Raw genomic sequence first — 56,461 nt, 5'->3', positions numbered from 1 at the left:
GGCCTTCAGCACCTCGGCATCCTGCGCCAGCAGCGGGAAAGTCTTGTAATGGCACGGGATCACCGTCTTGAAGTCGAAATATTTCCGCGCCGCCCAAGCCGCCCGGTCCATGTCCATGGTGAAATGCCCGCCCGCGCAGAGGATGCCGATGTCCGGCTGGTGATATTCCCCCATCCATGCCATGTCGGCCATGATGTCGGTATCGCCCGAGACATAGATCACATGGCCCTCGCCCGCGATCATGAAGCCCGATTCATGGCCGGCATAGACGGGCCCTTCGGCGCCCTCGAAGGACGAGGAATGGCTGGCGTTCACCATCGTCACCCTGGCGCCGCCCAGATCGACCGTCCCGCCCTTGTTGAAGCCGATGCCCTCGATGTCTTCGTGCTTCATCCAGGTCGCGACCATGTCGTAAATGCCGACGGCGGGAATGCCCAGCTCCTTGGCGATCGACACGGTGTCGCCGGTATGGTCGCTGTGGCCATGCGTCACAAGGATATGGGTGGCGCCGGCAATGGCCTCGGCCCGCTTCTCGGCCGGGAATACCGGGTTGCCGGACAGCCAGGGGTCGATCAGGATCACCGCCTGTTCGATCTCCAGCCGGAAGCCCGAATGGCCAAGCCAGGTCAGTTTCATGGGAAGGCTCCTTTTCTTGCGCTGCCGCATCCTGCCAAGCCGGGCCGCGGGCGTAAAGCGCCGCCTGCGCGGGTGCTTGCCCCGCCCCGGCCGCCCCGGTAAAACCCGGCGCAAGCGAAAGGAGCCTCCCATGGCGATCACCGAGGACGAAGCCCGCAAGGTCGCGCATCTGGCGCGGATTGCGGTCAAGGACGCCGACCTGCCCGCGCTGGCGCAGGAGCTGAACGGCATCCTGCATTTCATGGAACAGCTGAACGAGGTCGATGTCGAGGGCGTCGAGCCGATGACCGGCGTCGAGCCGATGCGCCTCAAGCGGCGCCAGGACATCGTCACCGATGGCGAGATGCAGGCGCTGATCCTGAAGAACGCGCCCGATGCGCGCGAGGGCTTCTTTGCCGTGCCGAAGGTGGTGGAATGAGCGATCTGAACAAACTGACCATCGCCGCGGCCCGCGACGGGTTGCGCAAGGGCGATTTCACCAGCCTTGAGCTGACCGAGGCCTGCCTTTCGGCCATCGAGGGTGCCGGCGTGCTGAACGCCTTTGTCCACAACACCCCCGAGCGCGCGCGGCAGATGGCTGCCGCCGCCGACAGCCGCATCGCCGGGGGCGATGCGCCCGCCATGTGCGGCATCCCGCTGGGCATCAAGGATCTGTTCTGCACCAAGGACGTGCCGTCGCAGGCGGCCAGTCGGATCTTGGAAGGGTTCCTGCCGCAATATGAATCGACCGTGACCCAGAATCTGTGGGATGCGGGCGCGGTCATGCTGGGCAAGCTCAGCATGGACGAATTCGCCATGGGCTCGTCGAACGAAAGCGCCTGCTATGGCCCGGTGGTCAACCCGTGGAAGGTGGACGACCGGCAGCTGACGCCGGGCGGCTCCTCGGGCGGGTCGGCGGCGGCGGTGGCGGCGGATCTGTGCCTGGCCGCGACCGGCACCGATACCGGCGGCTCGATCCGCCAGCCGGCCGCCTTCACCGGCACGGTGGGGCTGAAGCCGACCTACGGCCGGGTCAGCCGCTGGGGGGTGATCGCCTTCGCCAGCTCGCTGGACCAGGCCGGGCCGATGACGAAATCGGTGCGCGACGCGGCGATCATGCTGGGCGCCATGGCCTCGGTCGATCCCAGGGATTCGACCAGCGCCGAACGCCCGGTGCCGGATTACGAGGCGGCGCTGACCGGCGACATCCGCGGCAAGCGCATCGGCATTCCGCGCGAATACCGCATGGAAGGCATGTCGGACGAGATCGACGCGCTCTGGCACCAGGCGGCCGAGATGCTGCGCGATGCCGGCGCCGAGGTGGTGGACATCACCCTGCCGCATACGAAATACGCGTTGCCGGCCTATTACGTGATCGCCCCGGCCGAGGCCTCCTCGAACCTGGCGCGCTATGACGGGGTGCGCTACGGCCGCCGCGCCAAGCTGGGCGCCGGCGACGGCGTGGTCGAGATGTATGAGAAGACCCGCGCCGAGGGCTTCGGCCCCGAGGTGCAGCGCCGGGTGATGATCGGCACCTATGTGCTGTCCGCGGGCTTCTATGACGCCTATTACAACCGTGCCCGCAAGGTCCGCGCGCTGATCAAGCGCGATTTCGATCAGGTCTTCGCCGACGGCATCGACGCGATCCTGACACCCGCCACCCCCAGCGCCGCCTTCGGCCTGGGCGAGATGTCGGGCAAGGACCCGGTCGAGATGTATCTGAACGACGTCTTCACCGTGACGGTGAACCTGGCCGGGCTGCCGGGGATCTCGGTGCCGGTGGGGCTGGACCGCCAGGGCCTGCCGCTGGGCATGCAGCTGATCGGCCGCCCCTGGGACGAGGGCGGGCTCTTGAACCTTGCGCAAAGCCTCGAATCTGCGGCAGGCTTCACGGCGAAACCCTCGCGCTGGTGGTGACCGGCTTCAAACGGGAGAGACCGATGCGGAACCTGGCGATCCTGGCAGTGCTTGGCCCCGTCCTTGCGCTGGCCGGTTGTGGCGAAAATACGGGCTGGAACCCGAATTACAGCGCCATGCACAACGGCTCGCGCTATGCGGAATACCTGCAAGCGCGCGAGATCGCGCTGCATGGCAAGGGTCCGGTGCCGACGGCCATTCCCGTGCAATTGCCGGTGCAGGCGCCGACCGCCGCCGATATCGCCGGGACGCCGGCGAAACGGCCGGTGACGGCGACCGGAACGGGCCCGGTGGCTGCTGCGCCACGGCCGGCTCCGGTGCAGACGACCACGGCGCCCGCAACGCCGGGCGTGATGCCAGCCGCCACGCCCTCGCTGCTGCGTTATGCCCAGCAGGAAAGCCAGGCGCCGGGGACGCGGAAATATCAGCGCAGCGGCGGCTCCGAATCGGTGGCGGCGCGGGCCTGCCGCAGCTATGCCAGCGCTGATGTGGCGCAAAGCGCCTTCATCGCCGCCGGCGGGCCGGTGATCGACCCACGCGGGCTCGATCCGGACGGCGACGGCTTCGTCTGCGGCTGGGATCCGCGCCCGCTGCGCCAATCCGGGCTTTGAGCCCTTCGCCCAATCACGGCGACCGGCGCGGGCAGCGGCCGGAGCTGGTCGTGATCCATTATACCGGCATGGCGGACGGCGCTTCGGCCCGCGCCCGGCTCTGCGATCCCGAGGCCGAGGTCAGTGCCCATTGGCTGGTCCATGAGGACGGGACGACCGAGGCGCTGGTGCCCGAGGACCGCCGCGCCTGGCACGCGGGCACCGGCTCCTGGCAGGGGCGCGAGGACGTGAATTCGCGCAGCATCGGCATCGAACTGGTCAATCCCGGCGACCGGCCGTTCCCCGAGCCGCAGATGGCGGCGCTGGAGGTGCTGCTACGCGGCATCAAGGCGCGCTGGTCCATCGGGCCCGAGGGCGTGATCGGCCATTCCGACATGGCGCCGGGGCGCAAGATCGACCCCGGACCGCGCTTCGACTGGCGGCGGCTGGCCATGCAGGGGTTGGCGGTCTGGCCGGACGGGCCGGGCGCCGACCTGCCGCTGGCCGACAGCCTGACCCGCATCGGCTATCCCGAGGGTCCGGCGCGGCTCGCCGCATTCCGCCTGCGCTTCCGCCCCTGGGCCGCAGGGGCCGAGGACGAAACCGACCGCCGGCTGGCCGCGGCGCTGGCCGATCGCCCGCTTCTTCGTTGCCCAAATACCCCGCAGGGGGAGGCCGCCGCGTCAGCGGCGGACGGGGGACGCGAAGTCCCCCTGCGACAATCCTAGACAAGCGATCCTAGAAAAGCGCCGCGATTCGCCGGGCTTCCTCGGCCAGCCCGTAAGGCGGGTTCAGCACGACCATGCCCGAGCCGACCATGCCATGGCCCGGCCGCACCGGCGGGAAGCGGAGCTCCGAGACCAGCGCCTCGGGGTGGTCGCGGCGCAGCGCCTCGACCATCGGCGCATGGCGGAGATCGGTCAGGATCGGATACCACAGCGCGATCACGCCGACGTTCCATTTGCGCGCCAGCTTGGCGATATGGCGCGGGATGACGTCGTAATCGGCCTTGACCTCATAGCTGGGGTCGATCAGCAGCAGACCGCGCCGCGGCATGGGCGGGCAGAGCGCCTGCGCCATCTGGAACCCGTCCTGTCGGTGCAGATGGGCGAAGCCGGCGACCTCTGCCAGCGCCGCGTGTTCGGCCGGGTGCAGTTCGGCCAGATGCGCGACGTCGCCCGGCCGCAGGAAATGCCGCGCGATCAGCGGCGAGCCGGGATAGGCGGTCGCGCCATGCCGTGCGCGCACGGCATCCAGCGCCAAGCGCAAGGGGTGGTCCCCGGGCAGCCAGTTCTCGGCAAGCGCACGGGTGATGCCCGCCGCCGCCTCGCCGGTCTTTTCGGCCTCGGGTGCCGCCAGGTCGTAGAGGCCGCGCCCGGCATGGGTTTCCAGATAGCTCAGCGGTTTCGGCTTGGCGGTCAGATAGGCCAGCATCCAAGCCAGCAGCGCGTGCTTGTGCAGATCGGCCAGGTTCCCGGCGTGATAGGCGTGCTGATAGGACAACATGTCCCGCGATTAACCCGATGGCCTGGAAATGAAAAGCGGCGGCGCCCAGGGAGGAGGAGGGGGCACCGCCGCGCAACGCTGGCCCAGGGAGGAGGAGGGGCCGCGTATGGGGTGCGGCAATGGCAGGGAGGAGGGAGCCATTACCGCGTGCCGACGATCCCAGGGAGGAGGAGAGGACCGTCGCATCTGGTTCCGCCTTGCGACGGTATTTCTTGGCGGCACCCTCAGGGAGGAGGGAGGGTGCCGCCTGAACCGGGAAGCCCAGGGAGGAGGAGGGGCTTCGCCGTATCGGTGTGGCGGCGCCTCCGGGAGGAGGAGAGAGGCGGCCGCCGGAACCGCGAGACCCAGGGAGGAGGAGGGGTCTCGCCGTATGGGGTGCGGCAATGGCAGGGAGGAGGGAGCCATTACCGCGTGCCGACGATCCCAGGGAGGAGGAGAGGACCGTCGCATCTGGTTCCGCCTTGTGGCGGTATTTCTTGGCGGCACCCTCAGGGAGGAGGAGGGAGGGTGCCGCCTGAACCGGGAAGCCCAGGGAGGAGGAGGGGCTTCACCGTATCTGAGCGGCGGCATCCTCAGGGAGGAGGAGGGAGGATGCCGCCTGAACCCGGACCCAAGGGAGGAGGAGTGGGTCGGGGATTGCGTGTTTACTTCGCTCCCCAGGCGGCTTCGTAAGCCACGCTGCGGATATTGCCGCGGTTCAGACCCAGATCGGCCAGGTCGCGGTTGGACAGTTCGCTCAGTTCGCGCAGGGTCTGGCGATAGACGGCCCGGCGGGCCATATTCTCACGGACATTGGCCACGAACTTCGCGATCGCGCCGTTGCCGGCGATGTCGTTGCGGTGCATACCGCCATGGATCAGATCGAGAACAGCCATTTCATACACTCTTTCGTCTTGCGGATGGCGCTGTCGGTTTTCCCTGTCGCGCTGTTGAGACGAACATGGGCCTTTTTCTGCATCTGCACAATGGCCGGAGGCGAGATGCTGCTATGCAGAATCGGCATGGCTGTTTCTGGGACGCTGTTACAAAGCGTTAATAATCCGTGAGTTTTTCAGATCTTTTACAAGCTCGTTCAAGTTTCTCTAGCAGAGTGGTCGTATTTTACGCGGGGTCACAGCAGGTTAGCGGTATCAGCTCGCGCGGCCGGGTTGCCCATCCCGGCTCAAATTGCCATGCTGCGGGCGCTTTGAGGCGGGGGTGGCCATGACGATATCACGCGAACGTGTGCTTGAGGAACTTGCGCAGATCTCGGTTCCGGGGGGCGGAAACCTGGTTTCGGCCGATCTGGTGCGGGCGCTCAGCGTCGAATCGGGCGTGGTGCGATTCGTCATCGAGGCCGGCGACGCGGCTGCCGCCCGGGCGCTTGCCCCGGTCGAGGCCGAGGCGCAGCGCCGGCTCTCGGCCCTGCCGGGGGTCGAGAAGGTGCAGATCGTCACCACCGCCCCCGCCGCGCCGCGCGGTGCGGCGCCGCAGGTCGTGGCGCGTTCGGGCGGCGCGGACGCTGCCCCGCCCAGCCTGAAGATCGGCCGCCATCCCACGCCCCAGGCCGGGCCGGCCCCGGTCAGCGGCGTGGCGCGGATCGTGGCCATCGGCTCGGGCAAGGGCGGGGTGGGCAAATCGACGCTGACCTCGAACCTCGCCGTGGCGCTGGCGCGCAAGGGCCGCCGGGTCGGGCTGCTGGATGCCGATATATACGGTCCCTCGCAGCCGCGGATGCTGGGCCTGACCGGGCAGCGCCCGACCAGCGACGGCCAGATGATCGAGCCGCTGCACGCCCATGGCGTCACCGTCATGTCGCTGGGCCTGATGATGAAGGAGGGCGAGGCGGTGGTCTGGCGCGGCCCGATGCTGATGGGCGCGTTGCAGCAGATGCTCAACCAGGTGAAATGGGGCGAGCTCGACGTGCTGCTGGTCGACCTGCCGCCGGGCACCGGCGATGTGCAGCTGTCGCTGTGCCAGAAGGCGCAGGTGACGGGCGCGATCATCGTCTCGACTCCGCAGGACGTGGCGCTGATCGACGCGCGCCGCGCCATCGACATGTTCGACAAGCTCAAGACCCCGGTGCTGGGGCTGGTCGAGAACATGTCCACCTATATCTGCCCGAATTGCGGCCATGAGGCGCATTTGTTCGGCCATGGCGGCGTCTCAGCCGAGGCGCAAAAGCTGGGACTGCCCTTCCTGGGCGAGATCCCGTTGAACCTGGACCTGCGGCTGTCGGGCGACGCGGGCACGCCGATCGCCGCGGGCGACGGCCCGGTGGCGCAATCCTTCGCCCGCCTGGCCGAGCGGCTGATCGCCGGCGGCATGGCCTGACCCGGCCTTTCGGATCGGTTCGGGAAAGCATGGGAACGGGTCTGGGAAAACATGGGAATGACCATGGGATCGCGAATCACCGCGCCGTGATTGCCCGTGATTGCAACCGAATCGCCGGTTCTTTCCCCTCTCGCCGCGGTTGAAACGCCGCCCGAGGGCGTGGCGCGGGACGATTCTGGGAAATTGTGGGATTTATGTGCCACATCGCGCCTAGCCACTACATATAGTGGCCACCTTCCCTCTGGCTCCGAAACCTTCCCCTGCAATCGCGCCGGCGTGAATTTGTTCGCGTCGCGTTCGCTGGCAAGAGCCCGCCTGAACCCAGGTTTGCCCCAAACAAATCCATTGCGTCCCGTAAATTCCCATGGCATCCCTTGGCTCACGGAACGGGCACAAGGGGCAGCAAGACCCCAAAGGCGACAAGCAGCTTTCATACAGGCAACCCGCTTCCGAACGACCTCTGCGGCGCGCGAGCAGCACCTCCCCCAGGTGGCGCGGAACGCAGGGCGCGATCCCCGAAACTACGGGGCCCAGAGATGGGAACGAGGGCGGCGGATCGGGCAGTGGCAGCAGCCCGGTCCGCCTTTCCTTTTCGGGCAGACCGAAAAGGCCGGGACAGTGGAAGGAGCGCGGGCCGTTGGCACGCAGGTTCAGAGGGTCGGAAGAAGTCAAGGTGGACGCGAAGGGCCGCGTCTCGATCCCGGCCAAGTTCCGCCGCGTGTTCGAGGCCTGCGACCCCGACTGGCAGGCCGGCAAGCGCCCGCAACTGGTCATCGTCTTCGGCACCCGCGACTGGAAATACCTTCAGCTTTTCACCATGGAGGCCATGGACGAGATCGACCAGGGCATCTCGGCCATGAAGCGCGGCAGCGCCGAGCGCAACCTGCTGGAAAACATCTATCACGGCCATGCCGAGGAGGCCGAGATCGACGGCGACGGCCGGCTGGTCCTGCCGCAGAAGCTGCGCGAAAAGATCGGCCTGACCGACAGCGCCTTCTTCATCTCGGCCGGCGACAGTCTCAAGGTCTGGTCGCCCGAGAATTACGAGGAGGAGGAGCGCCGGCTGGAGGAGCTGGTTCCCGATTTCGAGCCGGGCGCCGATCCGCTGTCGCTGCTGGCCTCGGGTCCGCAGGAGGAGGGCTAGGATGGCCGAGGCGCCGCATATCCCCGTCCTGCTTGGCCCGCTGTTGCGGGCCGTTGCGCCTGTGCAGGGCATCTGGGTCGACGGCACCTTCGGCGCCGGCGGCTATGCGCGCGGGCTTCTGGCGCAGGGCGCCGACCGGGTGATCGGCATCGACCGCGACCCGGCCGTCTTTCGCATGGCCCGGTCCTGGGCAGGCGAATATGGCGACCGGCTGCACCTCGTCGAGGGCACCTTTTCCGATCTGGACAAGCTGGCTGGCGGGCCGGTCGATGGCGTGGTGCTGGACCTGGGCGTCAGCTCGATGCAGCTCGACCAGCCCGAGCGGGGCTTTTCCTTTCTGCGCGACGGCCCCCTGGACATGCGCATGGGCGGCGAGGGCCCGACGGCGGCCGAGCTGCTGAACACGGCGCCCGAGCAGGTCATCGCCGACGTGTTGTATCTTTACGGCGAGGAACGCGCCTCGCGCCGGATCGCCAAGGCCATCGTGGCGGCGCGGCCGCTGTCGCGGACGGGCGAGCTCTCGGACATCGTCGCCGGCTGCCTGCCGCGCGCGAAGCCGGGGCAAAGCCATCCCTCGACCCGCACTTTCCAGGCGATCCGCATCTGGGTGAACGACGAATTCGGTCAGCTGGTCGCCGGGCTTGCGGCGGCCGAGCGCGCCTTGCGTCCGGGCGGCAAGCTGGCGGTGGTCAGCTTCCACTCGCTTGAGGACCGCATCGTCAAGCGGTTCATGCAGGCGCGCTCGAACAGCGCCGGCGGCGGCAGCCGCTACGCGCCCGAGGCCGCGCGCGGCGAGCCGGCCTTCACCCTGCCCTTCCGCCGCGCTATCGGCCCGGACGAGGCCGAGCTGGCGGTGAACCCGCGCGCGCGCTCGGCGCTCCTGCGCGTCGGCATCCGCACCACGGCACCGGCGGGAGGGGTCGATCCGGCCTCCCTGGGCCTGCCGCTGCTGTCGGAAAGGGGGGCGTGATGCGGTCCGTGCTTTACCTTCTGACCGCGCTGGCGGTGATGGGGCTGGCCTTCTGGGCCTATCGCGAGAATTACCGCACCCAGGCCGCCATCAGCGAGATGAGCGATATCCAGCGCCAGATCGGCCGGCTGCGCGAGGATCTGGGCGTCCTGCGCGCCGAATGGGCCTATCTGAACCGGCCCGAGCGCCTGCGCCAGCTGGTGGATTTGAATTTCGAGCGGCTGAAGCTGGTGCCCTTCGGCTCGGACCAGTTCGTCGACGTGGGGCAGGTGGCCTTCCCCGCGCCCAAGGCGCCCGAGCCCGCCACCGATCCCGAGACCGGCGCCGATGTGCCGGTCGAACGCCCCGCCGGCTATCCGCCCCGCAGACCACAGGAGAGCACGCCATGATCCGCACCCCGCTGCGCCCGCTGGCCCGCATCCTTCGCGCCCGCGAAACCGGTGAGAATCCCGATGCCATCGAGGCCGCGAACCGTGCCCAGAGGCACGCCGTCATCCAGGAAAGGGCGCGCGGCAGCGCCCGGACCCGGCTGTTCTTCATGTCCTGCGCCTTTGCGCTGGCCTTTGGCACCGTGGGGGCCAAGATGGGCGTGCTGGCCTCGAGCCAGCCCAGCGAGCCGCGCGTCCAGACCACCGGGGCCCAGATCATCTCGCAGCGCGCCGACATCACCGACCGGCACGGCCGGGTGCTGGCCACCAACCTGCTGACCCATTCGCTTTACGCCCATCCCCAGCAGATGGTCGAGCCCGAGCGCGCGGCGCGCGAACTGGTCCGCATCTTTCCCGACCTGGAGATCGAGCGGCTGAACAAGGATTTCTCCGGCAAGCGCAGCTTCGTCTGGATCAAGAAGAAGATCAGCCCCGAGCAGATGCAGGCCGTGCATGACATCGGCGAGCCTGGGCTGCTGTTCGGCCCGCGCGAGATGCGGCTTTACCCCAACGGCCATATCGCCGCCCATATCCTCGGCGGCGCCACCTTCGGCAAGGAGGACGTGGCCAGCGCCGAGGTCGTCGGCGTCGCCGGGGTCGAGAAGGCCTTCGACCATTGGCTGCGCGATCCGGCCAATGACGGCGCGCCGCTGATGCTGTCGCTGGACCTGACCGTCCAGGCCGCGATGGAGGAGGTGCTGGGCAATGGCATGAAGGTCATGAACGCCAAGGGCGCCACCGGCATCCTGATGGAGATCAAGACCGGCGAGATCGTCGCCATGGCCAGCCTGCCCGATTTCGACCCGAACGACCGGCCGCGGCCGCTGCTCAAGGGCGATCCCTCGGACAGCCCGCTGTTCAACCGCGCGGTGCAGGGCCAGTATGAGCTTGGCTCGACCTTCAAGATCTTCCCGGTGGCGCAGGCCATCGACCTCAAGCTGGTCAGCCCGACCACCATGATCAACGCCAAGGCGCCGATGAAGATCGGCAAATACCTGATCAACGAGTTCCGCGGCCACAATTACGGCACGCTTTCGGTGACGGATATCATCGTGAAGTCGTCGAACGTCGGCACCGTCCGCGTGGCCCAGCTTCTGGGTGCGGACCGGCAGAGGGATTTCCTGGAGAAGCTTGGCTTCTTCGAGCCGACGCTGATCGAGATGAGCGAGGCGCCGACCGGCAAGCCGCTGGTGCCGAAACGCTGGCCCGCCGTGACCTCGGCCACCGTGGCCTTCGGCCATGGCCTGGCGGCCAGCCCGCTGCATCTCGCGGCCGCCTATGCGACCGTCGCGAATGGCGGCAAGCGGGTGATGCCGACGCTGATCCATGACCGCAGCCAGCGCGGGGGCGAACAGGTGCTTTCGCCCGAGGCCGCGCGCATCGCCGTGCAGATGCTGCGCCAGGTGGTGGTCCGTGGCAGCGGCCGCAGCGCCAATGTCGAGGGTTACGAGGTCGCCGGCAAGACCGGCACCGCCGACAAGCCGCGCCCGACGGGCGGCTATTACGGCAACAAGGTCGTCTCGACCTTCGCCTCGGTCTTTCCGGCCAGCGATCCGCAATATGTGCTGGTGCTGTCGCTGGACGAGCCCTCGGCCATCGGCGCGGGCGGCGAAAGCCGGACGGCGGGCGCGACCTCGGCCCCGGTGGCCGCCGAGGTGATCCGTCGCGTCGCCCCGCTGCTGGGCCTGCGCCCCAGCACGGAAACCCAGCTTCCGATGGTTGAACGGCCTTTGCCGGATCGGCTAAAGCTCGTCTCGAACTGATGAGCGGAGGTTCCGTGACCGAGCGGGTGATGCGGCTGTCCCTTCTGGGGCTTAGGGGGGACAAGGGGCGCGACCCCGAGGTGACGGGCCTTGCCGTCGATTCGCGGCAGGTCAGGCCCGGCCATCTGTTCGCGGCCCTGCCGGGCTCGGCCACGCATGGCGGCGAGTTCATCCAATACGCGCTGCGCCAGGGCGCCGGCGCCATCCTGACCGACCGCAAGGGCGCCGAGATCGCCGCCGACGCGCTGGCCGGCGCCGATGCCGCGCTGGTCGTGGCCGAGGATCCCCGCGCCGCGCTGGCCGGTGCCGCCGCGCTGTGGTTCGCGGCCCAGCCCGAGACCATGGTCGCCGTCACTGGCACCTCGGGCAAGACCTCGGTCGCCACCTTCACCCGGCAGATCTGGCAGGCGCTGGGTCACAAGGCGATCAGCCTGGGCACCATGGGCGTGCAGGGCGACTATCAGGCCAAGCTCGCCCATACCACGCCCGAGCCGATCACCCTGCATCGCGTGCTGGCCGAGGCCGCGGCCGAGGGCGTCACCCATGCGGCGATGGAGGCCAGCTCGCACGGCCTTGACCAGCGGCGCCTGGACGGGGTGCGGCTGAAGGCCGGCGCCTTTACCAATTTCAGCCAGGACCACCTGGATTATCACAAGGATTTCGACGAGTATTTCGCCGCCAAGGCGCTGCTTTTCGACCATCTGCTGGACGAGGGCGCCGGGGCGGTCATCAACATCGACGATGCGCGCGGCCGGCAGATGGCGCAGATCGCACGCGAGCGTGGCCTCGACCTGACGACCATCGGCAAGGACGAGCGGGCCGATCTGCGCATCCTCGGCCAGCGTTACGACGCGACCGGGCAGGACCTGCGCTTCAGCCTGCACGGCCAGGCGCATCTGGTTCGGCTGGCGCTGATCGGCGGTTTCCAGGCCGAGAACGTGCTGGCCGCCGCCGGGCTCGCCATCGCTGCCGGCGACGAGCCCGCCCGGGTGATCGAAACCCTGCCCGGCCTGACCACGGTGCGCGGCCGCATGGAACTGGCCGCGGTGCGGGAAAACGGCGCGGCGGTCTTCGTCGATTACAGCCACAAGCCCGGCGCGCTGGCCTCGGCCCTGCAATCGCTGCGTCCGCATGTCATGGGCCGCATCATCGTGGTCTTCGGCGCCGGCGGCGACCGCGACCGGCTGAAGCGCCCGCTGATGGGCGAGGCGGCGCGGCAATTCGCCGATGTGGTCTATGTGACCGATGACAACCCCCGCTCGGAAGACCCGGCCGCGATCCGCGCCGAGGTCATGGCCGGCGCCGGCCCGGAGGCCATCGAGGTCGGCGACCGCGCCGAGGCGATCCTGCGCGCCGTCGATGCCTTGCAGCCGGGCGATGCGCTGCTGATCGCCGGCAAGGGCCACGAGACCGGCCAGATCATCGGCAGCGACGTTTATCCCTTCGACGATGCCGAGCAGGCCTCGGTGGCCGTCGCGGCGCTGGACGGCAAGATATGACGCTCTGGACCTCGCAGGAGGCCGTCGCCGCGACCGGCGGCCGCGCCACCCGTGACTTCGCGGTCGGGGGCGTATCCATCGACACCCGCACCATCCGGCCGGGCGATCTGTTCGTCGCCCTGCAAGCGGCCCGCGACGGCCACGCCTTCGTCGCCCAGGCCTTGCAGAAAGGCGCCGGCGCCGCGCTGGTCAGCCGCATCCCCGAGGGCGTGGCGGATGACGCGCCGCTGCTGGTCGTCCCCGACGTGCTGCCGGCGCTGGAGGCGCTTGGTCGCGCCGGCCGCGCCCGGATGCGGGGCAAGGTCGTCGCCATCACCGGCTCGGTCGGCAAGACCTCGACCAAGGAGATGGCCCGCATCGCGCTTTCCGAGCAGGGCCGGATCCATGCCGCCGAGGCCAGCTACAACAACCATTGGGGCGTGCCCCTGACGCTGGCGCGCATGCCTCAGGACACCGATTTCGCCATCATCGAGATCGGCATGAACCACCCGGGCGAGATCGAGCCGCTGGCCCGCCTCGCCCGCCCGCATGTCGCCATGATCACCACCGTCGCCGCCGCCCATCTCGAGGCTTTCGGCGCCATCGAGGGCATCGCCCGCGAAAAGGGCGCGATCTTCCGGGGCCTGGTCCAGCCCGGCACCGCCATCCTTCCCGAGGACCTGCCGGTGACCCAGCTTCTGCGCGACTGCGCCGACGAATCCGGCGCCATCGTCATCGGCTTCGGCCAGCAGGGCATGGCCAGGCCGGTGAAGGCCGAGACTGTGGACGGCACAACCCGGGTCCGCGCCCGCGTGCTGGGCGAGACGGTGGATTTCACGCTTGCCAGCGCCGGCACGCATTTCGTGATGAACGCGGTCGGTGTGCTGGCGGCGCTTTCGGCCGCGGGGGCGGATGTGGCCGAGGCGGCGAAGCACCTGTCCGACTGGCGCCCGCCGCTGGGCCGCGGCGCGGTCGAGGACCTGGGCGGCATCCGGCTGATCGACGATGCCTATAACTCGAACCCGACCTCGCTTTCGGCCGGGCTCGCGACGCTGGCGCGGCTGACCGGCGGACGGCGCGTCGCCATCCTCGGCGACATGCTGGAGCTTGGCCCGGACGAGATCGCCATGCATGCCGGCATGGCCGAGGATCCCGCGATGGAGACCGTCGATCTGGTCCATACCGCCGGCCCGCGCATGCGCGCCCTGCACGATGCGCTGCCCGAGGGCCGGCGCGGAATACATGCCGAGACCGCCGCCGAACTGGCCGGGAAGGTGGGCGAACTGGTCGCGTCCGGCGATATCGTTCTCGTGAAGGGTTCGAAGTCCTCGAAGGTCTCGACGGTGGTTGACGCGCTGCGGCGGACGCGCCAAAGCACGCCCCCTGGCGAAAGGACAGCGTAATGCTCTATTGGCTCACGACCCTCTCCGACGGTGGGGATTTCTTCAACCTTTTCCGCTATATCACCTTCCGGGCCGGAGGCGCCTTCTTTACCGCGCTGCTCTTCGGCTTCTTCTTCGGCCGGCCGCTGATCGACCTTCTGCGCCGCAAGCAGAAAAAGGGTCAGCCGATCCGCGACGACGGGCCGCAGAACCATTTCTCCAAGGCCGGCACGCCGACCATGGGCGGGCTGCTGATCCTCGCCGCGCTGGTGGTGGGCACGCTGCTCTGGGCGCGGCTCGACAACGGCTATGTCTGGATCGTGCTGCTGGTCACGCTGGGCTTCGCCGCCATCGGCTTCGCCGACGACTATGCCAAGGTCACCAAGCAGCACCATGCCGGCCTTTCGGGCAAGGTGCGCCTGCTGATCGGGCTCTGCATCGCCGCCGGCGCGGGGGTGGCTGCGGCCTGGCTGCACCCGGCTGCGCTCAGCGGCGAACTGGCGCTGCCCTTCTTCAAGGATGCGCTGATCAACCTGGGCCTGCTTTACGTCCCCTTCGCGGTGCTGGTGATCCTGGGTGCGGCCAATGCGGTGAACCTGACCGACGGTCTGGACGGGCTCGCCATCATGCCGGTGATGATCGCGGCGGCCAGCTTCGCGGTGATCGCCTATATGGTCGGCAACGCGAATTTCGCCAATTACCTCGGCGTGCATTTCGTGCCCGGGACCGGCGAACTGGCGGTCTTCGTCGCCGCGCTGATCGGCGGCGGCCTGGGCTTTCTGTGGTATAACGCCCCCCCCGCCGCCGTCTTCATGGGCGACACCGGCAGCCTTGCCTTGGGCGGCGCGCTCGGCGCCATCGCCGTGGTGACCAAGCACGAGATCGTCCTGGCCATCGTCGGCGGGCTCTTCGTGGTCGAGGCGCTCAGCGTCATCATCCAGGTGCTCTATTTCAAGCGCACCGGCAAGCGGGTCTTCCTGATGGCCCCGATCCACCACCATTTCGAGAAGAAGGGCTGGGGCGAGGCGCAGATCGTGATCCGTTTCTGGATCATCGCGCTGATCCTGGCGCTGATCGGGCTTGCCACGCTGAAACTGCGTTAAGTCTTCACCGTTTCACAAATACTCTCGGGGGGTCCGGGGGGCGAAGCGCCCCCGGCCCGCGACAGCGAAGGAAACAGCATGATCCCGGTCCAGGGCGTCCAGAACCAGACCATCGCCGTGCTCGGCCTCGGCCGCTCGGGCCGCGCCACCGCCGCCGCGCTTGCCGCCGGCGGCGCCCAGGTCGTCGCCTGGGATGACGGCGTCGACACGCGCGAACAGGCCGAGCAAGAGGACCTGCGTCTCCTCGACCTGACCCACGACCAGAACTGGGAGGGCATCTCGGCGCTGATCGCCAGCCCCGGCATCCCGCATCTCTACCCGAAGCCGCATCCGGTGATCGCCAAGGCCTACGCGCTCGGCGTGCCGGTGGACAACGATATCGGGCTGTTCTTCCGCAGCTTCGCCACCGCCGAATGGGAGCGCTTCGACACCATCCCGCGCGTGATCGCCGTCACCGGCTCGAACGGCAAGTCCACCACCACGGCGCTGATCCACCATATCCTCAGGGAAGCCGGCCGCCCGACGCAGATCGGCGGCAATATCGGCACCGGCGTGCTGTCGCTCGACCCCGCCCATGACGGCGAGGTGGTGGTGCTGGAGCTTTCCAGCTACCAGACCGACCTGGCCCGCGCCCTGACGCCGGACGTGGCGGTCTTCACCAATCTTTCGCCCGACCATCTCGACCGCCATGGCGGCCTCGGCGGCTATTTCGCCGCCAAGCGCCGGCTTTTCGCCGAGGGCGGGCCGGACCGGGCCGTGATCGGCGTGGACGAGGTCGAGGGCCGCTACCTTGCCGGCCAGCTCGGCATGGGTGCCGCCGACGACCGGGTGATCCGCATCTCCTCGGGGCAGAAGCTCGACCATTTCGGCTGGTCGGTCTTTGCCCGCAAGGGCTTCCTTTCGGAATACCGCAAGGGCCGCCAGGTCGCCTCGATCGACCTGCGCGCGGTGCGCGGCCTGCCGGGCGAGCACAACCACCAGAATGCCTGCGCCGCCTATGCCGCGACCCGCGCCGTCGGCCTCGCCCCGCGCGAGATCGAGCGCGCCTTCCACAGCTTCGAAGGGTTGCCGCATCGCAGTCAGACGGTCGCGGAGATCGGCGGCGTCGCCTGGGTCAATGACAGCAAGGCCACCAATGTCGATGCCGCCGCCAAGGCGCTGGCCGCCTTCCAGCGCATCCGCTGGATCGCCGGCGGCATGGGCAAGGATGGCGGCATCGAGGCGCTGGCGCCCTTCCTCGGTTCGGTGGTGAAAGCCTATCTGATCGGCCATTCCGCCCGCGACTTCGCGCTGCAGATCGGCCAGACCCCCTATGAGATCGCCGAAACCATGGAGCAGGCCGTGGCCCGCGCCGCGGCCGAGGCCCAGCCGGGCGAGACCGTGCTGCTCGCCCCCGCCGCCGCCAGCTTCGACCAATACCCGAATTTCGAAAAGCGCGGCGAGCATTTCACTGCCCTGGTCAAGGCGTTGCAAGCCTGATCTTCTTCGTTGTGCAAATACCCATGCGACGGTGCTCACCGGCGCAGTATCATGGGTATTTAAACAACGAAGAAGCTGCGAAAGGCACGCAGAAAAAAGCCCCGGCGCGAGCCGGGGCCTTCATCCTTCCGCCAATCCTCAGAAGGAATAGCCGATGCGGACCCCGATGCCCCAGGCGTCGCTGTCATCCATCCTGGCGACCTCCCGCTTGTTGCCGCTGGGCCCGACGCCCAGGGTGGCGTCGCCAAGCTTGGTGTAGTTGATGCCGGTGGTGATCTTGATGTTGTCCATGGTATAGACTGCGGCCAGCGTCACGCCCTTGCGGCCGTTCACCGGAGCCAGCGGCGACACAGTGTCGCCTTCGCTCGGCTCATACAGGAACGAGATCGAACCCGACCAGTTCTCGGTGAATTTGCGGCCGACGCCGATGGTGTAGGTGGTCGTGTCCTCGACCTCGACAAGCGGCACGTCGCCCAGCGGCGTAGGACGCGGGAAAATCAGGTTGTCCACCTTGAACTCGGACCACTTCACCCAGCGAATCGAGCCGAACAGCAGCGTGTCGGCAGCAATTCCCGTCTGGCCTTCCAACGTCCAGCTGCGCGGTGTCTTCACCTCATAATCGTCGGCCGCAATCTCTGTGCCGCTAAACCCTTCGTGCATCTTGAAGTCATGGGTGATCGGCGAATTGTAGGTCAGCGAAACCCGCGCGGCGATCTCTGGCATCTCATAAGCGACCCCCGCGACCCAGCCCATGCCCCACGCGCCGTCCAGGTCGAGATCGTATCCGCTTACGCCTGTCGGCGGGGCACCGCCATATCCCGTGCCGCGCAGCCGCACCTTACCGTCGGCGTGCGAACCACGAATGCCGCCATGCACCGAGAAGTTGTTCTCGAACTTGTAGCGCAGCAACGCGGTGTAGGTGGTCGAATTGACCTCGACCGCCGTGCCGTCCAGCACATCCATCAACGGCGATGGAGCAGCCAGCATAGGATAGCGGATGTCCGCGCCGAAGGGCTGCTCGACGATGATCGCGCCGGACAGGTTGTCGGTGAACTGGTGCTTGTAGGCCAGGCCGAAGAAGCCGTAGCCCTGCGCCACGTCACCCGTTCCAAAGCCCGCGGCATCCGTGCCCTGCACGGTGGGATTCACCCCGCCGAAGCTCAGCTCGGCATAATTCCCCTGCTCGAACAGCGGTGCCAGCGATTGCGGCGCGCGCTCGATCCCGCCGGCCAGAACGGGCGCGGCGCTTGCCAGCAGGGCGCCGATGCCGGTGACGATCCTTTTCATGGTTTTCCTCCCTCGCCAGGTTCGTGTGGAACCCCTTGGCTCAACCTGCGGCAGGCCGCCGGCTTGCGTCAATCGCCTGCGCTTGGTAACGCGGCGTTCTGACGCAACCGGCCGCTCTGGCGTGGCCCGTCGGCAACGCTATGACATGAAGGACAGGAGGTCCGTCATGCGTTTCGCCCCACGTCGCATCAATCCGCCCGGGCTCTGGCGCCGGGTTCCGCCCGCGATCTTTCCGCCGCTGCTCGGCGCGCTCGGCCTTGCCCTGGCCTGGCGCGCCGCGACGATGCACTTCGGCTTGCCGCCGGGACTTTCGGGGATGATGGTCGGCATGGCGGTCGCGGCCTGGGGCTTTGCGACCCTGGCCTATGGCGGCAAGCTGCTGCGCCGTCCCGCCGTACTGGTCGAGGAATTGCGCGTCCTGCCCGGCCGTGCCGGCTTGGGCGCCGCGCTGGTCGGGATCTATGTCGCGGCACAGCTGCTTGCGCCCTTTGCGCCGGCGCTGGCGCGGGCGGTGCTGATCGCCGGCATGGCGGCGCATCTGGCCTTCTGGGCGGTGGCGATCCCGGTCATGGCCCGCACCCCGGGGCAGGGGCGGGTGACGCCGGTCTGGCAACTGACCTTCGTCGGCCCCATCGTCGCCGCGCAGGCCGCCGCCGGCTTCGGCTGGACGGCGCTCGCCCAGGCGCTCTGGTGGCCCATGGCGGCGCTGGCCGGTTTCGTCTGGGCCGTCAGCCTGTATCAGGCCCTGACCGAGCGGTTGCCGGCGCCCTTGCGCCCGCTGCTGATGATCCACCTGGCGCCCATCGCCATGCTGGGCAATGTCGCTGCCGCGCTCGGCTGGCAGCTGGCGGCGCTGGGGCTGGCCTGGGCCTCGGCCGCGGCCGTCGCCTTGGCCGTTCTGCGCCTGCGCTGGCTGACCGAGGCGGGATTCTCGCCGCTCTGGGGTGCCTTCACCTTTCCGCTGGCGGCTACGGCGGGCCTGTGGACCGCGGTCTCGCGCCTTGCGCCGGGCTGGGCGCTGCCGGCCCAGATCCTGCTGGTGGCGGCAAGCCTGGTGGTGCTGCCGATCCTGTTTCGGGTCTGGCGCGCCTGGGCCAGCGGCGGGCTTGCCATGAAAACCAACGCGGCCATCGCCTGACAGGCTGGACATTCCCGGCCGCGCGTGAAATGGGAAACTGCCAAACGAACCCCTGACAAGGATGCTCCCATGCAGATTCGTGAGGCTTTGACCTTCGACGATGTTCTCCTCGTTCCTGCGGCGTCCTCGGTGATGCCCTCGACCGCCGACGTGACGACCTATGTCACCAAGCAGATCCGGATGAACATTCCGCTGCTCTCCAGCGCCATGGATACCGTCACCGAAAGCCGCATGGCCATCGCCATGGCCCAGGCCGGCGGCATCGGCGTGGTCCACCGCAACCTGACCGCCGAGCAGCAGGCCGACGAGGTCCGCCGCGTGAAGCGCTTCGAATCGGGCATCGTCTACGACCCGATCACCCTGACCCCCGACCAGACCATCGCCGATGCTAAGGCCCTGCAAGAGCGTTACAACGTTACCGGCTTTCCGGTGGTGGACGCGGCCGGCCGGGTGGTCGGCATCATCACCAACCGCGACATGCGTTTCGCCAACAGCGACGACATGCCGGTGCGGGCGGTGATGACCTCGGACAACCTCGCCATCCTGCGCGAGCCCGCCGACCGGGCCGAGGCCATCGACCTGATGAAGGCCCGGCGCATCGAGAAGCTGCTGGTGACCAATGGCGAGGGCAGGCTGACCGGCCTGTTGACGCTGAAGGATACCGAGAAATCGGTGCTGAACCCGCTGGCCTGCAAGGACGAGCTGGGCCGGCTGCGCGTCGCCGCCGCCTCGACCGTGGGCGACGAGGGCTATGAGCGCAGCCTGGCGCTGATCGAGGCGGGGGTGGACCTGGTGGTGATCGACACCGCGCATGGCCATTCCGAGGGCGTGGCCCGCGCCGTCAGCCGCATCAAGGCGCATTCGAACGAGGTGCAGGTGGTGGCCGGCAATGTCGCGACTGCCGAGGCGGCCCGTGCGCTGGTCGATGCCGGCGCGGATGCGATCAAGGTCGGCATCGGCCCGGGTTCGATCTGCACCACCCGCATCGTCGCGGGCGTGGGCGTGCCGCAATTGACCGCGATCATGGATGCGGTGCGCGGCGCTGGCGACGTTCCGGTGATCGCCGATGGCGGCATCAAGTTCTCGGGCGATTTCGCCAAGGCCATCGCGGCGGGGGCGTCCTGCGCCATGGTCGGCTCGGCCATCGCCGGCACCGATGAAAGCCCCGGCGAGGTGATCCTCTACCAGGGCCGCAGCTTCAAATCCTATCGCGGCATGGGCAGCCTTGGCGCCATGGCACGCGGCTCGGCCGACCGCTATTTCCAGAAGGACGCGGCCAGCGACAAGCTGGTGCCCGAGGGGATCGAGGGTCAGGTGCCCTACAAGGGCTCGGCCGCGGCGGTGATCCACCAGCTGGTCGGCGGGTTGCGCGCCGCCATGGGCTATACCGGCCACGCCACCGTGGCCGAGATGCGGGGCGGCTGCCAGTTCGTGCGCATCACCGGCGCCGGCTTGAAGGAAAGCCATGTGCATGACGTGCAGATCACGCGCGAAAGCCCGAACTATCGGCTGGGCTGACCCCCGGACCGCCGATCCGCAGCGCCGCCGGCGCAGGCCGATCTGACACAAGCCCTTCCAGGCATGGGCCTGGGAGGGTGCCGCCGTGATTTTTCCTGGCAGCGCAAGGCGGTTGCGCGATCTTTGCCGGCCGGGGCAAGATGGGGCCAACCGTTCCATGTCGCCCGGGTCCGCCATGTCCAAAGCCGAAACCTTCCGCTTGTTGCAGTATTTCGGCCGGCAGATGGGGCTTTATTCGCAGGTCGTGGTCGCCATCGCGCTGGTGATCTGCCTGTCGATGGCCACGCTTGGCTATTGGGTGAACGCCTATATCGGCGAGGTCGAGGTGGAAAGCGCCGCCGATGCCGATGCCGTCTATATGAACATCATCCTCGAGCCGCTGCTGCGCGGGGTGGAACGGCACGGCACCGTGCCGCCCGAGGTCGAGGCGCAGCTCGACCTGCTGCTGGACCGATATGCGCAGGATAGCGATATCGAGGCGGCGGCGATCTGGTGGCAGGACGGCACCGTGGCCTACAGCACCGACAAGCGGTTGATGGGGCGACGGATGTCCTCGGCCCAGCTCGATGCCGCCTTCGCCGGTCGGGTCGTCGCCGAGATGATGCAGAACCTGACCGACCACGGCAGCCGGCGGCAGGCGCGCATGGGCCAGCCCTTGCTGGAGGTCTATGTGCCGCTGCGGGCGGCCGAAACCGGCGCGGTCACCGCCGTCGGCGAATTCTATCGCAATGCCGCGGAACTCCAGGCGCAGATGCAGCGCGTGGCGGCGCGGATCTGGGGGGTGGTGGGACTGACCACCGCGCTGATGCTGGTGCTGCTGCTGCTGACGGCGACCCGGGCGCGGCGCATCGTCCGGGCACAGCAGGACGAGCTGCACCGGCGGCTGACGATTTCGCAGCAACTGGCCCGACAGAACGCCGATCTGCGGCAGGCGGCCGAAACCGCCAAGCTGGACGCCATCAAGGCCAACGAGGATCTGCTGAACCGCATCGGCGCCGATCTGCATGATGGTCCGCTGCAACTGCTGGGGCTGATCGTGCTGCGGCTCAGCGGGCTGTCGCCGGGACAGGCCGAGGATGCTGCCGCGGCGCGCGAGCGGGAAAAGACCGCCGAACTAGCCGCGCGCACCATGCAGGAACTGCGCCATCTCGCCTATGGGCTCAGCATCCCCGAGCTGGAGGGGCTGACGGTTCCCGAAGCCCTGTCGCTGGCGATTTCGCGGCATGAAAGCCAGACCGGCACCGCCGTCGCCCGGCAATGGGGCGACCTGCCCGAGCAATTGTCCGATCCCGCCAAGACCTGTCTGTATCGCATCGTGCAGGAATCGCTGAACAACGCCTTTCGGCATGCCGGCGGCAAGGGCCAGCGGGTGCGCGCCGCGATGCGGGACGGCGAGGTCGAGCTGACCATCGGCGATGCCGGCCCCGGCCTGCCGCCCGAATCCCGGCAAGGGGACAAGGGGGACAACGGCCAGCCGGGCCTGGGCCTGCCCGGGTTGGCGCGGCGGTTGCAGACCCTAGGCGGCAGGCTGGAGGTGGCCTCGCAGCCGGGGCAGGGGACCACCGTCACCGCCCGCCTGCCGGTCGAGGCCGAGGCGCGGCTATTGCATATAGGGGGCTGAGCCCGGCGGCTCCTGGGCTTCGGCTTGCAGCTTTTGCGCCGCCAGCACCACCTCGATGCGGTTGCGGGCATGCAGCTTCTGCATCAGGATCGACATGTAATGCTTGACGGTCTTTTCGCTGATCCGCAGCTGCTGGCCGATCTCCTTGTTGGTCCGGCCGCGCAGCAGCAGCCGCACGATCTGTTCCTCGCGCATGTTTAGCCGGATCGCCTGCAAGGCGCGCTTGCGCAGCGAGGCATTCTGCAAGGCCGCGATCACCTTGGAGGCGAAGGTATGGCTGACGAAGGTCTCGCCGCGCATCACGGTGCGGATCGCCTCGGCCAGATCGGTCGCGGTGCTGCCCTTGATGACATAGCCGTGCGCGCCGGCCTCCAGCACCTGCACGGCATGTTCGACCGCCATCGAGGCGGTAAAGATCAGCACCCGGACATCGGGCGCTTCCTCGCGGATTTTCTGGATCGCTTGCAGGATATTGCCCGGCATGTCCAGATCCAGAAGGATGACATCAGGCTTGCTTTTCAGCGTCAGGCTGACGGCGTCGGCGGCCGATACGCCTTTTCCGATAACCGTGAATTCCTGCGATTCGGCGAATATTCCTGCCAGGCCTTCAAGGAAAATGGGGTGGTCATCGAATATCGCCAATTCAACCCTGCGCATGTCCGACGACCTCCGTAAACACTCAACTGAACCGAATGTTTCAACGATAACAGAACGGTTTTTGCCTCGAAACTGTCGTTAAAGATATGTTTTCGCGTCCTTGGGGCGATTCCGGCATTCCGAGGATTTCCCTAATGCTACGAAATGCCGCGAGAGTCGAAACCCTTTCTGCCGGCATGATCGGGACCGATCGGAACCGAACGGCCGTCCAATTTTCTTTCTGCCGGCATTCGGACTTTGGTCCATGTTTTATCGGCCATTGGTCCGATCCGCGGTGCGACTTTCGGCCTTTTCCGATTCAGACCTCGGGCGCATGAAAAGGCCCGACTTTGTCCGGTTCATGCCCATCCCTCTCTGAGGCAGGATTCGAAACATATCGGCAGGCGTCCCGAAAGCCGGGCGCCGCATAGGCCCATTCGCCAATCGCGGCGAAAGGCGGCTGGCACAGGAGGGATTACGTCATGGTAACGCTGATCAGGCACGACCTGGAATTCATTCTCGAACAGATCAAGATCGCCGAGGCCCATGCGGCGGGCACGCCGCTGACCGAGCTGGTGGACAGTCCGCTGTTGCCCCATGGGCTGCGCACGGTCGATGGCAGCGACAACAATCTGGTGCCGGGTCGCGAAAGATGGGGCGCCTCGCACGAGGAATTCCTGCGCCTGACCGATCCGAACTGGCGCAACGAGGCCGATGACACGATGATGTTCGGCACGCCGGAAAACCCGGTCTGGCTGAACAACAACGATTATACGCCCGGCAGTCCGACCAGCCCCGGCTTTCAGCCCGGGACCGTGGTGGATGCCGATCCGCGGCTGATATCCAACCTGATCGTGGACCAGACGCTGGACAATCCGGCCGCCATCGCCGCCGCGCTGCGCCATGCCGGGGCCGAGGGGGCCGAGCTGACCACGGCGATGCAAGGCGTGGTGGATGCGCATTCGCTGGTCAAGGGGACCGTGCCGGGCAGCCCGGCCCATGCCGTCGCCCAGGCGCAGCTGGCCCAGTTGCTGGACCAGCATGGGATCGAGATGGACGGCCCGACCATCAAGCTGCCCAACGTGGCGCCGGACGAAGGGCTCTCGGCCTCGTACAACGCCTGGTTCACGCTGTTCGGCCAGTTCTTCGACCATGGGCTGGATCTGGTGAAGAAGGGCGGCCATGGCACGGTCTATATCCCGTTGCAGCCCGACGATCCGCTGTATGACCCGGCCACGCCGCACAGCAATTTCATGGCCATGACCCGCGCCACCACCGGCGAGGGTGCGGCCAACGTGACCACGCCCTGGGTGGACCAGAACCAGACCTATACCTCGCACCCCTCGCATCAGGTCTTCCTGCGGGAATACGAGGCGGGGCCGGAGGGGCCGCTGGCGACCGGCAGGCTGCTGGATGGCGCGCGGGGGCTGGCGACCTGGGGCGATGTCAAGGCGCAGGCCCGCGAGCTGCTGGGGATCGAGCTGACCGACATGGATGTCGGCGCGGTGCCGGTGCTGCTGACCGACCCCTATGGCGAGTTCATTCGCGGCCCCGGTGGCCTGCCGCAGATCCTGGCGGCCTTCGACGTGGAGGGGGTGCCGATCTGGGTCGAGGGCAATCTGTCCGATCCGGTCAATCCCTCCGCGATCCAGCTGCCGCCCGGCACGGTGCTGTTCGGCGGCAACGTGATCGAGCCGGGCGAGACGGTCTCGGCCGCCCGCACCGGCAATGCCTTCCTGGACGATATCGCCCATAATGCGGTGCCGGTGGTGGCGGGCGGCGCGCTGGTGCCCGATGGCGACGACGCCACCGGCTATTCCGGCGGCTTCGACGCGCGCGGCAACCGCGATTCCTATGACGACGAGATGCTGGATGCGCATTACATCACCGGCGACGGCCGCGGGAACGAGAATATCGGCCTGACCGCGGTGCATTTCGTCTTTCATGCCGAGCACAACCGGCTGGTCGAGCATGTCAAGCAGGTGATCCTGGCCACCGGCGACGCGGATTTCATCGCCGAATGGCGCGACGCCGAGGGCAACTGGGACGGCGAGCGGCTGTTCCAGGCCGCGCGCTTCAGCACCGAGATGCAGTATCAGCACCTGGTCTTCGAGGAATTCGCCCGCAAGGCGCAGCCGGACGTGGACGTCTTCATGGTGCAGCCGGATGTCGAGATCGACCCGGCGATCTTTGCCGAATTCGCCCATGTGGTCTATCGCTTCGGCCATTCCATGCTGAACGAGACGGTGGACCGGATCCATGCCGATGGCAGCGCCGATCACCTGGCGCTGTTCGACGCCTTCCTCAACCCGCTGGCCTTCGGCTCCGAGACGATGGATCACCACCAGGCGGCGGGCGCCATCCTGCGCGGCATGGCCGGACAGGTCGGCAACGAGATCGACGAGTTCGTCACCAATGTGCTGCGCAACCAGCTGGTGGGCATTCCGCTGGACCTGGCGGCGATCAACATCGCCCGCGGCCGCGACACCGGGATGCCGACGCTGAACGAGGCACGGCAGCAGTTCATGGAGATGGCCGGCGGCGACAGCCAGCTCAAGCCCTATGACAACTGGGTCGATTTCGCGGTCAACCTGAAGAATCCCGAATCCATCGTCAACTTCATCGCCGCCTATGGGACCCATGACCTGATTACCGGCGAGGAGACGGTGGCGGGCAAGCGCGCCGCCGCCATGGCCATCGTCTTCGGCACCGACCAGACCGTGTTCGAGGGCGGCGTGGCGCGGGTGATTTCCGCCCCGGCCGACCGGCTGGCCTTCCTGAACGCGGCCGGCGAATATGCGGACCGCAGGGGTGGGCTGGATGATGTCGATCTGTGGGTCGGTGGCCTGGCCGAGAAGAAGATGCCCTTTGGCGGCATGCTGGGCTCGACCTTCGCCTTCATCTTCGAATTGCAGATGGAGAACCTGCAACATGCCGACCGCTTCTATTACCTGTCGCGGGTGCAGGGGCTGAACCTGCTGACCGAGCTGGAGAACAACTCGCTGGCCTCGATCGTGATGCGCAATACCGACCTGGGCGAGACGGGCTTTGCCCTGCCCGGCGACGTCTTCTCGATCCCCGACCATGTGCTTTACGTCGATGCGGCCAAGCAGGCGCAGTTCGGGCATGTGGATCCGGTGCATGACAATCCGACGCTGGAGGCGCTGTCGAGCCTGGTCGAGCGCGCGCCGAACTTCATCCGCTACAACGGTGCCGATCACACCACCATCGCCGGGACCGAGGGCAATGACACCATCATCGCCGGCGGTGGCGACGATGCGGTGCGCGGCTTCGGCGGCGACGACCGGATCGAGGCCGGCTATGGCGTCGATATCGTCCATGGCGGCGATGGCGACGATGTCATCACCAATTCCGGGACCGATATCGGCGAAACCGATATGCTGCACGGCGATGCCGGCAATGACGTGATCCACGGCGGCTCGGGTATGGCGCTGATCTTTGGCGGCTCGGGCAAGGATTTCCTGATGACCGGCCCGGACGGTTCGGAGATCCGGGCGGGCACCGGCGACGACTTCCTGATGGGCGGCAACGGTTCCGACGTGCTGTTCGGCAACGAGGGCAACGATTGGGTCGAGGGCGATGGCCTGTTCGACTATATCGCCGGCGACAATGGCGACATCTTCTTCAACTCGTCGATCATCGGCCATGACGTGCTGAACGGCGGCAGCGGCGATACCGATTACGACGCCGATTCCGGCGACGACATCATGATCGCCGGCGAAGGCATCCAGAAGTTCATCGGCATGTGGGGCCATGACTGGGTGGCGTTCAAGGGCCAGGCGGTTCCGGCCGTGGCCGACATGAATTTCCCCGTCTTCGCCACCCTGCCGCTGGAGGTGCTGCGCGACCGCTTCAGCCAGGTCGAGGCGCTGTCGGGCTGGAGACATGACGACGTGCTGCGCGGCGACGACCGCAGCGACGAGGAGGGCGATGCCGGGCTGACCCCCGACCCGACGCCCGAGGGCAACTTCCTGCATAACGAGCTGGATCAGGCCGGGATCGACCGCATCGCCGGGCTGGACCAGATCGTCACGCTCGATCTGATGCGGCTGGGCGCATATTGGGCCGACGGCTCGGGCGCCGAGAAGATGATCTTCTCGGGCGGCAACATCCTGCTGGGCGGCGGCGGCAGCGACCTGATCGAGGGGCGCGGCGGCAATGACGTCATCGACGGCGATGCCTGGCTGAACGTGCGCATCAGCATCCGCGACGCCGGCGGCAACGAGATCGCCTCCGCCGAGGGCATGTCCACCGTGGTCACCGATCCGGCCGGCAATGTGCTGCATGGCGGCCGGACGCTGGACATGCTGATGCTGGAGCGGGTCTATAACCCCGGGCAACTGCATATCGCGCGCGAGATCCTGTGGGACGACAGCGGCACCGACACGGCCGTGTTCTGGGATCTGTTCGAGAATTACGACGTGTCGCGCAATACCGATGGCAGCATCCGCGTCGAGCACCTGGACCAGACCGTGGGCGTGATCGACCCGATCACCAACCGCAACCGCGTCTCGGACGGGATCGACACGCTGCGCAACATCGAGGTGCTGCAATTCGGCGATGTGACCGTCAACGTCTCGGACCTGTTCAACGCGGCCCCGACCGGGCAGCCGCTGCTCAGCGACGCCACCCCCACCCAGGGGCAGGCCCTGACCGCCGATCTCAGCGGCATCGCCGATGCCGACGGCATCGACATGGCGACGATGAGCGTGCAATGGCAAAACTTCATCGGTGGCGCCTGGGCCGATATCGCCGGGGCGACCGGCAGCTCGTTCACGCCGGGCCTTGCGCATGTGAACACCCAGCTGCGGGTGGTGGCGCGCTATACCGACGGCTTCGGCAAGGCCGAGGAGGTGGTTTCGGCGGCCAGCTCTCCGGTCGGGGCCCATCTGGTCGGCAACGGCCAGCCGAACCTGTTCGACGGCACCAGCGGCGCGGACCTGATCGAGGGGCTCGGCGGCACGGATACGCTGAACGGCGGCGCGGGCGACGATACCTTGCTGGGCGGCAATGGTGGCGACACGCTGAACGGCGGCAATGGCGACGACCTGCTGGATGGCGGCGCGGCGACCGATCAGCTGAACGGCGGCGCCGGCAATGACACGCTGATCGGCGGGGTGGCCCCGGACGTGGTGAACGGCGGCGACGGCGACGACCTGATCCGCTGGAACGCCGGCGACGGGCGCGATACCGTCAACGGCGGCGCCGGCACCGATACCATCCATCTGACCGGCGACGAAACCGCCGAGACCTATCACATCTGGACGCTGGCCGCATGGCGTGCCTTCAGCAATGCCAACAACAACCAGGTGCTGAACGGCAACGTCCCGGCCGGGACCGAGATCATCATCACCCGCAACGGCACCAACTATGCCTCGGCCGTGGCGGTGATGCAGGCGATCGAGGAAATCGTCATCAGCGGCATGGGCGGCGGCGACACCTTCCAGGTGCATGGCGACTTTGCCGGGACCAGCCTGTCCTACAGCACCATCACGCTCGAGGGCGGCGCGGGCGACGATGTGGTGGACATCTCGAACCTGACCTCGGCGCATCGGGTGCTGTTCCGGACCAATGGCGGGCAGGACACGATCCTGGGGCAGCTGCGCGAGCAGGACGTGGTCGAGATGCCCGAGGGCACGGCCCATGCCGTCTCGCAGAACCCCGACGGCACCACCACGCTGGCGGGCGAGGGCGGCACGGTCACCTTCACCGCCGCCGCCGGCCCGGCGGTGCAGGCGCCTGCGGACGATCCGGACGATGGCGAAGGCCCTTTGGACGATGAGGCCGGCGGCGACGGCGGAACCGTGGCCGGGCTGAGCCTGATCGGCGGCGACGGCGCGGATGTGCTGACCGGCGATGACGGCGCGGACATCATCCGCGGCGGTGCCGGCCATGACTTCCTCGACGGCAAGGGCGGCCGGGACGTCATGTTCGGCGGTGATGGCGCGGACGACATGTTCGGCGGCGCCGGGGCCGACATGATGTATGGCGACGGCGGCAACGACCGCATCTTCGGCGGCGATGGCGACGACATGATCACCGGCGGCGCCGGGGCCGACACCGCCTTCGGCGGGGCGGGCAACGACATGTTCATCGCCAGCCGGGGTGACGGCAACGACGTCTATTACGGCGAGGAGGGCGAGGACACGCTGGACATGTCCGCGATCTCGGCCAACGTCACCGCCGATCTGGGCACCGGCTTCATGGGCCGGGGCAGCGTGAGCAGCGCCGAGACCGGCACCGACACGCTCTGGAGCGTCGAGAACATCGTCACCGGCTCGGGCGACGACGTGATCACCGCCAGCCGGGCGGTCAATGTGATGGATGGCGGCGGCGGCAAGGACATCTTCCGTTTCCTGTCGGCGCAGGATGCGGATGGCGACACGATCACCGGCTTCCAGCCCGGCGACCGGGTCGATCTTTCCGGCATGGACGCCGATGCCGGGACGGCCGGCAAGCAATCCTTCACTCTCGTCACCGCCGAGACCTTTACCGCACGCGGCCAGGTGATGATCGTTCACGAGTCGAGGGAGGATGGCGACTATACGGTCGTGATCGGCAACACGACCGGCGATGACGGGGCCGATTTCCGCATCAGCATCAAGGGGTCGCATGCACTGACCGGGAACGATTTCAACCTCTAGGGCCGCAGCCCGCCGGCCGGTGCCCAGGAGACCGGCGGGCCCTTTTCCCCAAGACAAGTCAACAGGTGAACGCAGATGCGTGGCAGGGACATGACGAAGGCGGCGAAGCGCCGGGGCGCGGCGAATCTGATCCGGGGCTATCGCGCCGTTCTGGTCTTTCTGTTCGGAATATCGGGCATCATCAGCGTCCTGGCGCTGACCGGTGCCTTTTACATGTTGCAGATCTACGACCGGGCCCTGACCAGCGGCAGCGTGCCGACGCTGCTGGCGATCTCGGTCCTGGCCATCGGGCTGTATTTCTCGCAGGGGTTGTTCGACATCCTTCGCTCGCAGATCCTGGTGCGGATCGGGGCGCGGCTGGACCGCAGGCTGGCGCCGCTGGCGCATCAGGTGGCCATCGACATGCCGCGCTTCGGCTTTTCCACCTCCGAGGCGCTGGAGCGGGGGCGCGATGTCGATACGGTGCGCGGCTTTCTGGGCAGCCAGGGGCCGGTGGCGCTGTTCGACCTGCCCTGGGTGCCGCTGTTCGTGGCTTTCGTCTATGTGCTGCATCCCTGGCTGGGGGCGCTGACGCTGGGCGGCGCCTTCGTGCTGGCGGTGCTGACCATCGTGACCGAACTGATGACCCGGCGCCTGAACGAGGCGTCGCAAAAAGCGATGATCGCCCGCAACGCCATCGCCGATTCCAATGCCCGCAACGCCGAGATCGTCAAGGCCATGGGCTTTGGCGCCCGCGCCGTGATGCGCTTTGCCCGCGCCAATGACGAGCATCTGAGCTTGCAGACGCGGGCGAACGATGTCGGCGGCACCTTCGGCGCGATCTCGCGGGTGCTGCGGATGATCCTGCAATCGGCGGTGCTGGGGCTGGGCGCCTTCCTGACCATCCGGGGCGAGCTGTCGCCCGGCGCGATCATCGCCGCCTCGGTCGCCTCGGCCCGGGCGCTGGCGCCGATCGACATGGCCATCGCCAACTGGAAGGGCGTGGTGGTCGCGCGCGCCGCCTTCGGGCGGCTGCGCGACACGGTGGTCGCGCTGGCCGAGGCCGACGAGCCGATGCCCTTGCCCGCCCCCTGCCGCTCGCTGAAGGTCGAGAACGTCACCGTCGCCGCGCCCGATTCCGGCCGCGTGCTGCTGAGCGAGGTGAGCTTCGCCCTGTCGCCGGGCCAGGCGCTGGGGGTGATCGGTCCCAGCGGCGGCGGCAAGACCACGCTGGCGCGCGCCCTGACCGGGATCTGGCCGGCGCTGCGCGGCGGCGTCCGGCTGGACGATGCCGAACTGGCGCAATGGGACGACGAGACGCTGGGCCGCCATATCGGCTATCTGCCGCAAGAGGTGGCGCTGCTGGAGGGCGACATCCAGGAAAACATCGCCCGTCTCGAGGAAAACCCCGATCCGCGCCGCATCGTCGAGGCCGCCAAGGCCGCCGGCGTGCATGAGATGATCGTGCGCCTGCCCGACGGCTATCACACGGCGCTGGGTCCGATGGGTCTTGCGCTTTCGGGCGGCCAGCGCCAGCGCATCGGCCTGGCCCGCGCGCTTTACGGCGATCCTTTCGTCGTGGTGCTGGACGAGCCGAACTCGAATCTCGACGGCGAGGGCGAGGCGGCGCTGACCGCCGCCATCAACGCGGTCAAGGCGCGCGGCGGCATCGCGGTGGTGATCGCGCATCGCCCCAGCGCCTTGGCGGCGGTCGATCTGGTGGCGGTGATCCAGAACGGCCGGATGACCGCCTTCGGTCCCAAGGAGGACATCATCGCGCGCCCGGTGCGGGTCGAGCCCGAGGTCGCGCAAACCGACAGAAAGGAGCGTGCCCCGGCAACGGCGCGCGTCACGGCATGATCATCAACGTCAAGGGCATGCGGGCCGATGCGGCCGAAACGGTCCCCGCGGAACGCTATGCGGCCAAGGCCGGCGAACAGGAAACCCGCACCCCCTATGTGGTCGGTGCGGCCCTGATATGGCTGGGCCTGTATCTGAAATCCATCTTTCCGGCCTGGGGACAGGACAAGGCGCCATCCCCGCCCCGCGCGACCATAGAGGACTCGGCACCGCCCGACCTGGCGATGGCGGCCCCGGCCGCGCCCCGCGCGCCGGCCCGGCAGCCCGAGGGCGACGCGCCGGCACCGGAGCCGCCGCCGGTCGATACCGGTCCGTCGGGCTTCGCCCCCGGTCCCGCGGCTCCGGTGAAATCGGTGCAGGTCGAGGCGCCGAGCCTGTTGCTGCCTTGGGAGCAGGCCCTGCCGGTTTCCGCCAGCCGTATCGCCGCCAATGACAACCGCATTGCCGCCGCCGCGCCGGTCAGCCCGGCGCCGGGGATCGGCCAGGCCTCGCAGCCGGGCGACCGTCCTGCCGATCCGCCGGCGGAGCCCGACGAGGACAAGCCCGTCGCGCCGCTGCCCGAGGCGGGCAACCGCGCGCCGCGCCTTTCGGGTCCGGTCAATCTGGGCGAGTTGGCCTCTTGTGCGGTGCTGGCGATCGGGCTGGGCCAGTTGCTGCGCCATGCCGAGGATCCCGACGGCGATCTGCTGTCGGTGCAGGACGTCACCGCCTCGGCGGGCGAGGTGATCCGCACCGAAACCGGCTGGAGCTATATCCCCGATCCGGATTTCAGCGGCCCGGTCACGCTGAGCTATCAGATCGGCGACGGCGCGGCCTTCGTCACCCAGACCGCGCATCTTTCGGTCTTCGAGCGGCATTTCCTGCAAGGCAGCGATCAGGACGACAACCTGCTCGGCAGCCTGTGCGCCGACGATATCGACGGCCGCGACGGCGACGACAACATCGATGCGGGCGGCGGCAACGATGTCGTGCGCGGCGGGCGCGGCGACGATCATGTCCTGGCGGGCGCAGGCGACGACACGGTGCTGGGCGGCGCCGGCGACGATGTGATCTTCGGCGGCGCCGGCGACGATCACCTGTGGGGCGGGGCGGGAAACGACCGGCTTTTCGGCCAGGCCGGCGATGACATCCTGCATGGCGAGGCGGGCGACGATCTTCTGGAGGGCGGAGCCGGAGACGATCTTCTGGACGGCGGCAGCGGCCATGACAGCCTGTATGGCGGCGCCGGCGACGACGTGCTGGTCGGCGGTGCCGGCGACGATCTTCTGGAAGGCGGTGCGGGCGATGACGTGCTTGACGATGGCGCGGGCGTCGACGTGGTCCGCGGCGGGCGGGGCAACGACCATATCATCGCGGCGCTGGACGGTGCCGGCGACCATCTCGACGGCGGCGAGGGCAGGGATGTGCTGGACTATTCCGCTGCGAGCAAGAGCCTGCATATCGACCTTGAGGCCGGCCGTGCCAGCGGCGAGGAGATCGGCAACGACACGATCGCCGGCTTCGAGGCGGTGGTCGCCGGCTCGGGCGACGACCATGTGATCGCCGCGCTGGACGGGGCCGGCAGCAGCCTCGACGGCGGCGAGGGCACGGATGTGCTGGACTATTCCGCCGCCGAAGATTGCCTGCTCATCGACCTGGATGCCGGCCTTGCCGTCGGGGTCGAGATCGGCACCGATGTCATCACCGGCTTGGAGGCGGTGCGGGGCGGCTCGGGCGACGATCACTTCATCCTCGGCGATGCGCCGGCCTGCCTGGAAGGCGGCGGCGGAAACGATCTCTTTGAGTTCCTGCCGCCGGCGCCGCCGGAGCCCGGGACGGTGGTCGAGGCGCGCAGCTTCGAGATCCTGGATTTCAAGGTCGGCGACCGGCTGCGCATGTCGAAATACGACCTGTTCGAGCGGATCCTGGACAAGCAGGAGGACGAGTTCGAACGGATCTATGGCGAGGATTTCGACGATGACGACATCCGCATCCGCTTTCGCCACGAACGCGACGACGAGATCGACCGCACGGTGATCGAGGCCGATTTCAACCGCGACGACATTTACGAAACCACCATCACCCTGGAGGGCCGCCATCTTCTGGTGGTGGTCGAGCAGGTGGTGAGCTGACGAAGGCTGGGGGGAGGGCGAACCATGCGGACCAACAGGGGCAAGGGCGATGACGGCGGGTTCAGCCTGGGCCCGCGCGTGGCGGCGGGCTTCCTGCTCGGCCTGCTTCTGGTGCTGGGGGTCGGCGGCTGGGCGGTGACGGCGCGGCTGACCGGCGCGGTGATCGCCCAGGGCGAGGTGGCGGTGGACCAGAACCTCAAGCTGATCCAGCACCGCGACGGCGGCATCGTCAGCAGCATCGAGATCCGCGAGGGCGACCATGTGCAGGCGGGCCAGGTCATGGTCCGGCTTGACGATGCGCAGACCCGGGCGGAGCTGTCGATCATTCGCTCGCAACTGGTCGAGCTGGCGGCACGGCGGGCGCGGCTGGTCGCCGAGCGCGACGACCTGCGCGAGATCGCCTTTCCGGCCGATCTGGTTGCCGCCGCGCCGGGGGTGGCCAGCCTGATCGCCGGCGAGACGCGGCTTTTCGAAGGCAACCGGCTGAACCGGGAAAGCCGCAAGCAGCAGCTGGAGCTGGGCATCGAGCAGATCGGCGAGGAGATCGCCGGGCTGGAGGCGCAGCGCGCCGCCAAGCTGGAGGAGATCGAGCTGGTCGAGGCCGAGCATCAGCGCATCTCGACCCTGACCGAGGCCCGGTTGGTCGAAAGCTCGCGCATCTTCGCCATCGGCCGCGAGCGCACCCGGCTGCTGGGCGAGCGCGGCGAGATCGACGCCGCCATCGCCCGCGCCAAGACCCGCACCAGCGAGATCCGCCTGCAAGTCATCGCCATCGACGAAACCGCCCGCACCGAGGCGCAGCGCGAGTTGAGCCTGGTCGAGACGCGGATTTCGGAATTGCAGGACCGCCGGGCGGCGATCGAGGACCGGCTGACCCGCACCGATATCCGCGCGCCGATATCCGGGATCGTGAACGAGATGAAGATCCACACCGTCGGCGGCGTCATCACCCCGGCCGAGGTGCTGGCCACCATCGTCCCCGAGGAAGCCCGGCTGAAGATCGAGGTGAAATTCGCCCCCGCCAGCATCGACCAGATCGCCGTGGGCCAAACCGCGCGGCTGCGCTTCACCGCCTTCAACCAGCGCACCACCCCCGAGCTCGAGGGGATGATGACCTATCTGGCCGCGGCCACCACCCGCGTCGGCACCACCGGGGAAAGCTTCTATGCCGGCGATATCGAGGTCGCCCCGGCAGAGCTCGCCAAGCTGGCCGGGCTGCGGCTGATGCCCGGCATGCCGGTCGAGGTCTTCGTGACCACCGAGGAGCGCACCGCGATTTCCTATCTCGCCAAGCCGCTGACCGACCAGTTCAACCGCGCCTTCCGCGAGCGCTGAGGCCGGTCGGGGGGCGGCCGGATTGACTGCGGCTGCCCGCCCGGCCCGCGTTTGCCGGCAGGGTCCTGCGCCGGTCCGGGTCGCGCTCACCGAATATTAACGGGTTCGCCCTAGAACTGGCGGCAGATCCTCCGTGTGGCCGCCCATGTCCGGTTTTCCCTTTCTGTTTCGCCTTTTGCTTCTGGCGCTGATTCTGGTGCCCGGCCCGGCACCGGCCCTGCCTTCGGCCGAGGTCTGCGAATGGGCCGCGCAGCAGGCGGCCGAGGAAAACGGGGTTCCCGCCGAGATTCTGGGTGCGCTGACCCTGACGGAAACCGGGCGCCGGCTGGACGGGCTCGTGCGGCCCTGGGCGTGGAGTGCCAATGCCGAGGGCGAAGGCACCTGGTTCGACGATCCCGCCAGCGCCGTCGCCTTTGCCGAGGACCGCGTGGCCCTGGGTCGAACCAATATCGATATCGGCTGCTTTCAGCTGAACTATCGTTGGCACGGCGCGCATTTTGCCTCGGTCGCGCAGATGTTCGATCCGCTGGAAAACGCCCGCTATGCCGCCCGCTTCCTGCGCCAGCTTCATGCCGAGATGGGGGATTGGCGTCTGGCGGCGGGGGCATTCCACTCTCGCACCCCGGTCCATGCGCGGCGTTACCTGGCTCGTTTCGACACGCTGCACCAGATGCTGCGCGAGCGGGGGTTTGCCGGCATGACCGCCTCGCCCGAGACCTATAACAGCTTTGCCGCGATCGATTCTGGCCAGCGCAAGCGGGTGCGGGACAGGGTGATGCTGCTTGGCGCCCCCCTTGGCAGTCAGGTCACCGGTCGGCCCGGCTCTTTGGCGGTCTTGGCCTCGGGGCGCTCGCCGTTGGGGGCGAAGGGCGGCGGGCCGATGATCGGCGTGCGCCTGGCCGGGGCCGGAGAGGGCGGCGCCTCGCTCTGGCGGCCGGCCGTCCCACCCTGACGGGATTGACAAAGCCCGGCCGGCGCCTTTTCTGGGCGGGATCCGCCATCCGCCGCGCCTGGGACGCAGCCTGACATGACGCCCGCCGCCCGAGCCGACGCGGCCATCGCCATCCTCGACCGCATTCTCGACGGGCAGGCCGCCGAAGCGGCGCTGATCCGCTGGGCGCGGGCCAGCCGCTTTGCCGGTTCCGGAGACCGGGCGGCAGTGCGGGATCTGGTGTTCGATGCCCTGCGCCGGCTGCGCTCGCGCGCCGCCTTGGGCGGGGCGCTGTCCGGGCGCGGGCTGCTGCTGGGCATGTGCCGGGAGGAGGGGATCGACCCGGCGTCCCTGTTCACCGGCGAAGGGCATGCGCCGCCCCGGCTTTCCGAGGCCGAGCGTCAGGCCGGCCGCGTGCCCAGGCCGGACGAGGCGCTGGACTTACCGGATTGGCTTTTGCCGCTCTGGCGCGAGGCGCTGGGCCCCGATGCCGATCCGGTGGCGCTGGCCATGCGCGACCGTGCGCCGGTCTGGCTGCGGGTCAACCGCCGCCGCAGCGATCCCGTCCGCGCTGCCGCCATGCTGGCCGAGGAAGGCATCGCCACCGCCCCCCATCCCGAGCTGCCGACGGCGCTGCGCATTACCGAGGGCGCCCGGCGCCTGGCCGCCTGCCGCGCCTATCGCGAGGGGTTGGTCGAATTGCAGGATCTTTCGCCGCAGATGGCCTGTGCGGCTCTGCCGGCGCGCGGCAGCCTGCTGGATTTCTGCGCCGGAGGCGGCGGCAAGGCGCTGGCGCTTGCCGCGCAGGGCGTCGGGCCGGTAACCGCCCATGACATCGATGCGGGACGCATGGCCGATCTGCCGGCGCGCGCCGAAAGGGCCGGGCTGCGCATCCGCCTCGCGGCGCCCGGCAAGGTCGCGGGCCGGTTCGATACTGTCCTTGCCGATGTGCCTTGCTCGGGCAGCGGAACCTGGCGGCGCAGCCCGGATGCGAAATGGCGCCTGACGCGCGACGACCTGGAGCGACTTGCGGCCCAGCAGCGCCGGATTCTGGATCAGGCGGCGGGCTTCGTCGCCGATGACGGGCATCTGGCCTATATGACCTGCTCGGTCCTGACCGTTGAAAACGACGAGCAGGTGCAGGGGTTTCTGGCGCGGCATCAGGGATTTGAGCCGATCCTGACCCGGCGGTTTTTGCCGCTTACGGCTTCGGACGGATTTTATCTGGCCCTGATGCACCGCCGTTAACCCTTTGTTAGCACGTATGCGCTATGCAGCGGAAAAGGCTGGCGGCGAGGGGTCGGATGAATTCGGAACGCGCGGAAACCCTGCGTTCGGCACAGATCGTGCTGCCCTTCCTGACGCTGCCGGCGGTGATCGGCGCGCTTTGGTTGGCGCTGCGACCGCAGGATGCGGCGGGCGGCATCACCCTGCTGGCCGTGGGTGCGGCCGTAACCGCCTGGTATCTGCTGGGTGGGGTCATCTCGGCTCGCCATCTCTGGCGCGGGTTGGCGGTGCGGCGCGATCTCGACCGCATGCTGCCTGCCGTCCTGCACCATGATCGGCCGGCCTTTGCGGTCGGCCCGGACGGGGTGGTGCTGGCCCAGAACCAGGTCGGGCTGGACAGGATCGGCGATCTGGTCGGACGCCATATCCAGGACGCGCTGAGCCGGCGCCACGCCGATCCGATGACGCTCTGGAACGATCTGGGCCTCGGTCTGGCACGCCGCGGCAAGATGCGTGCCGATCTGGGCGAGGCCGGCGAATACCTGGTGACACGGCAGGCAGGCTCGAGCATCCAGCTTTGGCAGGCCGCCGCGCCGGAAGCTCCGGCCCAGCCTGCCGCCTTGCCCTCTCGGACCGAAGGGGATGATTTCGACCTGCTTCCGGTCTCGCTGCTGATCCTCGACCCGGCCGCCAATATCGTTCGCGCTAATACCGCCGCTTGCGAGCTGCTGGGTGGGGCGACCCTGGGCCAGAACCTGGCCGCGCTGCTGGATGGGCTTGGGCGTGACCTGTCGGGATGGGTTTCCGATGTCAGCGCCGGCCGGACGGTCGGCGGCAGCGAGGTGCTGCATGTCAAGGCCGAAGGGCCAGACCGTTTCGTGCAATTGTCGCTGACGCGCGGCCGGGACGAGCATGTCACCGCCGTGCTCTCCGACGCCAGCGCGCTCAAGACGCTTGAGGCGCAGTTCGTGCAAAGCCAGAAGATGCAGGCCATCGGCCAGCTTGCCGGCGGCATCGCTCATGATTTCAACAACCTGCTGACCGCGATCACCGGACATTGCGACCTGCTGATGCTGCGGCATGACAAGGCCGATCCCGATTATGCCGACCTCGACCAGATCAGCCAGAACGCCAACCGCGCCGCGGCGCTGGTGCGGCAATTGCTGGCGTTTTCGCGCAAGCAGACGCTCAAGCCGCAAATCATCGACCTGCGCGATACGCTTTCGGAACTGACGCATCTGCTCAACCGCCTGGTGGGGGAGCGGATCGCGTTGACCTTTGACCATGATCCTGCGTTGCGGATGATCCATGCCGATCGCCGCCAGCTCGAGCAGGTCATCATGAACCTGGTGGTGAATGCCCGCGATGCCATGCCCGAGGGCGGCGACATCGCCATCTGCACCGACAATGTCCGGCTGGAGACCCGGGCCGAATACGGGCGCGCCACGCTGCCGGCCGGGGACTACGTCCGGGTCCAGGTCCGCGACCAGGGCTGCGGCATCGCCCCCGACGATCTGGCCAAGATCTTCGAGCCCTTCTTCACCACCAAGCGCACCGGCGAGGGCACGGGCCTGGGCCTCTCGACCGCCTACGGGATCGTGAAGCAGACCGGAGGCTATATCTTTTGCGACAGCACGCCGGGCGAAGGCAGCTGCTTTTCGCTCTTTTTCCCGGCGCATGACCGCGGCATGGCCGAAGACGCCCATCGTCCGGCGCCGACCGGGCCGATGCGCGCCCGCCGCGATGTCGAGGCGACCGTGCTGCTGGTCGAGGACGAGGCCCCGGTCCGTGCTTTTGCCAGCCGCGCGCTGAAGTTGCAGGGGTTCGAGGTGCTCGAGGCGGCCTGTGCCGAGGATGCCCTGTCGCTGCTGGCCGACCAGAGGCTGGTGGTCGATGTCTTTGTTACCGATGTGGTGATGCCGGGGATGGACGGGCCGGCCTGGGTCCGCACCGCGTTGCGTGATCGGCCCGGGACCAAGGTGGTCTTCATGTCGGGCTATGCCGAGGACATCTTCTCGGAGGGGCGGCCCCCGGTGCCGGATGCGGCCTTCCTTGCCAAGCCGTTCTCGCTTTCGGAGCTGACCGCCCTGGTGGCGCGGCAACTGGAGGGTGATCGCTAGGGCGCCGGACGGCTGGCCGGCCCCGGGTCAGAGCGAATCGTAAAGCGCGAAGTCCCGCGCCATGACCTGGCGCAGCAGGGATTCCTGCTCGGAGGTCAGGCTGACATCGACGGCGGGAGGCACGTTGACGCGGGGCAGGCTGAGCGCGCAATCCAGCCGGTCTTCGAGGAAGTGGGTGAAGGCATCCATGTCCTCGTAGCGAAAGATGCAGTCGACGCGATCGGTTTCGGCGGTCAGGAAATCCGCCTGGGCGCCGACACGCGCGACGTCCGGTCCCTGCGGATTGGCATAGGCCTGCGCAAAATCCGCGAAGCTGAGGCCGATCATGGCATGGTTGGGATCTTCGTCATCGTCGCGCAGGCGAAAGCGATACCAACTGCGCAGCCAGCCGATCGGCTCGCGCATCAGGGCGATGGTGGTGAATTTCTCGCCGGTGACCGAGTGCAGCCATGGTTCGATATGGCGCCGATAGGTGCGCAGATCGGCATGTTTCAACTCGGCCGGGCGCTGGACGGCGACATTGGCCAGCGCCTCGAGCGCGGTTTCGACCGCCGTGGACCCGGCTTTCGGCGTCGCGAGGAAAACCAGGCGTCTTTCCCAAAAGATCAGCATTTCTGAAAGCTTCCTGCCATTGCGGCGTGTGCGCCGGGATAGCCACTCGCCCCGGGACTGTAAACCGTTTCTTAACCCTTTCCCGGCAGGCTGGGGGGCGGAAGATGCGCTGCATCTTCCGATTCGCGAACCAGGACTTGCATTTCGGCGCAATGAGGCGCAAATAGGAACAACCCGTGAACAAAATGGCGGGCGGGCGCTGATTGCCCCGGATGGCGGGGTATGAAATAAGCATGAGGACCGCATGGCAGGGGCAACACTTTTCGACATGAGCGACAAGCGATCCGCAGACAAGCAGAAGGCGCTGGACAGCGCATTGGCCCAGATCGAACGGCAGTTCGGCAAGGGCTCGATCATGAAACTGGGCGCCGACAATCCGGTGGCCGAGATCGAGGCCACGTCGACCGGTTCGCTGGGGCTCGACATCGCGCTGGGTATCGGCGGCCTGCCGAAGGGCCGGATCATCGAGATCTTCGGGCCGGAGAGCTCGGGCAAGACCACGCTGACGCTGCATGTCGTGGCCGAGGAGCAGAAGAAGGGCGGCGTCTGCGCCTTCGTCGATGCCGAACATGCGCTGGACCCGCAATATGCCAAGAAGCTGGGCGTCAATCTGGACGAGCTGCTGATCAGCCAGCCCGACACCGGCGAGCAGGCGCTGGAGATCGTGGATACGCTGGTGCGTTCGGGCGCGGTCAGCCTGGTGGTGGTCGATTCGGTCGCCGCGCTGACCCCCAAGTCCGAGATCGAGGGCGACATGGGCGACATGCAGATGGGCAGCCAGGCCCGGCTGATGAGCCAGGCGATGCGCAAGCTGACCGCCAGCATCGGGCGCTCGAACTGCATGGTGATCTTCATCAACCAGATCCGCATGAAGATCGGCGTGATATTCGGCAGTCCCGAGACGACGACCGGCGGCAACGCCTTGAAATTCTATGCCTCGGTGCGCCTGGACATTCGTCGCATCGGCTCGGTCAAGGACCGCGATGAAGTGACCGGCAACACCACTCGGGTCAAGGTGGTCAAGAACAAGGTCGCGCCGCCCTTCCGCCAGGTCGAATTCGACATCATGTATGGCGAGGGGATCTCGAAGGTCGGCGAATTGATCGATCTGGGCGTCAAGGCCGGCGTGGTCGAGAAATCGGGCTCGTGGTATTCCTATGGCGATGAGCGCATCGGTCAGGGCCGCGAGAATGCCAAGCAATATCTGCGCGATCGCCCCGATGTCGCCTATGCGATCGAGGACAAGATCCGTGCCAGCCACGGCTTGGATTTCGGCGTCTCGGATGAGGGCGACGAGGTGATGGCCGAGGATTAATCCCGGATCGGGACGGTTCGAAAGGGTGTGCGGAGTGAACCCGCACATTTCCTGTGTTCGGGGGGCTCTGCCCCCCCGCCTCCTGCGCCCCTCGACGGGGCGCAGGAGGCGCTCCCCCGGGATATTTGCACACGGAAGAAGCCGCCACAGCGTCAGGCCATGCGGGATTGCTGGACAGCCGCCATGGCTGGGGCTAGACCGGGCGGCAAACCGGTTCTGGCCGGGAAAACCGCTTTGCGATGAAGGCCCGATATGCCCAGCTTGAATGACATCCGCTCAACCTTCCTGAACTATTTCGAACGCAACGGCCATCGGGTCGTCGACTCGAGCCCGCTGGTGCCGAGGAACGATCCGACCCTGATGTTCACCAATTCGGGCATGGTGCAGTTCAAGAACCTGTTCACCGGGGTCGAGACGCGCGATTACAAGCGCGCCACCACTGCGCAGAAATGCGTGCGCGCCGGCGGCAAGCATAATGACCTCGACAATGTCGGCTATACCGCGCGGCACCATACCTTCTTCGAGATGCTGGGGAATTTCAGCTTCGGTGATTATTTCAAGGAAGGTGCCATCCCCTTTGCCTGGGAACTGCTGACCAAGGATTTCGGCATCCCCAAGGACAAGCTGCTGGTCACGATCTATCACACCGACGACGAGGCGGCGGAGATCTGGAAAAAGGTCGCGGGCCTTCCCGACGACCGCATCATCCGCATCCCGACCAGCGACAATTTCTGGCAGATGGGTCCGACCGGTCCCTGCGGCCCCTGCACCGAGATTTTCTACGATCATGGCGAACAGATCTGGGGCGGTCCGCCCGGCTCGGCCGAGGAGGATGGCGACCGTTTCATCGAGATCTGGAACCTCGTCTTCATGCAGAACGAGCAGTTCGAGGACGGCTCGATGCGCGCGCTCGACATGCAGTCGATCGACACCGGCATGGGGCTGGAGCGGATCGGCGCGCTCTTGCAGGGCAAGCATGACAATTACGACACCGACCTGATGCGCAGCCTGATCGAGGCCAGCGCCCATGCGACTTCGGCTGACCCGGACGGTCCCGGCAAGGTGCATCACCGCGTCATCGCCGACCACCTGCGCTCGACCAGCTTCCTGATCGCCGATGGGGTGATGCCCTCGAACGAGGGGCGCGGCTATGTGCTGCGCCGCATCATGCGCCGCGCCATGCGCCACGCCCATATGCTGGGCGCCAAGGACCCGATGATGCACCGCCTGGTGCCCTCGCTGGTGCGCGAGATGGGCGCGGCCTATCCCGAGCTCGGCCGTGCCCAGGCGCTGATCGAGGAGACGCTGAAGCTCGAGGAGACCCGCTTCAAGCAGACGCTGGACCGCGGGCTGCGGCTGCTGGACGACGAGTTGGCCAAGCTGCCCGAGGGCGCGGACCTGCCGGGCGAGGCGGCCTTCAAGCTCTACGACACCTATGGCTTCCCGCTGGACCTGACCCAGGACGCGCTGCGCGAAAAGGGCCGCGCGGTCGATACGGCCGGGTTCGATTCGGCGATGGCCGAGCAGAAGGCCAAGGCCCGTGCCGCCTGGGCCGGCTCGGGCGAAACCAAGGACGCTGCGATCTGGTTCGACATCGCCGAGGAGCATGGCGCGACCGAGTTCCTCGGCTATGATACCGAGATCAGCGAGGGCCAGATCCTGGCGCTGGTGCAGGATGGCGCAGCCGTCGAGGAGGCGGGCGAGGGCCAGGCGGTGCAGATCGTCGTCAACCAGACGCCTTTCTATGCCGAATCCGGCGGCCAGGTCGGCGATACCGGGCTGATCAAGACCGAAACCGGGGCGGCGCGTGTGACCGACACCAGGAAGTCGGGCGGCGTCTTCGTTCATATCGCCGAGGTGACGCTGGGCAGCATCCAGCGCGGCCAGGGCGCGCAGCTTTCGGTCGATCACGACCGCCGCAGCGCCATTCGCGCCAACCACTCGGCCACGCATCTGCTGCACGAGGCGCTGCGGCGGGCCTTGGGCGAACATGTCGCGCAGCGCGGCAGCTTGAATGCGCCGGATCGGCTGCGCTTCGACTTCAGCCATGTCAAGGCGATGACACCTGAGGAGCTGGCGCAGGTCGAGCGCGAGGTGAACGATTTCATCCGCCAGAACAGCCCGGTCGAGACCCGGATCATGACCCCCGACGACGCCCGCGCCCTGGGCGCCCAGGCGCTGTTTGGCGAGAAATATGGCGACGAAGTGCGCGTGGTCTCGATGGGCGAACTGCCGGGCTCGGGCAAGGGCACCGGCGGCCAGACCTATTCGCTGGAGCTTTGCGGCGGCACCCATGTCGCGCGCACCGGCGACATCGGCATGTTCGCGCTGACCTCGGAAACCGCCTCCGCCGCCGGCATCCGCCGCATCGAGGCGCTGACTGGCCAGGCGGCGATGGACGAGCTGCGCCGTGTGGATGGCGAGCTCAACGAAATCGCCGGCATCCTTAAGGCGCAGACCGGCGACGTGGTGAACAAGGTCCGCGCGCTGGCCGATGAGCGCAAGGCGCTGGCCAACGAGGTCGCGCAGCTCAAGCGCCAGCTGGCCATGGGCGGCAGCACCGAGGACAAGCCCCGTGAAATCAACGGCATCAAGCTGATCGCCCGCCGCGTCGAGGGCGTGAGCGGCAAGGAACTCGGCCCGCTGGTCGATGAGATGAAGTCGCGGCTCGGCTCGGGTGCCGTGGTGGTGCTGGCCGAGGCCGACGGCAAGGCGACGGTGGCGGCGGGCGTGACCCCCGACCTGACCGGCCGGATCAGCGCCGTCGAACTGGTGCAGACCGCGACGGCGGCGCTTGGCGGCAAGGGCGGCGGCGGCCGGCCCGACCGCGCCCAGGGCGGGGCGCCCAGCCTTGCCGCGGCCGACAGCGCCATCTCGGCAGTGGAAACCCTGATCGGAGAGAAAGCATGACCGCTTTGTGGATCGCCCATGTGACCGTGACCGACCCCGAGGCCTATGGCGAATATGCCCGGCTGGCAGGGCCGGCGATCGCCGCGCATGGCGGCACCTTCCTGGCCCGCGGTTCGCGCTATGTGCAACTCGAGGGCAAGGAGCGCGCCCGCAATGTCGTGGCGCGCTTCCCCAGCGTCGAGGATGCGGTGGCCTGCTATCGCTCGGCCGAGTATCAGGCGGCGCTGGACCATGCCCGGAATGCGGCAGAACGCGACCTTGTGATCGTTGAAGAGAACCCGGCCTAAGACTTTTTGGTGATTCGTCAGGCTTTTCGTGCTAGCCCTAGGAAAAAGCGCGGAAAGGGGCAGGGATAATGTGCCGCTGGGCAGCCTATGTCGGCAGTCCGATCTATCTTGAGGATGTCATCTGCCGGCCCGGCCATTCGCTGGTCCGGCAAAGCCACGGGGCGACGCGCTGTCATACCCCGGTCAATGCCGATGGGTTCGGCATCGCCTGGTATGGCGAGCGCGAGGAGCCCGGCCTCTACCGCGACATCATGCCGGCTTGGTCGGACAGCAACCTGCGCAGCCTGACCGCCACGGTCAAGTCGCATCTGTTCCTGGCGCATGTGCGGGCCTCGACCGGCACCGCGACCAGCCGCAACAATTGCCATCCCTTCGTCGTCGGCCGCTGGAGCTTCATGCATAACGGCCAGTTCGGCGGCTATGACAGCTATCGCCGCCATGCCGAGGTGCTGATTCCCGACGAGCTTTATGCCCATCGCAAGGGCGCCACCGACAGCGAGGCGCTGTTCCTGATGGCCCTGGGCGAGGGGCTGGAAGGCGACCCCGCCGGCGCCATGGCTCGCGCCACCGCGCAATTCGAGGCGCTGGCCCGGCAAAAGGGCGCGGCGCCGCATGTGCGGCTGACGGCCGCCTTCTCGGACGGCCGAAGGCTCTACGCCCTGCGCTATGCCAGCGACGAGCATGCGCCGACCCTGTTCCACCGCTGGTCCGACACCCGGGGCGGCCGCGCCGTGGTCTCGGAACCGCTGGAGAGCGACGAAACCGGCTGGCTGGAGGTGCCGGCGCAAAGCTTCTGCATCTTCGACGGCGCTGAGGTGACGATCACGCCCTTCCGTCCTGCGCCGCTGCGCGCCGTCGCCTGACCGCCCGCAGGTCTGGCAGGGCCGCCCACTGGCCCCTTTTCGCCAAAGCTGGCAGTCGCTGAGCGCACGGCTGTCGAAAGTCGATCGCTCCGCCGGTCTCACCGTCGCCCGGATGCTCGGCAACTGGCCGCGCAACCTGCGCGTCGGTGGCGATTTCGCCACGCCTGCGCCTTCTCCGTTGCCCAAATACCCAAAAGACGCTGCCATCGGCCCGGCGCCGGTCCGGTCAGATCGAATCGGCAAGCGCAAGCCCGCCGTCGCGCATCAGGAAGCCTATGATCTCGTCGATGCCCCGGCCATGCCGCAGCTCGGCCATGACAAAGGGCCGCGCGCCCCGCGCCGTCCGCGCGTCACTTTCCAGCAGCGCCAGATCGACACCGACATGCGGGGCGAGATCGGTCTTGTTCACCACCAGCAGGTCGGAGCGCGCCAGCCCCGGCCCACGTTTCCGCGGAATGTCCTGCCCGGCGGCGGTGTCGATGACATAGATCGTCAGATCGGCCAGCTCGGGCGAGAAGGTCGCGGCCAGGTTGTCGCCGCCCGATTCGATCAGGATCAGCTTAAGATCAGGAAAGGCGGCGCGCAGATCGGCCACGGCGGCCAGGTTGATGCTGGCATCCTCGCGGATGGCGGTATGCGGGCAGCCGCCGGTCTCGACGCCGCGGATGCGCTCGGCCGGCAGCACCTGGGCGCGCATCAGCGCCTCGGCATCCTCGCGGGTATAGATGTCGTTGGTGATGACCGCCATCGACAGGTGCGGCGCCAGCGCCCGGGCCAGTTGCTCGGTCAGGGTGGTCTTGCCGGCGCCGACGGGGCCGCCGATGCCGACGCGAAGAGGTCCGTTCATCATGTGCGGAAGATCCTTACCTCCAGGGTTTCATGCCGCATCGCCGCCAGATCGGCGCCGAAGCAGCAGCTTTCCAGCCGGTCGTGCCCGGCCGTCGCGGCCTCGGCCGCAAGCGCGGCGATCAGCGGATGCAGCCGGGCCAGCGCCGCCTGCGCCTCGGCCTGGCCCAGCGGCAGGAAGCGCGTCGCGGCCGAGATCAGGTTCGCGGCGAAGGCGTGCAGGTAATGCGCGACCACCTCTTCGGGCGGCAGGGCGAGGCGGCGCGCGGCCTCGCCCAAGGCGACGGGCAGGGGCCGCGCCGGTTGCGCCACATCCGACAGCGCCGAGACAGTCGCGGCAAAGGCGCGGCCCTGATCCATGGTCTCGGCCAGCCGCTCGGCCGAGCCGGCCAGGGCGCGGGCAAGATCCGCGATCTCCCCGGCATCCTCGCCGCGCAGCACCAGGGACAGCAGCACCGCATCGACCCAGCCGCCGCCATGGCGCAGCACATCCGCGACCCAGGCCGAGACCGCATCGGCGTCCCGCGCGCCATCCGCCATGGCCTGTTCCAGCCCATGCGAATAGGCAAAACCGCCGGTCGGAAAGGCCGGCGACAGCCATTGGATCAGCGACAGGCGGTCCAGCGCGGACATCGGCTAATGCGCATGGTCATGGCCCATGGTGCGGCCATGGCCATAGGCGCCACCCTCGGGGGCAAAGGGCGCCATGGTCGGGGTGACGCGGGCGCCCAGGCCGCGCAGCATGGCTTCCAGCACATGATCGGCGCGGATCAGCAGGTGGTCGGGCTCGATCTGGCAGGGAGTGTGGCGGTTGCCGATATGCCAGGCGAGGCGCGGCAATGGCCCCTCGATGCGCAGGCAGGGCTCCAGCGCGGCGGCGATGCCGACCAGCCGCCCGTCCTCGAGCCGCAGCGCGTCGCCGGGGTCCAGGCTGACCGTCTCGGGCAGGTCGACCAGAAAGGACAGCCCGCCGCGCGAGGTCAGGCGCTTGCGGCGCAGAAAGCGGCCCTCGTAGTCGAGGACCACCGTGTCGTCGGCCGCGTCATCGGCCGCGGCGGCGCGAAGCACAGCGGCGGCCCGCAATTGCAGGGGCGCGCTCATTGCCGCGCCCCCTTGCGGATCAGATGTAGAAACGGTCGCTGAAGACGTAATGCACGATCCGGTCGCGGGTGATGCCCATGCGGGCCAGTTCGGCGTCGGATTTCGCCTCCAGCGCCTCGATCTCGGCGCGGCGCGAATGCTTCTCGATATAGGCCTCGGTCCCGCGCGAGAGCCACTTGAGGAAAGTGTCGAACAGCGCCGGCAGGCGGGGCGAGAAGCGGTTGGTTGCGATGGTAGCCATGGGAAACCCTTTCGGTCTTGGCGAATGGTTTCCTCCCCTGGCGTCGAATGTAGGTCTGTTTCGCGATCATCACCATGGCTTCTTTTGCAATGCTGCATTGCAGCGGCGGCGTAAGCGGCTTTCAGAAAAGGAAATATCTCTGGGCCAGCGGCAGTTCTGTGGCGGGCTGGCAGGCCAGCAGCTCGCCATCGGTGCGCACCTCGTAGGTTTCGGGGTCCACCTCGATCAGGGGTGTCGCGTGGTTCAGCCGCATGTCGGCCTTGCCGATGCCGCGCGTGTCCCGCACCGCCACCGCCGTTTTCAGCATCCCCTCGGCGCAGCCGGCATCCAGCCCGGCCCGGCTGACGAAGGTCACGCCCGAGGCATGCCGCGCCCGGCCCATCGCGCCCCACATCGGCCGCATATACATGGGCTGCACCGGGATCGAGCCGTTCGGATCGCCCATCTGCGCCCAGGCGATCATGCCGCCGACCAGAACCATTTCCGGCTTGGCGCCGAACATGGCGGGGTCCCAGATCACCAGGTCGGCGCGCTTGCCGGGCTCGACGCTGCCGATCTCATGGCTGACGCCATGCGCGATGGCGGGGTTGATGGTGTATTTCGCCACGTAGCGCCGGGCGCGCAGGTTGTCGTTCTGGCCCGTCTCCTCCGCCAGCCGGCCGCGTTGCAGCTTCATCTTGTGCGCGGTCTGCCAGCTGCGTGTCACCACCTCGCCCACCCGGCCCATGGCCTGGCTGTCGGAGGAGATCACCGAAAAGGCGCCCATGTCGTGTAGGATGTCCTCGGCCGCGATGGTCTCGCGGCGGATGCGGCTTTCGGCGAAGGCCACGTCCTCGGGCACGCGCTTGTCGAGGTGATGGCAGACCATCAGCATGTCCAGATGCTCCTCGACCGTGTTGGCGGTAAAGGGCCGGGTCGGATTGGTGGAGCTGGGGATGACGTTCGGCGCACCGACCAGCCGGATGATGTCCGGCGCATGGCCGCCGCCCGCGCCCTCGGTGTGGAAGGCGTGGATGGTGCGGCCCTTGATCGCCGCCAGCGTGTGCTCGACGAAGCCGGATTCGTTCAGCGTGTCGGTGTGAATCGTCACCTGCACGTCCATCGCATCGGCGACGGTCAGGCAGCAGTCGATGGCGGCCGGGGTGGTGCCCCAGTCCTCGTGCAGCTTCAGCGTGGCGGCGCCGGCGCGGACCATCTCCTCCAGCGCCTCGGGGCGCGAGGCATTGCCCTTGCCCGAGATCAGCATGTTCACCGGCACCGAATCCATCGCCATCAGCATCCGCCGGATGTGCCAGGGCCCCGGCGTGCAGGTGGTGGCCAGCGTGCCATGCGCCGAGCCGGTGCCGCCGCCCAGCATGGTGGTGATGCCCGAGGCGATGGCGTCCTCGACCTGCTGCGGGCAGATGAAATGGATATGCGCATCCATGCCGCCGGCGGTGACGATGCGGCCCTCGGCGGCGATGATCTCGGTGCCGGGGCCGATCACCAGCGTCACGGCCGGCTGGGTATCGGGATTGCCGGCCTTGCCGATGCCGTGGATGCGCCCGTCGCGCAGGCCGATATCGGCCTTGTAGATGCCGGAATGGTCAAGGATCAGCGCATTGGTGATGACGGTGTCCATGGCCCCCTCAGCGTGGCTGGCCTGCGACTGGCCCATGCCGTCGCGGATCACCTTGCCGCCGCCGAACTTGACCTCTTCGCCATAGGTGGTCAGGTCGTGCTCGACCTCGATGATGATCTCGGTATCGCCCAGCCGCAGGCGGTCGCCGGTGGTCGGGCCATACATCTGCGCATAGTCGCGGCGGGAAATGGTCAGCGCCATGATCGTCTCCTCAATCCAGCGGGCCCATGACCGTGCCGTTGAAGCCGTATACCGCGCGCCGGCCGGCAAGCGGGATCAGCCGCACCTCGCGCCGCTGGCCCGGCTCGAAGCGGACGGCGGTGCCGGCGGCGATGTCCAGCCGCATGCCACGCGCGCGCGCCCGGTCGAAGTCGAGCCCCGGATTGGTTTCGGCGAAATGGTAATGGCTGCCGACCTGCACCGGCCGGTCGCCGGTATTGGCGACCATCAGCGTGACCGCCTCGCGCCCGGCGTTCAGGGTGATCTCGCCCTCGGCCGGAAAGAGCTCGCCGGGGATCACGGCAGCACCGCCAGCGCGACGCCCGCCGCCGCCGTCGCCGCGCCCAGCAGGCGGCCGGCACCCAGCCGGCCCAGCCCGATCCCGGCCAGATGCAGCGCCGCGGTCGCCAGCACGAAGCCCGCCGCATAGGCGGCAAGGCCCGAGGCCGGTCCCTCAGCGCCATGCGCATGGCCGTGCATCAGGCCGAAGACCGCCACCACCGGCAAGGCAAAGCCCAGCGAGGGCCGCAGCGCCAGCGCCACGGCAAGGCCGAGGATGACGGAAGAGGCCAGGATCATCGGCTCGACCGCCGGCAGGGGCAGGCCCGCCGCCCCCAGAGCGCCGCCGGCCAGCATGGCGGCGACAAAGCATAGCGGCAGCGCCCAGAGGCCGCGCCGGTCCGGCGCCGTCGCGGCCCATAGCCCCACCGCGACCATCGCCAGCACATGGTCCATGCCGCCCAGCGGATGCATCCAGCCCTCGGCGAAGGGCGCGGCATGGCCGGGATGGCCGGGATGGGCAAAGGCCGCCGTGGGCATCAGCAGCAGGGGAAGGATAGGTTTCATGGCAGCCTCTCAGCGGATGGGGTCGTGGACGGTGACCAGCTTGGTGCCGTCCGGAAAGGTGGCCTCGACCTGCACGGAGTGGATCATCTCGGGGATGCCCTCCATGCATTGCTCGCGGGTGATGACATGGGCGCCGGCCTCCATCAGATCGGCGACCGTGCGGCCGTCGCGCGCGCCCTCGACCACGAAGTCCGAGATCAGCGCGATGGCCTCGGGGTGGTTCAGCCTGACGCCGCGGGCCAGCCGGGCGCGCGCCACCATGGCGGCGACCGAGACGAGCAGCTTTTCCTTTTCGCGGGGGCTCAGGTTCATCTTGGGCTTCCTTCAGATTTGCCAGACGCGGGGCAGGGGGCCGGGCCGGATCGCCCGGATCAGCCGCATCAGCGCCTGCCGCAGGTCCCAGCCGTCGGCCGCCATCAGCCGTGCCACCAGCTTGCCGTCGAAGGCGCTGGCGGCGCCGTCCGCGCCAAGCGCATCCCGCGCCCGCCCCAGCCGGTCGGCGGCGTCGGGGGCCACCAGCACCAGCGTCGCAAAGGCGCGGCATCCGGCCAGCATCGCCGGTCCGCCTCCGACCAGCGCCGCGTCGGTCAGGCGCAGGTTCTCGACAAAGACCGGCCGGCCGTCGCGGCTGATGCGGCGGCGGTCGCTCAGGTCCAGACGGGTCACCACCTCGCTCATGGCGGCGCGGCCCAGCACCAGCACCTCGGCCCAGAGACAGCTGGCGGAACCCGCCAGCGCCACCTCCTGCTCGCGCGCGAGCGCGGCGCGGTCGAACAGGATCGTTTCCTGCGGCAGCAGGTCCAGATGCGCGCCGTCCGCCACGTCGTAACGCGCCCAGACCCGCGCCCGCCCGGTCACCGAGCGATAGGCGCGCTCGGCCGTCTGCGTGGTCACCACCAGCCGCGTGCCGGCCGCCTGCCCGACCGCGATCTCCATCCTGTCGCCGCCGGTCAGCCCGCCCGCGGTGTTCAGCAGCACCATTTCGCAGCCCTCTGCGGGCGGCAGCATGGCCTTGCCGCTGCCGGACTGGTGCAGCCGCGCCAGCCGGGTCGTGCCGCCGCGCAGCGCGAATCCGGCGCGGACACGCCCTTGGGCGCGGGGAAGCTGGCAGGGGATCGTCTGGTGCAGCATCGGGACCTCTTTGCCCGAAGCATCGGCAGAGCCGCGCCGCGACTGCAAGGCAAGGCACCAGATCCGCCGGCCCGATCCCCGATCTGCGCGAAATCGGGGCAGGCTGGACATTTCGCAGGCAGGGCGGAATGCGCTTCCCCCCAAGGGCTTCGGCCATTATACGGTTCGCGGCATTCATGACCGCAAGGGGAAGCACAATGGCCAATGTGGTGGTCGTCGGCGCGCAATGGGGCGACGAGGGCAAGGGCAAGATCGTCGACTGGCTGTCGGAACGCGCCGATGTGATCGCGCGCTTCCAGGGCGGCCACAACGCCGGCCACACGTTGGTCATCGGCAATCAAGTCTTCAAGCTGTCGCTCCTGCCCTCGGGCATCGTGCGCAAGGGCAAGATGGCGGTCATCGGCAATGGCGTGGTGCTGGACCCCTGGTCGCTGTTCGCCGAAATCGACAAGCTGAGCGCGCAGGGCGTCGAGATCAGCCCGGAAAACCTGATGATCGCAGAGAACACGCCGCTGATCCTGCCGCTGCACCAGGACCTCGACAAGCTGCGCGAGGAAGCCGCCGGCGCCAGCAAGATCGGCACTACCGGCCGCGGCATCGGCCCGGCCTATGAGGACAAGGTCGGCCGCCGCAGCATCCGCGTCGCCGACCTGGGCGACGAGGAGACGCTGGATTCCCGCCTGGACCGCCTGCTCGCCCATCACGACGCGCTGCGCCAGGGTCTGGGCGCCGCGCCCATCGACCGGGCGGAGCTGCGCGCCAGGCTGCTGGAGATCGCGCCGAAACTGCTGCAATACGCCCAGCCGGTCTGGAAGGTGATGAACGATGCCCGCAAATCCGGCAAGCGCATCCTGTTCGAGGGCGCGCAGGGCAGCCTGCTCGACATCGATTTCGGCACCTATCCCTATGTGACCTCATCGACCACCATGTCGGGCATGGCGGCCAGCGGCACCGGGCTCGGCCCCTCGGCCATCGGCTTCGTGCTGGGCATCGTCAAGGCCTATACCACCCGCGTCGGCGAAGGCCCGTTCCCGACCGAGCTCGACGATGCCGACGGCCAGCGCCTGGGCGAGCGCGGCCATGAATTCGGCACCGTCACCGGCCGCAAGCGCCGCTGCGGCTGGTTCGATGCGGTGCTGGTGCGCCAGACCTGCGCCATCTCGGGCGTGGACGGCATCGCGCTGACCAAGCTCGACGTGCTGGACGGCTTCCAGACGCTCAAGATCTGCACCGGCTACGAGGTGGACGGCCAGCATTACGACCATCTGCCCACCGCCGCCGCGCTTCAGGCCAAGGCAAAGCCGATCTACGAGGAAATGGAAGGCTGGCAGGAATCGACGCAAGGCGCGCGGTCCTGGGCCGACCTGCCGGCCAATGCGATCAAATACGTCCGCCGCATCGAGGAATTGATCCAATGCCCGGTGGCGCTGCTCTCGACCTCGCCCGAGCGTGACGATACCATCCTCGTGACCGATCCCTTCGCGGACTGATACGGGCTGACATGGACCTCAAGACGCGCAAACGCTGGTCGCTGGTGATCCTGCTGATCGGGCTGCCGCTCTATATCGTGGTGGCGGTGAGCCTGGTGAACTGGATGGACCGGACCTGGGGCCGCCAGCCGATCCTGATCGAGTTGGCGGTCTATGCCGCCTTGGGCATCCTCTGGGCGCTGCCCTTCCGCAAGGTCTTCACCGGCATCGGCAAGGGCGAATGAGGCTGACAAGCGCCCGCCCGGTCACGCTGATCGGCGGTGCGCCGGTCGGCCGCGCCGATCTGGAGCAGGCGCTGCGGCTCGCGCCGGTGGTGGCCGCCGCCGACAGCGGCGCCGATACCGCGCTGAGCCACGGGCTGATGCCGGCGGCGGTCTGGGGCGATTTCGACAGCATCTCTGCCCGCGCCCGGGCCGAGATCCCGGTCGAAAACCAGCACCCCATCGCCGAACAGGACAGCACCGATTTCGAGAAATGCCTGTCCAATCTCGACGCGCCCTTCGTCGTTGCGCTGGGTTTCTCCGGCGCGCGGCATGACCATTTCCTCTCGGTGCTCGGCGTGATCGCCCGCCGCATCGGCCCGCCCTGCCTGCTGATCGCCGGCGAGGACGTGATCACGCTCGCCCCACCCCGCCTCTTGCTGGACCTCGTGCCCGGCACGCGGGTCTCGCTTTTCCCGATGGGCCCGGCCACCGGCCGCTCGACGGGCCTGAAATGGCCCCTCGACGGCCTGGCCTTCGCGCCGGACGGCCGCAGCGGCACCTCGAACGAGGCGACCGGCCCGGTCACGCTGGAATGCGACGGCCCGATGCTGCTGATCCTGCCGCGCTCGGAACTCCCGACGCTGGCCCGCGCGCTCTGACCGCTTTCACCGTTTCCCAAATACTCATGCGACCGCGCCGCTCAGCGTCCCCGGATCCGCGGGTCCATGGCATCGCGCAACCCGTCGCCGATATAGTTCACCGACAGCACCGTCAGCGAGATCAGCAGCCCCGGCAACACCACCCGCCAGGGATACATCTGCATCTGGTCCACCGCGTCATAGAGCAGCCGCCCCCAGGTCGGGAAATCCGGCGGAAAGCCCAGTCCCAGAAAGGACAGCGCGCTTTCGGTGATGATCGCCGTGGCGATGCCCAGCGTCGCCGCCACCACGATGGGTGAGATCACGTTGGGCAGCACATGGCGCAGGATCATGCGCGGCGCCGGCGTGCCGATGGATTGCGCCGCCAGGATGAACTCGCGCTCCTTGAGCCCCAGCACCTCGCCGCGCAGGATGCGCGCCGTCTGCATCCAGGAGGTGATGCCGATGGCGCTGACGATCAGCAGGAAGGTGCCGCCCGCCGGTCCCATGGCGCGGCCCAGGGGTTCGCGGAACAGCGTCACCATCAGCAGCAGCAGGGGCAGCAGCGGCAGGGCCAGGAACAGTTCGGTCAGCCGCATCAGCGGCGCGTCGAGCCGGCGGAAATAGCCCGAGCCGATGCCGATCAGGCTGCCCAGCGTCAGCGCCACGGCCATGGCGGTTAGCCCGACCGCCAGCGAAACCTGACCCCCCGCCATCAGGCGCGCCAGCATGTCGCGGCCCAACTGGTCGGTGCCCAGGGGATGTGCCGCGCTGAAGCCTTGGTTGCGGGCGCGGATATCGACGAAGCCGGGATCGATGGTCCAGACCAGCGGCCCGATGCCGACGAACAGCAGGATCGCCACGAACAGCACCAGCGCCAGCATGGCGCCGCGATGGTTGCGGAACTGCCGCCAGATGTCGCGCGATTGGCTGCGGGCGTGCGTCTCGGGCGGCGGATCGGCGGGCGGCAGCGCCTCGGCCCCCGGTGCGGCGGCGTTCACCGCGCTCTCCTCGATCAGCAGCCGGTCAGTCATAGCGGATCCTCGGGTCCAGCACGCCATAGAGCAGGTCGGCGATCAGGGTGAAGCCGACGATCAGCACCGCGAAGATGAAGGTCAGTGTCATCACCATCGGCATGTCGTTGGCATGGATGGCCAGGATCAGCAGCTGTCCCAGCCCGTTCACCTTGAACACCTGCTCGGTGATGATGGCGCCGCCGAAGACCGCCGGCAGACCCAGCGCGATCACCGTGACCACCGGGATCAGCGAATTGCGCAGCACGTGCTTCAGCACCACGACGCGCTCGGACAGGCCCTTGGCCCGCGCGGTGCGCACGTAATCCTGCCGCAGGTTGTCCAGCATGGAGGCACGCATGAAGCGGCTGATCTGCGCCGCGTTATACAGCGCCAGCACCGCGACCGGCATCGCCATCTGCCGCAGCTGCACCAGGAAACTGTCCCAATCCGTCACCCGATGCGTGGTGTCGTAGATCGACGGGAACCATTGCAGCTTGATGCCGAAGACGATGATCAGCACCACCCCGGTAAAGAAGGTCGGCAGCGAGAAGCCGACCATCGAGATGAAGGTGCCGATCTGGTCGAACCAGGAATATTGCCGATAGGCCGAGATGATGCCGATCGGCAGCGCGATCATCACGCCGACCAGATAGGACATGCCGACGACGGTCAGCGTCTGCGGCAGCCGCTCGGCGATCACGTCGAAGACCGGGCTGCGGCTCTGGAAGCTGATGATGCGCTGCATGCCCTGGCTGAAGCCGGTGCCGAAGGCGCGGTCGAACCAATAGAGCGGCTCGACCCAGAAGAACTGCTTCAGCCACAGCACGTAGCGGATATACCAAGCCTGCCCGAGGCCGAGCGCCTCGCGCATCCGCTCCTTGACCTCGGGCGGCACGGTCAGCGGCACGTCGCCCAGCGGATCGCCGGGCGAAGCCTCGAGCAGCAGAAAGATCACCAGCGAGATGAACAGCAGCGTCGGCACCGCCAGCAGCAGCCGGCGCAGGGCAAAGCTCAGCATCGCCGCGTCACTTCGCGCGATGCCAATCCGCGACGTTCCACAATTCGCTGTCCCAGGCGTTCAGCGCCACGCCGCCCAGCGTGTTCGACACGGCCGAGGTGGTGCCGCGATAGACCAGCGGGATGATGGCGTTGCTGTCCTTGGTCAGCATCTCGTTCAGCCGCCGGCCCATGGCGCCGCGCTCGGCCGGATCGACGATCTGCGTCATCTCGGCGATCAGCCGGTCGTATTCCGGGTCGCAATAGCGGCTGGTATTCTCGCCCTGCCACTGGTTCTCGGGCCCCGGCGCCTTGTCGCAGGTCTGACGCGCCAGATAGGGCTCGGGGTTGGAACCCTCGAAGTTGTTGGCGTACATCTCGACATCGGCATAGAGCTTCTGGAACGTGTCGGGCGAGCCGGCATCGCCGCCGAAGAAAACCGAGGGGTCCACCACCTTCAACTCGGTCTCGACGCCGATCTCGGACCACCATTGCTTGATCAGCGCCTGGAAGTCCTGCCGCACCGCGTTGACCGAGGTCTGGAACAGCAGCGTGAGCCGCTTGCCGTCCTTTTCGCGCACGCCGCCCGCGCCGACGGTCCAGCCCGCCTCGTCCAGCAGCGCCTTGGCCGCCTCGATGTCCTGGGTCAGGCATTCGGTGTTCTCGGACGCCCAGGCGGCGGGCGCCGGCACCAGGTTGCAGGTCGGCTGCCCGGCCGGGCCATAGCCGATCTCGGTCAGCAATTGCCGGTCGATGGCCATGGACAGCGCCTTGCGCACCGCCGGGTCGGTCAGGATCGGATGCGGATGCTTGACCGTCGAGCGCTCGCCCTCGGGCAGGCTGGACGAGGGGTCGGTCAGGTTGACATGGATGCGCTCGACCAGACTGCCGAAGGCGGCGACGTTCTTGCCCTTGCCCGCCGCCTCCATGCCGGCGATCACGTCCGGCGAGAGCTGGGTGTTCCAGGCATAGTCGAACTCGCCCGTCTCCAGCACCGCGCGCGCCGCCGC

The 56,461-nt window shown here is 68.0% G+C and carries 49 protein-coding genes (2 of these 49 cut by a window edge); 30 read left to right on the top strand and 19 right to left on the bottom strand.

Going from position 1 to position 56,461, the window contains the following annotated elements; all coding sequences use genetic code 11:
- Positions 1 to 636, bottom strand: the 5' portion of a protein-coding gene (locus AQY21_RS16950) for a metal-dependent hydrolase (protein WP_058098790.1). Its footprint begins 57 nt before the window's first position; the window shows 636 of its 693 coding nt (coding positions 1–636); it begins with the start codon at positions 634 to 636; the stop codon falls past the left edge of the window.
- A gap of 130 nt (positions 637 to 766) precedes the next feature.
- On the opposite strand from AQY21_RS16950, the gene gatC reads away from it, so the two are divergent.
- The 4 genes from gatC to AQY21_RS16930 are packed head-to-tail and all read left to right on the top strand — an operon-like array spanning position 767 to position 3,850.
- Complete coding sequence (gene gatC, locus AQY21_RS16945; protein WP_058098789.1) at positions 767 to 1,054, top strand: Asp-tRNA(Asn)/Glu-tRNA(Gln) amidotransferase subunit GatC; 288 nt, start codon at positions 767 to 769, stop codon at positions 1,052 to 1,054.
- Positions 1,051 to 2,532 (top strand): Asp-tRNA(Asn)/Glu-tRNA(Gln) amidotransferase subunit GatA, encoded by a 1,482-nt coding sequence (gatA, locus tag AQY21_RS16940; protein WP_058098788.1) that lies wholly within the window; start codon positions 1,051 to 1,053, stop codon positions 2,530 to 2,532. Before gatC ends, gatA begins: the two co-directional genes overlap by 4 nt.
- Before the next feature lie 23 nt (positions 2,533 to 2,555).
- The gene (locus AQY21_RS16935; protein WP_058098787.1) at positions 2,556 to 3,143 is read left to right on the top strand and encodes a hypothetical protein; all 588 of its coding nucleotides are present in this window, start codon (positions 2,556 to 2,558) and stop codon (positions 3,141 to 3,143) included.
- Positions 3,140 to 3,850 carry an N-acetylmuramoyl-L-alanine amidase gene (locus AQY21_RS16930; protein ID WP_082658156.1) on the top strand — a complete coding sequence of 237 codons (711 nt, stop codon included), beginning with the start codon at positions 3,140 to 3,142 and terminating at the stop codon, positions 3,848 to 3,850. The genes AQY21_RS16935 and AQY21_RS16930 overlap by 4 nt, the downstream gene beginning before the upstream one ends.
- A 10-nt stretch (positions 3,851 to 3,860) precedes the next feature.
- Here the strand turns inward: AQY21_RS16930 and AQY21_RS16925 are convergent, their stop codons facing one another.
- The 3 genes from AQY21_RS16925 to AQY21_RS29060 all read right to left on the bottom strand — a co-directional run bounded on the left by AQY21_RS16925 (position 3,861) and on the right by AQY21_RS29060 (position 5,631).
- Positions 3,861 to 4,628, bottom strand: a complete 768-nt coding sequence (locus AQY21_RS16925) for a 23S rRNA (adenine(2030)-N(6))-methyltransferase RlmJ (RefSeq protein WP_058098786.1) — start codon at positions 4,626 to 4,628, stop codon at positions 3,861 to 3,863.
- A 644-nt stretch (positions 4,629 to 5,272) separates the two neighbouring features.
- Positions 5,273 to 5,503, bottom strand: coding sequence for a DUF1127 domain-containing protein (locus AQY21_RS16920; protein ID WP_058098785.1), 231 nt, complete (start codon positions 5,501 to 5,503; stop codon positions 5,273 to 5,275).
- A complete protein-coding gene (locus AQY21_RS29060) occupies positions 5,485 to 5,631 on the bottom strand; it encodes a hypothetical protein (protein WP_161906048.1) in 147 nt (48 codons plus the stop codon). The genes AQY21_RS16920 and AQY21_RS29060 overlap by 19 nt, the downstream gene beginning before the upstream one ends.
- A gap of 200 nt (positions 5,632 to 5,831) precedes the next feature.
- Between AQY21_RS29060 and AQY21_RS16915 the strand changes: the two genes are divergently transcribed.
- The 9 genes from AQY21_RS16915 (at position 5,832) to murD (ending at position 16,688) form a co-directional block, all read left to right on the top strand.
- On the top strand, positions 5,832 to 6,941 hold the full coding sequence (locus AQY21_RS16915; protein ID WP_058098784.1) for an Mrp/NBP35 family ATP-binding protein: 1,110 nt from the start codon (positions 5,832 to 5,834) through the stop codon (positions 6,939 to 6,941).
- Positions 6,942 to 7,578: 637 nt separating this feature from the next.
- A complete protein-coding gene (gene mraZ, locus AQY21_RS16910; protein WP_082658155.1) occupies positions 7,579 to 8,085 on the top strand; it encodes a division/cell wall cluster transcriptional repressor MraZ in 507 nt (168 codons plus the stop codon).
- A 1-nt stretch (position 8,086) separates the two neighbouring features.
- Entirely contained in the window at positions 8,087 to 9,055 is a 969-nt protein-coding gene (gene rsmH / locus AQY21_RS16905; RefSeq protein ID WP_058098782.1) for a 16S rRNA (cytosine(1402)-N(4))-methyltransferase RsmH, read from the top strand.
- Positions 9,055 to 9,444 carry a hypothetical protein gene (locus AQY21_RS16900; protein WP_058098781.1) on the top strand — a complete coding sequence of 130 codons (390 nt, stop codon included), beginning with the start codon at positions 9,055 to 9,057 and terminating at the stop codon, positions 9,442 to 9,444. The genes rsmH and AQY21_RS16900 overlap by 1 nt, the downstream gene beginning before the upstream one ends.
- Positions 9,441 to 11,246 carry a penicillin-binding protein 2 gene (locus AQY21_RS16895; protein WP_058098780.1) on the top strand — a complete coding sequence of 602 codons (1,806 nt, stop codon included), beginning with the start codon at positions 9,441 to 9,443 and terminating at the stop codon, positions 11,244 to 11,246. Before AQY21_RS16900 ends, AQY21_RS16895 begins: the two co-directional genes overlap by 4 nt.
- Positions 11,247 to 11,275: 29 nt before the next feature.
- The gene (locus tag AQY21_RS16890; RefSeq protein WP_058098954.1) at positions 11,276 to 12,745 is read left to right on the top strand and encodes a UDP-N-acetylmuramoyl-L-alanyl-D-glutamate--2,6-diaminopimelate ligase; all 1,470 of its coding nucleotides are present in this window, start codon (positions 11,276 to 11,278) and stop codon (positions 12,743 to 12,745) included.
- Positions 12,742 to 14,127, top strand: a complete 1,386-nt coding sequence (gene murF, locus AQY21_RS16885) for a UDP-N-acetylmuramoyl-tripeptide--D-alanyl-D-alanine ligase (RefSeq protein ID WP_058098779.1) — start codon at positions 12,742 to 12,744, stop codon at positions 14,125 to 14,127. Before AQY21_RS16890 ends, murF begins: the two co-directional genes overlap by 4 nt.
- A complete protein-coding gene (mraY, locus tag AQY21_RS16880; protein ID WP_058098778.1) occupies positions 14,127 to 15,209 on the top strand; it encodes a phospho-N-acetylmuramoyl-pentapeptide-transferase in 1,083 nt (360 codons plus the stop codon). Before murF ends, mraY begins: the two co-directional genes overlap by 1 nt.
- Positions 15,210 to 15,287: 78 nt before the next feature.
- Positions 15,288 to 16,688 (top strand): UDP-N-acetylmuramoyl-L-alanine--D-glutamate ligase, encoded by a 1,401-nt coding sequence (gene murD, locus AQY21_RS16875; protein ID WP_058098777.1) that lies wholly within the window; start codon positions 15,288 to 15,290, stop codon positions 16,686 to 16,688.
- A 138-nt stretch (positions 16,689 to 16,826) separates the two neighbouring features.
- Here the strand turns inward: murD and AQY21_RS16870 are convergent, their stop codons facing one another.
- Complete coding sequence (locus AQY21_RS16870) at positions 16,827 to 17,975, bottom strand: OmpP1/FadL family transporter (RefSeq protein WP_058098776.1); 1,149 nt, start codon at positions 17,973 to 17,975, stop codon at positions 16,827 to 16,829.
- 166 nt (positions 17,976 to 18,141) lie between these two features.
- On the opposite strand from AQY21_RS16870, the gene AQY21_RS16865 reads away from it, so the two are divergent.
- The 3 genes from AQY21_RS16865 (at position 18,142) to AQY21_RS16855 (ending at position 22,252) form a co-directional block, all read left to right on the top strand.
- Positions 18,142 to 19,113, top strand: coding sequence for a hypothetical protein (locus AQY21_RS16865; protein WP_058098775.1), 972 nt, complete (start codon positions 18,142 to 18,144; stop codon positions 19,111 to 19,113).
- Positions 19,114 to 19,182: 69 nt separating this feature from the next.
- Entirely contained in the window at positions 19,183 to 20,631 is a 1,449-nt protein-coding gene (gene guaB, locus AQY21_RS16860; protein WP_058098774.1) for an IMP dehydrogenase, read from the top strand.
- Between the two features lie 175 nt (positions 20,632 to 20,806).
- Positions 20,807 to 22,252 (top strand): sensor histidine kinase, encoded by a 1,446-nt coding sequence (locus AQY21_RS16855; protein ID WP_161906046.1) that lies wholly within the window; start codon positions 20,807 to 20,809, stop codon positions 22,250 to 22,252.
- Here the strand turns inward: AQY21_RS16855 and AQY21_RS16850 are convergent.
- Positions 22,232 to 22,909 (bottom strand): response regulator transcription factor, encoded by a 678-nt coding sequence (locus AQY21_RS16850; protein ID WP_058098772.1) that lies wholly within the window; start codon positions 22,907 to 22,909, stop codon positions 22,232 to 22,234. The two genes, AQY21_RS16855 and AQY21_RS16850, sit on opposite strands and share 21 nt — an antisense overlap.
- Before the next feature lie 461 nt (positions 22,910 to 23,370).
- Between AQY21_RS16850 and AQY21_RS16845 the strand changes: the two genes are divergently transcribed.
- From AQY21_RS16845 to AQY21_RS16815, 7 genes are all read left to right on the top strand, one after another.
- Complete coding sequence (locus AQY21_RS16845; RefSeq protein ID WP_058098771.1) at positions 23,371 to 29,553, top strand: peroxidase family protein; 6,183 nt, start codon at positions 23,371 to 23,373, stop codon at positions 29,551 to 29,553.
- A 75-nt stretch (positions 29,554 to 29,628) separates the two neighbouring features.
- Positions 29,629 to 31,392, top strand: coding sequence for a type I secretion system permease/ATPase (locus AQY21_RS16840; RefSeq protein ID WP_058098770.1), 1,764 nt, complete (start codon positions 29,629 to 29,631; stop codon positions 31,390 to 31,392).
- Positions 31,389 to 33,503: a cadherin-like domain-containing protein gene (locus AQY21_RS16835; protein ID WP_058098769.1), complete on the top strand. Its 2,115-nt coding sequence runs from the start codon at positions 31,389 to 31,391 to the stop codon at positions 33,501 to 33,503. Before AQY21_RS16840 ends, AQY21_RS16835 begins: the two co-directional genes overlap by 4 nt.
- Before the next feature lie 24 nt (positions 33,504 to 33,527).
- Positions 33,528 to 34,838 carry an HlyD family type I secretion periplasmic adaptor subunit gene (locus tag AQY21_RS16830; protein WP_058098768.1) on the top strand — a complete coding sequence of 437 codons (1,311 nt, stop codon included), beginning with the start codon at positions 33,528 to 33,530 and terminating at the stop codon, positions 34,836 to 34,838.
- Between the two features lie 145 nt (positions 34,839 to 34,983).
- Positions 34,984 to 35,790, top strand: coding sequence for a lytic transglycosylase domain-containing protein (locus tag AQY21_RS16825; RefSeq protein WP_058098767.1), 807 nt, complete (start codon positions 34,984 to 34,986; stop codon positions 35,788 to 35,790).
- 75 nt (positions 35,791 to 35,865) lie between these two features.
- A complete protein-coding gene (locus AQY21_RS16820) occupies positions 35,866 to 37,017 on the top strand; it encodes an RsmB/NOP family class I SAM-dependent RNA methyltransferase (protein WP_058098766.1) in 1,152 nt (383 codons plus the stop codon).
- Positions 37,018 to 37,073: 56 nt separating this feature from the next.
- Complete coding sequence (locus AQY21_RS16815) at positions 37,074 to 39,116, top strand: PAS domain-containing hybrid sensor histidine kinase/response regulator (protein ID WP_058098765.1); 2,043 nt, start codon at positions 37,074 to 37,076, stop codon at positions 39,114 to 39,116.
- Positions 39,117 to 39,143: 27 nt separating this feature from the next.
- On the opposite strand, the gene AQY21_RS16810 is transcribed toward AQY21_RS16815, so the two are convergent.
- Complete coding sequence (locus AQY21_RS16810; RefSeq protein WP_058098764.1) at positions 39,144 to 39,728, bottom strand: sulfotransferase family 2 domain-containing protein; 585 nt, start codon at positions 39,726 to 39,728, stop codon at positions 39,144 to 39,146.
- Positions 39,729 to 39,972: 244 nt separating this feature from the next.
- Between AQY21_RS16810 and recA the strand changes: the two genes are divergently transcribed.
- The 4 genes from recA (at position 39,973) to AQY21_RS16790 (ending at position 45,103) form a co-directional block, all read left to right on the top strand.
- Entirely contained in the window at positions 39,973 to 41,043 is a 1,071-nt protein-coding gene (recA, locus tag AQY21_RS16805) for a recombinase RecA (protein WP_058098763.1), read from the top strand.
- Positions 41,044 to 41,295: 252 nt separating this feature from the next.
- A complete protein-coding gene (gene alaS, locus AQY21_RS16800) occupies positions 41,296 to 43,953 on the top strand; it encodes an alanine--tRNA ligase (RefSeq protein WP_058098762.1) in 2,658 nt (885 codons plus the stop codon).
- On the top strand, positions 43,950 to 44,240 hold the full coding sequence (locus tag AQY21_RS16795) for a DUF1330 domain-containing protein (RefSeq protein ID WP_058098761.1): 291 nt from the start codon (positions 43,950 to 43,952) through the stop codon (positions 44,238 to 44,240). Before alaS ends, AQY21_RS16795 begins: the two co-directional genes overlap by 4 nt.
- A 68-nt stretch (positions 44,241 to 44,308) precedes the next feature.
- Positions 44,309 to 45,103 (top strand): class II glutamine amidotransferase, encoded by a 795-nt coding sequence (locus tag AQY21_RS16790; RefSeq protein WP_058098760.1) that lies wholly within the window; start codon positions 44,309 to 44,311, stop codon positions 45,101 to 45,103.
- A gap of 226 nt (positions 45,104 to 45,329) precedes the next feature.
- Here the strand turns inward: AQY21_RS16790 and ureG are convergent, their stop codons facing one another.
- The 9 genes from ureG to AQY21_RS16745 form a co-directional block, all read right to left on the bottom strand.
- Entirely contained in the window at positions 45,330 to 45,953 is a 624-nt protein-coding gene (gene ureG, locus AQY21_RS16785; RefSeq protein WP_058098759.1) for an urease accessory protein UreG, read from the bottom strand.
- A complete protein-coding gene (locus AQY21_RS16780; RefSeq protein WP_058098758.1) occupies positions 45,950 to 46,582 on the bottom strand; it encodes an urease accessory protein UreF in 633 nt (210 codons plus the stop codon). Before AQY21_RS16780 ends, ureG begins: the two co-directional genes overlap by 4 nt.
- 3 nt (positions 46,583 to 46,585) lie before the next feature.
- The gene (locus AQY21_RS16775) at positions 46,586 to 47,050 is read right to left on the bottom strand and encodes an urease accessory protein UreE (RefSeq protein ID WP_058098757.1); all 465 of its coding nucleotides are present in this window, start codon (positions 47,048 to 47,050) and stop codon (positions 46,586 to 46,588) included.
- A gap of 19 nt (positions 47,051 to 47,069) precedes the next feature.
- Entirely contained in the window at positions 47,070 to 47,291 is a 222-nt protein-coding gene (locus AQY21_RS16770; RefSeq protein ID WP_058098756.1) for a hypothetical protein, read from the bottom strand.
- Positions 47,292 to 47,412: 121 nt separating this feature from the next.
- A complete protein-coding gene (ureC, locus tag AQY21_RS16765) occupies positions 47,413 to 49,113 on the bottom strand; it encodes an urease subunit alpha (RefSeq protein WP_058098755.1) in 1,701 nt (566 codons plus the stop codon).
- 10 nt (positions 49,114 to 49,123) lie between these two features.
- Positions 49,124 to 49,432: an urease subunit beta gene (locus AQY21_RS16760; RefSeq protein ID WP_058098754.1), complete on the bottom strand. Its 309-nt coding sequence runs from the start codon at positions 49,430 to 49,432 to the stop codon at positions 49,124 to 49,126.
- Positions 49,429 to 49,977, bottom strand: coding sequence for a HupE/UreJ family protein (locus AQY21_RS16755; protein ID WP_058098753.1), 549 nt, complete (start codon positions 49,975 to 49,977; stop codon positions 49,429 to 49,431). The genes AQY21_RS16760 and AQY21_RS16755 overlap by 4 nt, the downstream gene beginning before the upstream one ends.
- 9 nt (positions 49,978 to 49,986) lie before the next feature.
- Positions 49,987 to 50,289: an urease subunit gamma gene (locus AQY21_RS16750; protein ID WP_058098752.1), complete on the bottom strand. Its 303-nt coding sequence runs from the start codon at positions 50,287 to 50,289 to the stop codon at positions 49,987 to 49,989.
- Between the two features lie 12 nt (positions 50,290 to 50,301).
- A complete protein-coding gene (locus AQY21_RS16745) occupies positions 50,302 to 51,108 on the bottom strand; it encodes an urease accessory protein UreD (protein ID WP_058098751.1) in 807 nt (268 codons plus the stop codon).
- A gap of 197 nt (positions 51,109 to 51,305) precedes the next feature.
- Here AQY21_RS16745 and AQY21_RS16740 point away from each other — a divergent pair, with 197 nt between their 5' ends.
- From AQY21_RS16740 to AQY21_RS16730, 3 genes are read left to right on the top strand one after another with little or no spacing between them, the layout of a single operon-like run.
- Positions 51,306 to 52,598, top strand: coding sequence for an adenylosuccinate synthase (locus AQY21_RS16740; protein WP_058098750.1), 1,293 nt, complete (start codon positions 51,306 to 51,308; stop codon positions 52,596 to 52,598).
- Positions 52,599 to 52,609: 11 nt separating this feature from the next.
- The gene (locus tag AQY21_RS16735) at positions 52,610 to 52,822 is read left to right on the top strand and encodes a DUF2842 domain-containing protein (protein ID WP_058098749.1); all 213 of its coding nucleotides are present in this window, start codon (positions 52,610 to 52,612) and stop codon (positions 52,820 to 52,822) included.
- Positions 52,819 to 53,460, top strand: a complete 642-nt coding sequence (locus tag AQY21_RS16730; RefSeq protein WP_058098748.1) for a thiamine diphosphokinase — start codon at positions 52,819 to 52,821, stop codon at positions 53,458 to 53,460. Before AQY21_RS16735 ends, AQY21_RS16730 begins: the two co-directional genes overlap by 4 nt.
- A 41-nt stretch (positions 53,461 to 53,501) precedes the next feature.
- Here the strand turns inward: AQY21_RS16730 and AQY21_RS16725 are convergent, their stop codons facing one another.
- The 3 genes in view from AQY21_RS16725 to AQY21_RS16715 are tightly spaced (at most 7 nt apart) and all read right to left on the bottom strand, a layout consistent with a single transcriptional unit that may run on beyond the window.
- Positions 53,502 to 54,473 (bottom strand): ABC transporter permease, encoded by a 972-nt coding sequence (locus AQY21_RS16725; protein ID WP_058098747.1) that lies wholly within the window; start codon positions 54,471 to 54,473, stop codon positions 53,502 to 53,504.
- Positions 54,466 to 55,473 (bottom strand): ABC transporter permease, encoded by a 1,008-nt coding sequence (locus AQY21_RS16720; RefSeq protein WP_058098746.1) that lies wholly within the window; start codon positions 55,471 to 55,473, stop codon positions 54,466 to 54,468. Before AQY21_RS16720 ends, AQY21_RS16725 begins: the two co-directional genes overlap by 8 nt.
- 7 nt (positions 55,474 to 55,480) lie before the next feature.
- Positions 55,481 to 56,461, bottom strand: the 3' portion of a protein-coding gene (locus AQY21_RS16715) for a peptide ABC transporter substrate-binding protein (RefSeq protein WP_058098745.1). 732 nt of this gene lie beyond the right edge of the window; only the last 981 of its 1,713 coding nucleotides appear in the window; the start codon falls outside the window, past its right edge — the gene reads right to left on this strand; it ends in the stop codon at positions 55,481 to 55,483.

This window comes from Paracoccus sp. MKU1 (assembly GCF_001447385.1).
Classification (GTDB): Bacteria; Pseudomonadota; Alphaproteobacteria; order Rhodobacterales; family Rhodobacteraceae; genus Paracoccus.
Note: the sequence above shows the minus strand (reverse complement) of the source record. Positions and strands in the feature narration are given on the sequence as shown.

Excerpts from the sequence above, each read along its gene's own strand:
- gatC (WP_058098789.1), top strand. The coding sequence starts at position 767 with ATGGCGATCACCGAGGACGAAGCCCGCAAGGTCGCGCATCTGGCGCGG.
- gatA (WP_058098788.1), top strand. The coding sequence starts at position 1,051 with ATGAGCGATCTGAACAAACTGACCATCGCCGCGGCCCGCGACGGGTTG.
- AQY21_RS16935 (WP_058098787.1), top strand. The coding sequence starts at position 2,556 with ATGCGGAACCTGGCGATCCTGGCAGTGCTTGGCCCCGTCCTTGCGCTG.
- AQY21_RS16925 (WP_058098786.1), bottom strand. The coding sequence starts at position 4,628 with ATGTTGTCCTATCAGCACGCCTATCACGCCGGGAACCTGGCCGATCTG.
- AQY21_RS16920 (WP_058098785.1), bottom strand. The coding sequence starts at position 5,503 with ATGGCTGTTCTCGATCTGATCCATGGCGGTATGCACCGCAACGACATC.
- AQY21_RS29060 (WP_161906048.1), bottom strand. The coding sequence starts at position 5,631 with ATGCCGATTCTGCATAGCAGCATCTCGCCTCCGGCCATTGTGCAGATG.
- AQY21_RS16915 (WP_058098784.1), top strand. The coding sequence starts at position 5,832 with ATGACGATATCACGCGAACGTGTGCTTGAGGAACTTGCGCAGATCTCG.
- rsmH (WP_058098782.1), top strand. The coding sequence starts at position 8,087 with ATGGCCGAGGCGCCGCATATCCCCGTCCTGCTTGGCCCGCTGTTGCGG.
- AQY21_RS16900 (WP_058098781.1), top strand. The coding sequence starts at position 9,055 with ATGCGGTCCGTGCTTTACCTTCTGACCGCGCTGGCGGTGATGGGGCTG.
- AQY21_RS16895 (WP_058098780.1), top strand. The coding sequence starts at position 9,441 with ATGATCCGCACCCCGCTGCGCCCGCTGGCCCGCATCCTTCGCGCCCGC.
- AQY21_RS16890 (WP_058098954.1), top strand. The coding sequence starts at position 11,276 with ATGCGGCTGTCCCTTCTGGGGCTTAGGGGGGACAAGGGGCGCGACCCC.
- murF (WP_058098779.1), top strand. The coding sequence starts at position 12,742 with ATGACGCTCTGGACCTCGCAGGAGGCCGTCGCCGCGACCGGCGGCCGC.
- mraY (WP_058098778.1), top strand. The coding sequence starts at position 14,127 with ATGCTCTATTGGCTCACGACCCTCTCCGACGGTGGGGATTTCTTCAAC.
- murD (WP_058098777.1), top strand. The coding sequence starts at position 15,288 with ATGATCCCGGTCCAGGGCGTCCAGAACCAGACCATCGCCGTGCTCGGC.
- AQY21_RS16870 (WP_058098776.1), bottom strand. The coding sequence starts at position 17,975 with ATGAAAAGGATCGTCACCGGCATCGGCGCCCTGCTGGCAAGCGCCGCG.
- AQY21_RS16865 (WP_058098775.1), top strand. The coding sequence starts at position 18,142 with ATGCGTTTCGCCCCACGTCGCATCAATCCGCCCGGGCTCTGGCGCCGG.
- guaB (WP_058098774.1), top strand. The coding sequence starts at position 19,183 with ATGCAGATTCGTGAGGCTTTGACCTTCGACGATGTTCTCCTCGTTCCT.
- AQY21_RS16855 (WP_161906046.1), top strand. The coding sequence starts at position 20,807 with ATGTCCAAAGCCGAAACCTTCCGCTTGTTGCAGTATTTCGGCCGGCAG.
- AQY21_RS16850 (WP_058098772.1), bottom strand. The coding sequence starts at position 22,909 with ATGCGCAGGGTTGAATTGGCGATATTCGATGACCACCCCATTTTCCTT.
- AQY21_RS16845 (WP_058098771.1), top strand. The coding sequence starts at position 23,371 with ATGGTAACGCTGATCAGGCACGACCTGGAATTCATTCTCGAACAGATC.
- AQY21_RS16840 (WP_058098770.1), top strand. The coding sequence starts at position 29,629 with ATGCGTGGCAGGGACATGACGAAGGCGGCGAAGCGCCGGGGCGCGGCG.
- AQY21_RS16835 (WP_058098769.1), top strand. The coding sequence starts at position 31,389 with ATGATCATCAACGTCAAGGGCATGCGGGCCGATGCGGCCGAAACGGTC.
- AQY21_RS16830 (WP_058098768.1), top strand. The coding sequence starts at position 33,528 with ATGCGGACCAACAGGGGCAAGGGCGATGACGGCGGGTTCAGCCTGGGC.
- AQY21_RS16825 (WP_058098767.1), top strand. The coding sequence starts at position 34,984 with ATGTCCGGTTTTCCCTTTCTGTTTCGCCTTTTGCTTCTGGCGCTGATT.
- AQY21_RS16820 (WP_058098766.1), top strand. The coding sequence starts at position 35,866 with ATGACGCCCGCCGCCCGAGCCGACGCGGCCATCGCCATCCTCGACCGC.
- AQY21_RS16815 (WP_058098765.1), top strand. The coding sequence starts at position 37,074 with ATGAATTCGGAACGCGCGGAAACCCTGCGTTCGGCACAGATCGTGCTG.
- AQY21_RS16810 (WP_058098764.1), bottom strand. The coding sequence starts at position 39,728 with ATGCTGATCTTTTGGGAAAGACGCCTGGTTTTCCTCGCGACGCCGAAA.
- recA (WP_058098763.1), top strand. The coding sequence starts at position 39,973 with ATGGCAGGGGCAACACTTTTCGACATGAGCGACAAGCGATCCGCAGAC.
- alaS (WP_058098762.1), top strand. The coding sequence starts at position 41,296 with ATGCCCAGCTTGAATGACATCCGCTCAACCTTCCTGAACTATTTCGAA.
- AQY21_RS16795 (WP_058098761.1), top strand. The coding sequence starts at position 43,950 with ATGACCGCTTTGTGGATCGCCCATGTGACCGTGACCGACCCCGAGGCC.
- AQY21_RS16790 (WP_058098760.1), top strand. The coding sequence starts at position 44,309 with ATGTGCCGCTGGGCAGCCTATGTCGGCAGTCCGATCTATCTTGAGGAT.
- ureG (WP_058098759.1), bottom strand. The coding sequence starts at position 45,953 with ATGATGAACGGACCTCTTCGCGTCGGCATCGGCGGCCCCGTCGGCGCC.
- AQY21_RS16780 (WP_058098758.1), bottom strand. The coding sequence starts at position 46,582 with ATGTCCGCGCTGGACCGCCTGTCGCTGATCCAATGGCTGTCGCCGGCC.
- AQY21_RS16775 (WP_058098757.1), bottom strand. The coding sequence starts at position 47,050 with ATGAGCGCGCCCCTGCAATTGCGGGCCGCCGCTGTGCTTCGCGCCGCC.
- AQY21_RS16770 (WP_058098756.1), bottom strand. The coding sequence starts at position 47,291 with ATGGCTACCATCGCAACCAACCGCTTCTCGCCCCGCCTGCCGGCGCTG.
- ureC (WP_058098755.1), bottom strand. The coding sequence starts at position 49,113 with ATGGCGCTGACCATTTCCCGCCGCGACTATGCGCAGATGTATGGCCCG.
- AQY21_RS16755 (WP_058098753.1), bottom strand. The coding sequence starts at position 49,977 with ATGAAACCTATCCTTCCCCTGCTGCTGATGCCCACGGCGGCCTTTGCC.
- AQY21_RS16750 (WP_058098752.1), bottom strand. The coding sequence starts at position 50,289 with ATGAACCTGAGCCCCCGCGAAAAGGAAAAGCTGCTCGTCTCGGTCGCC.
- AQY21_RS16745 (WP_058098751.1), bottom strand. The coding sequence starts at position 51,108 with ATGCTGCACCAGACGATCCCCTGCCAGCTTCCCCGCGCCCAAGGGCGT.
- AQY21_RS16740 (WP_058098750.1), top strand. The coding sequence starts at position 51,306 with ATGGCCAATGTGGTGGTCGTCGGCGCGCAATGGGGCGACGAGGGCAAG.
- AQY21_RS16735 (WP_058098749.1), top strand. The coding sequence starts at position 52,610 with ATGGACCTCAAGACGCGCAAACGCTGGTCGCTGGTGATCCTGCTGATC.
- AQY21_RS16730 (WP_058098748.1), top strand. The coding sequence starts at position 52,819 with ATGAGGCTGACAAGCGCCCGCCCGGTCACGCTGATCGGCGGTGCGCCG.
- AQY21_RS16725 (WP_058098747.1), bottom strand. The coding sequence starts at position 54,473 with ATGACTGACCGGCTGCTGATCGAGGAGAGCGCGGTGAACGCCGCCGCA.
- AQY21_RS16720 (WP_058098746.1), bottom strand. The coding sequence starts at position 55,473 with ATGCTGAGCTTTGCCCTGCGCCGGCTGCTGCTGGCGGTGCCGACGCTG.